Source organism: Caballeronia mineralivorans PML1(12) (assembly GCF_001028175.1).
Lineage (GTDB): Bacteria > Pseudomonadota > Gammaproteobacteria > Burkholderiales > Burkholderiaceae > Caballeronia > Caballeronia mineralivorans.
Map to the genome: position 1 here is coordinate 1 of NZ_AEJF01000245.1, position 57,671 is coordinate 57,671.

The 57,671-nt window shown below is 58.7% G+C and carries 49 protein-coding genes and 1 pseudogene; 17 read left to right on the plus strand and 33 right to left on the minus strand.

The window, feature by feature from the left end; all coding sequences use genetic code 11:
- From EOS_RS43870 to EOS_RS39845, 5 genes are all read right to left on the minus strand, one after another.
- Positions 1-805 (minus strand): dihydrodipicolinate synthase family protein (locus EOS_RS43870; RefSeq protein ID WP_152693262.1); only part of this gene is annotated, 805 nt, incomplete at its 3' end.
- Between the two features lie 30 nt (positions 806-835).
- Positions 836-1,963 carry an ABC transporter ATP-binding protein gene (locus EOS_RS39830; RefSeq protein ID WP_047897737.1) on the minus strand — a complete coding sequence of 376 codons (1,128 nt, stop codon included), beginning with the start codon at positions 1,961-1,963 and terminating at the stop codon, positions 836-838.
- A 52-nt stretch (positions 1,964-2,015) separates the two neighbouring features.
- Entirely contained in the window at positions 2,016-2,849 is an 834-nt protein-coding gene (locus EOS_RS39835) for a carbohydrate ABC transporter permease (RefSeq protein ID WP_082163700.1), read from the minus strand.
- A complete protein-coding gene (locus EOS_RS39840; RefSeq protein WP_047897739.1) occupies positions 2,833-3,759 on the minus strand; it encodes a carbohydrate ABC transporter permease in 927 nt (308 codons plus the stop codon). The genes EOS_RS39835 and EOS_RS39840 overlap by 17 nt, the downstream gene beginning before the upstream one ends.
- Positions 3,760-3,862: 103 nt before the next feature.
- Positions 3,863-5,230 (minus strand): ABC transporter substrate-binding protein, encoded by a 1,368-nt coding sequence (locus EOS_RS39845; protein WP_047897740.1) that lies wholly within the window; start codon positions 5,228-5,230, stop codon positions 3,863-3,865.
- Between the two features lie 466 nt (positions 5,231-5,696).
- Between EOS_RS39845 and EOS_RS49465 the strand changes: the two genes are divergently transcribed.
- The 4 genes from EOS_RS49465 (at position 5,697) to EOS_RS39865 (ending at position 9,437) form a co-directional block, all read left to right on the plus strand.
- A complete protein-coding gene (locus tag EOS_RS49465) occupies positions 5,697-6,320 on the plus strand; it encodes a GGDEF domain-containing protein (protein WP_053064213.1) in 624 nt (207 codons plus the stop codon).
- Positions 6,321-6,662: 342 nt separating this feature from the next.
- The gene (locus tag EOS_RS39855; protein WP_047897741.1) at positions 6,663-6,857 is read left to right on the plus strand and encodes a hypothetical protein; all 195 of its coding nucleotides are present in this window, start codon (positions 6,663-6,665) and stop codon (positions 6,855-6,857) included.
- Between the two features lie 72 nt (positions 6,858-6,929).
- Positions 6,930-7,265: a hypothetical protein gene (locus tag EOS_RS39860; RefSeq protein ID WP_047897742.1), complete on the plus strand. Its 336-nt coding sequence runs from the start codon at positions 6,930-6,932 to the stop codon at positions 7,263-7,265.
- Between the two features lie 819 nt (positions 7,266-8,084).
- On the plus strand, positions 8,085-9,437 hold the full coding sequence (locus tag EOS_RS39865) for a sensor histidine kinase (protein WP_063779136.1): 1,353 nt from the start codon (positions 8,085-8,087) through the stop codon (positions 9,435-9,437).
- A 502-nt stretch (positions 9,438-9,939) separates the two neighbouring features.
- Here the strand turns inward: EOS_RS39865 and EOS_RS39870 are convergent.
- Both EOS_RS39870 and EOS_RS39875 read right to left on the minus strand, forming a co-directional pair.
- Entirely contained in the window at positions 9,940-10,386 is a 447-nt protein-coding gene (locus tag EOS_RS39870; protein ID WP_047897743.1) for a response regulator, read from the minus strand.
- A 260-nt stretch (positions 10,387-10,646) separates the two neighbouring features.
- Entirely contained in the window at positions 10,647-11,213 is a 567-nt protein-coding gene (locus tag EOS_RS39875; protein WP_047897744.1) for a Uma2 family endonuclease, read from the minus strand.
- A 674-nt stretch (positions 11,214-11,887) separates the two neighbouring features.
- On the opposite strand from EOS_RS39875, the gene EOS_RS39880 reads away from it, so the two are divergent.
- Together EOS_RS39880 and phoU are read left to right on the plus strand one after the other, a co-directional pair.
- Entirely contained in the window at positions 11,888-12,196 is a 309-nt protein-coding gene (locus EOS_RS39880; RefSeq protein ID WP_047897745.1) for a hypothetical protein, read from the plus strand.
- A gap of 311 nt (positions 12,197-12,507) precedes the next feature.
- Positions 12,508-13,215 (plus strand): phosphate signaling complex protein PhoU, encoded by a 708-nt coding sequence (gene phoU, locus EOS_RS39885; protein ID WP_047897746.1) that lies wholly within the window; start codon positions 12,508-12,510, stop codon positions 13,213-13,215.
- Positions 13,216-13,291: 76 nt separating this feature from the next.
- Here the strand turns inward: phoU and EOS_RS39890 are convergent, their stop codons facing one another.
- The 8 genes from EOS_RS39890 to EOS_RS39925 form a co-directional block, all read right to left on the minus strand.
- Complete coding sequence (locus EOS_RS39890; RefSeq protein ID WP_047897747.1) at positions 13,292-13,915, minus strand: cation transporter; 624 nt, start codon at positions 13,913-13,915, stop codon at positions 13,292-13,294.
- A 168-nt stretch (positions 13,916-14,083) separates the two neighbouring features.
- Positions 14,084-14,392 carry an acylphosphatase gene (locus EOS_RS39895; RefSeq protein WP_047897748.1) on the minus strand — a complete coding sequence of 103 codons (309 nt, stop codon included), beginning with the start codon at positions 14,390-14,392 and terminating at the stop codon, positions 14,084-14,086.
- Positions 14,382-14,792: a hypothetical protein gene (locus EOS_RS39900; protein ID WP_152693264.1), complete on the minus strand. Its 411-nt coding sequence runs from the start codon at positions 14,790-14,792 to the stop codon at positions 14,382-14,384. Before EOS_RS39900 ends, EOS_RS39895 begins: the two co-directional genes overlap by 11 nt.
- Before the next feature lie 42 nt (positions 14,793-14,834).
- The gene (locus EOS_RS39905) at positions 14,835-16,262 is read right to left on the minus strand and encodes an aldehyde dehydrogenase family protein (RefSeq protein ID WP_047897750.1); all 1,428 of its coding nucleotides are present in this window, start codon (positions 16,260-16,262) and stop codon (positions 14,835-14,837) included.
- 97 nt (positions 16,263-16,359) lie between these two features.
- Positions 16,360-17,733 carry an amidase gene (locus EOS_RS39910; protein WP_200908756.1) on the minus strand — a complete coding sequence of 458 codons (1,374 nt, stop codon included), beginning with the start codon at positions 17,731-17,733 and terminating at the stop codon, positions 16,360-16,362.
- Positions 17,734-17,910: 177 nt separating this feature from the next.
- Positions 17,911-19,203 carry an NAD(P)/FAD-dependent oxidoreductase gene (locus EOS_RS39915; protein WP_047897752.1) on the minus strand — a complete coding sequence of 431 codons (1,293 nt, stop codon included), beginning with the start codon at positions 19,201-19,203 and terminating at the stop codon, positions 17,911-17,913.
- A 68-nt stretch (positions 19,204-19,271) separates the two neighbouring features.
- Positions 19,272-20,831: a DUF3138 family protein gene (locus EOS_RS39920; RefSeq protein ID WP_047897753.1), complete on the minus strand. Its 1,560-nt coding sequence runs from the start codon at positions 20,829-20,831 to the stop codon at positions 19,272-19,274.
- Between the two features lie 245 nt (positions 20,832-21,076).
- Positions 21,077-22,135, minus strand: coding sequence for a polyamine ABC transporter substrate-binding protein (locus tag EOS_RS39925; protein ID WP_167348989.1), 1,059 nt, complete (start codon positions 22,133-22,135; stop codon positions 21,077-21,079).
- Between the two features lie 472 nt (positions 22,136-22,607).
- Here EOS_RS39925 and EOS_RS39930 point away from each other — a divergent pair, with 472 nt between their 5' ends.
- Both EOS_RS39930 and EOS_RS39935 read left to right on the plus strand, forming a co-directional pair.
- Positions 22,608-23,438, plus strand: a complete 831-nt coding sequence (locus EOS_RS39930; RefSeq protein WP_047897754.1) for a helix-turn-helix transcriptional regulator — start codon at positions 22,608-22,610, stop codon at positions 23,436-23,438.
- 465 nt (positions 23,439-23,903) lie between these two features.
- Positions 23,904-24,527, plus strand: a complete 624-nt coding sequence (locus EOS_RS39935; RefSeq protein WP_047897755.1) for an NADPH-dependent F420 reductase — start codon at positions 23,904-23,906, stop codon at positions 24,525-24,527.
- Positions 24,528-24,597: 70 nt separating this feature from the next.
- Here the strand turns inward: EOS_RS39935 and EOS_RS39940 are convergent, their stop codons facing one another.
- From EOS_RS39940 to EOS_RS39995, 12 genes are all read right to left on the minus strand, one after another.
- The gene (locus EOS_RS39940; protein WP_053064214.1) at positions 24,598-25,581 is read right to left on the minus strand and encodes a helix-turn-helix domain-containing protein; all 984 of its coding nucleotides are present in this window, start codon (positions 25,579-25,581) and stop codon (positions 24,598-24,600) included.
- A gap of 157 nt (positions 25,582-25,738) precedes the next feature.
- Positions 25,739-26,656, minus strand: coding sequence for a LysR family transcriptional regulator (locus EOS_RS39945; RefSeq protein ID WP_047897756.1), 918 nt, complete (start codon positions 26,654-26,656; stop codon positions 25,739-25,741).
- Positions 26,653-27,732 carry an acetamidase/formamidase family protein gene (locus EOS_RS39950; RefSeq protein WP_047897757.1) on the minus strand — a complete coding sequence of 360 codons (1,080 nt, stop codon included), beginning with the start codon at positions 27,730-27,732 and terminating at the stop codon, positions 26,653-26,655. The genes EOS_RS39945 and EOS_RS39950 overlap by 4 nt, the downstream gene beginning before the upstream one ends.
- Before the next feature lie 20 nt (positions 27,733-27,752).
- On the minus strand, positions 27,753-28,724 hold the full coding sequence (locus EOS_RS39955) for a PDR/VanB family oxidoreductase (RefSeq protein ID WP_047897789.1): 972 nt from the start codon (positions 28,722-28,724) through the stop codon (positions 27,753-27,755).
- 20 nt (positions 28,725-28,744) lie between these two features.
- Complete coding sequence (gene ygiD / locus EOS_RS39960) at positions 28,745-29,566, minus strand: 4,5-DOPA-extradiol-dioxygenase (RefSeq protein WP_047897758.1); 822 nt, start codon at positions 29,564-29,566, stop codon at positions 28,745-28,747.
- Positions 29,567-29,568: 2 nt separating this feature from the next.
- Positions 29,569-31,449 carry a dipeptide ABC transporter ATP-binding protein gene (locus EOS_RS39965; RefSeq protein ID WP_053064216.1) on the minus strand — a complete coding sequence of 627 codons (1,881 nt, stop codon included), beginning with the start codon at positions 31,447-31,449 and terminating at the stop codon, positions 29,569-29,571.
- Complete coding sequence (locus tag EOS_RS39970) at positions 31,446-32,372, minus strand: ABC transporter permease (RefSeq protein ID WP_047897759.1); 927 nt, start codon at positions 32,370-32,372, stop codon at positions 31,446-31,448. The genes EOS_RS39965 and EOS_RS39970 overlap by 4 nt, the downstream gene beginning before the upstream one ends.
- Positions 32,369-33,445: an ABC transporter permease gene (locus EOS_RS39975; protein WP_053064217.1), complete on the minus strand. Its 1,077-nt coding sequence runs from the start codon at positions 33,443-33,445 to the stop codon at positions 32,369-32,371. The genes EOS_RS39970 and EOS_RS39975 overlap by 4 nt, the downstream gene beginning before the upstream one ends.
- Before the next feature lie 11 nt (positions 33,446-33,456).
- Entirely contained in the window at positions 33,457-34,698 is a 1,242-nt protein-coding gene (locus EOS_RS39980; RefSeq protein WP_047897760.1) for an aromatic ring-hydroxylating oxygenase subunit alpha, read from the minus strand.
- Positions 34,699-34,741: 43 nt separating this feature from the next.
- Entirely contained in the window at positions 34,742-36,301 is a 1,560-nt protein-coding gene (locus EOS_RS39985) for an ABC transporter substrate-binding protein (protein ID WP_160312575.1), read from the minus strand.
- A gap of 91 nt (positions 36,302-36,392) precedes the next feature.
- A complete protein-coding gene (locus EOS_RS39990) occupies positions 36,393-37,247 on the minus strand; it encodes a TauD/TfdA dioxygenase family protein (RefSeq protein WP_047897793.1) in 855 nt (284 codons plus the stop codon).
- Positions 37,248-37,351: 104 nt separating this feature from the next.
- A complete protein-coding gene (locus EOS_RS39995; protein WP_047897761.1) occupies positions 37,352-38,467 on the minus strand; it encodes a porin in 1,116 nt (371 codons plus the stop codon).
- Between the two features lie 391 nt (positions 38,468-38,858).
- Between EOS_RS39995 and EOS_RS40000 the strand changes: the two genes are divergently transcribed.
- From EOS_RS40000 to EOS_RS47330, 7 genes are all read left to right on the plus strand, one after another.
- Entirely contained in the window at positions 38,859-39,611 is a 753-nt protein-coding gene (locus EOS_RS40000) for an SDR family NAD(P)-dependent oxidoreductase (protein WP_047897762.1), read from the plus strand.
- Between the two features lie 63 nt (positions 39,612-39,674).
- Positions 39,675-40,400, plus strand: a complete 726-nt coding sequence (locus EOS_RS40005) for an SDR family oxidoreductase (RefSeq protein WP_047897763.1) — start codon at positions 39,675-39,677, stop codon at positions 40,398-40,400.
- A 395-nt stretch (positions 40,401-40,795) separates the two neighbouring features.
- Positions 40,796-40,981, plus strand: coding sequence for an Arm DNA-binding domain-containing protein (locus tag EOS_RS45275; protein ID WP_235443114.1), 186 nt, complete (start codon positions 40,796-40,798; stop codon positions 40,979-40,981).
- 9 nt (positions 40,982-40,990) lie between these two features.
- Positions 40,991-41,725 (plus strand): IS6 family transposase, encoded by a 735-nt coding sequence (locus EOS_RS40010; protein WP_047897794.1) that lies wholly within the window; start codon positions 40,991-40,993, stop codon positions 41,723-41,725.
- Between the two features lie 58 nt (positions 41,726-41,783).
- Positions 41,784-42,179: an O-methyltransferase gene (locus tag EOS_RS40015; protein WP_082163704.1), complete on the plus strand. Its 396-nt coding sequence runs from the start codon at positions 41,784-41,786 to the stop codon at positions 42,177-42,179.
- A gap of 122 nt (positions 42,180-42,301) precedes the next feature.
- Positions 42,302-43,492: a DUF3500 domain-containing protein gene (locus tag EOS_RS40020; RefSeq protein ID WP_053064222.1), complete on the plus strand. Its 1,191-nt coding sequence runs from the start codon at positions 42,302-42,304 to the stop codon at positions 43,490-43,492.
- 65 nt (positions 43,493-43,557) lie between these two features.
- A complete protein-coding gene (locus tag EOS_RS47330) occupies positions 43,558-44,682 on the plus strand; it encodes a HupE/UreJ family protein (protein WP_200908757.1) in 1,125 nt (374 codons plus the stop codon).
- Between the two features lie 1,096 nt (positions 44,683-45,778).
- Here the strand turns inward: EOS_RS47330 and EOS_RS40035 are convergent.
- From EOS_RS40035 to EOS_RS47335, 5 genes are all read right to left on the minus strand, one after another.
- On the minus strand, positions 45,779-47,869 hold the full coding sequence (locus tag EOS_RS40035) for a secretin N-terminal domain-containing protein (RefSeq protein WP_047897764.1): 2,091 nt from the start codon (positions 47,867-47,869) through the stop codon (positions 45,779-45,781).
- A gap of 979 nt (positions 47,870-48,848) precedes the next feature.
- Positions 48,849-50,051 (minus strand): ATP-binding protein, encoded by a 1,203-nt coding sequence (locus EOS_RS40040; RefSeq protein WP_235443112.1) that lies wholly within the window; start codon positions 50,049-50,051, stop codon positions 48,849-48,851.
- Between the two features lie 395 nt (positions 50,052-50,446).
- On the minus strand, positions 50,447-51,979 hold the full coding sequence (locus tag EOS_RS49085) for a methyl-accepting chemotaxis protein (protein WP_047897766.1): 1,533 nt from the start codon (positions 51,977-51,979) through the stop codon (positions 50,447-50,449).
- A gap of 734 nt (positions 51,980-52,713) precedes the next feature.
- Positions 52,714-53,748, minus strand: a complete 1,035-nt coding sequence (locus EOS_RS40050; protein ID WP_047897767.1) for a porin — start codon at positions 53,746-53,748, stop codon at positions 52,714-52,716.
- A 70-nt stretch (positions 53,749-53,818) separates the two neighbouring features.
- Positions 53,819-53,977: a hypothetical protein gene (locus EOS_RS47335; protein ID WP_160312576.1), complete on the minus strand. Its 159-nt coding sequence runs from the start codon at positions 53,975-53,977 to the stop codon at positions 53,819-53,821.
- A 475-nt stretch (positions 53,978-54,452) separates the two neighbouring features.
- Between EOS_RS47335 and EOS_RS47830 the strand changes: the two are divergent.
- Positions 54,453-54,654, plus strand: a pseudogene (locus EOS_RS47830) (transposase); the annotation flags it as partial.
- An 86-nt stretch (positions 54,655-54,740) separates the two neighbouring features.
- Here the strand turns inward: EOS_RS47830 and EOS_RS40060 are convergent.
- Positions 54,741-55,895, minus strand: coding sequence for a lactonase family protein (locus EOS_RS40060; protein ID WP_063779138.1), 1,155 nt, complete (start codon positions 55,893-55,895; stop codon positions 54,741-54,743).
- A 781-nt stretch (positions 55,896-56,676) separates the two neighbouring features.
- On the opposite strand from EOS_RS40060, the gene EOS_RS40065 reads away from it, so the two are divergent.
- On the plus strand, positions 56,677-57,615 hold the full coding sequence (locus EOS_RS40065; RefSeq protein ID WP_082163705.1) for a helix-turn-helix domain-containing protein: 939 nt from the start codon (positions 56,677-56,679) through the stop codon (positions 57,613-57,615).
- The last annotated feature ends 56 nt before the right edge of the window (positions 57,616-57,671 follow it).

A 57,671-nucleotide genomic window follows, 5' to 3' on the forward strand; every position in this document is an offset into this window, starting at 1 on the left:
CCAGCAGGTCCATGGCGGCCTTTGTCGATGGATAAAGCGTACGGCCGTCGCTGGTGAACAGGTCGGTCAGGCGACGCCCCATGGCCTGGAGGCGCGCGGCGAGCGTGGTGTCGCCATCGCGCGCGGCTTCAAAGAGCATTTGCCCGCCCTCGTCCCACATGTTCGGGAAGCAATCGATCACGCCATCCGCGCCCAGTTGCACCGCGGGGACGCCAAACACCGAGGACGGCCCGCAAAACACGCGCAAGCTTTCGTGCACGGCGAGGAAGGTGCCGTAGAAGTTGTTCCAGTCACCCGAGCTTTCCTTGACGGCAACCACACGTTCAAGCTGGCCCAGACGCGCGACCAGCGTCGGTCTCAGGCAGTTCACCGCGTTGCCGGGAATGTTGTAGAGCATGACCGGCAAGCCGATGCGTGCGGTGACATCGGCGTAATGCGCGTGGATTTCGTCGTCGGTCAGTTTGATGAAGTAAGGCGGCAGGATCAGCGCGCCATCGCAACCCGCCTTTTCCGCCTGCAATGTCAGCGCAACCGTCTCTTCCACCCCGATCATTCCCGTCCCGGCGATCAACGTGCCGCGCGTGCCGATCACCGCTTTCGAGCTCGCGAAAAGCCGGGCGCGCTCATCGGCGCTCATCGCCCAGAATTCACCGGTGCATCCGCCTACCACCACCCCCGTCGCACCCAAGGCGAGATGGCGATCAATCACATCGCCCAGTTCGCGTTCGTCGATCTTGCCGTTGTCGTCAAACGGTGTCGTGATGGCCGGCATGGCTCCGGACCAGCTCACACTATCTCTGTTCATGCAAAAATCCCGTAGTCGTAAAAAAGTTGTTCAGGCCGCGTCGCGCGTGCGCTTGATCGACGTGACGTTCGTATCGTCACGGTTCTGGCGCAGGCCGCTCTTGCGCGAGAACACGTGCACGCGCGCGAGCGCCACGTCGAACGGCACGTCCTGGCCAGCTCGAAGTTCGGCGGCAAGCGGCACGTCGCTCGCAATGCGCGTACAGAGGGTCGCGCCGCCGCAATCCATCAGGACGATGGATTCATGTCCGGTCGGCTCGACCACCTTGATGCGCGCACTGTGGGTTCCCCGGCCAAGCACGATGTCCTCGGGCCGCAGGCCGATCGCTACCTCCCGGTCCGCATCCGTTTGAAGCGCTGAATGCGGCAAGCGCAGCGACAGCCCGCCCGCGCGCACCGCAAAACCGTTGTCGTCGCGCTGCAGGTCGCCGTTGATCAGCGACATCGCCGGCGTGCCGATGAACCCGGCCACGAACTGGTTCGCCGGGCGGTAGTAGATTTCGTCGGGCGTGCCGAACTGCTGCAGCACGCCACCGCTCATCACGGCGATGCGCGTGGACATGGTCATCGCCTCGAGCTGGTCGTGCGTGACGTAGACCGTTGTCGTGCCAATGCGCTGATGCAACTCAATCAGCTCGGCGCGCATGTGGGCACGCAGCTTGGCGTCTAGATTGGACAGCGGTTCGTCGAGCAGGAACACCTTGGGCTTGCGGATCAGCGCACGTCCGAGCGCCACGCGTTGCTGCTGCCCGCCTGAAAGTTGTTTCGGCTTTCTCGCCAGCAACGGTTCGAGTTGCAGCAACTGCGCGATATGGGTCAGCATCGCCGGCCATTCGTGTTTCGGAATGCCGCGCTTCTTCAGCGGATAGACAATGTTCTCCGCTACCGTCAAATGCGGATAAAGCGCGTACGACTGGAACACCATCGCTATATCGCGCCTGGCCGGCGGCAGTTCATGTACTTCCTGCCCGCCTATATGAATCGTGCCGCTCGTCGGTTGTTCGAGGCCGGCGAGCATGCGCAGCGTGGTCGTTTTTCCACAGCCCGACGGCCCCAGCAGGCAGACGAACTCGCCATCGCGAATATCGAGGTCGAGCGACGGAATGGATACCGTGTCGCCGAAGACCTTGCGTACGTTCTTGAAACTTACTGCTGCCATGGATCTGCTCCGGAATGCATGATCGTGATGTCGTGCCTGATGTCGTGAACGCTCATCCCTTCACGCCGCCCGCGCCGAAGCCGCTTGTCAGGTAGCGCTGGAGGAAAGCGAAGAAGAACAGCAGGGGGACGCTCATCATCACGGAGGCCGCCATGAGCAGCGACCACTCGATGTTGAACGACGACACAAGCATGTTCATTACGCCCGTGGTGAGTGGACGGGTTTCGTCGGTGTTGACCATGACAAGCGCGTACAGGTACTCGTTCCACGCAAGAATGAAAGTGAACAGCGCTGTCGAAATGATGCCGGGCAGCGCCTGCGGCAGGATCACGTCCATGAATGCGCCGAGGCGGCTCGCCCCGTCCACCAGGGCTGCTGCTTCAAGGTCTTCCGGAATGCCCGCCATGAAAGAGCGCAGCAGCCACAGGGCGTACGGCAAGGCGAACGTGGCGTACGAGATGACGAGGCTCGTCAGCGTGTTCTCCAGACCGAGCTTCACCATCATCAGGTAAAGCGGGATGATCAGTACAACCGACGGCATCAGGTAAGTGCAAAGCACTGCGATGGCGATCGTCTCACGCCCGCGGTACTTGAAGCGCGCAAGACTGTAGCCGCCCAGAGTCGCAACGACCATCACCACGACAGTCGTTGCCACCGACAGCACCACGGAGTTCCAGAAATAGCTGAGAAAAGGCGTGTCTTCCAGCAACCGCTCGTAGTGCTCGAACGTCACGTGCTCAGGCAGCAACTTGATCGGGAAGACAAACAATTCGCTTTGCGGCTTGATCGATGTGAGCACCATCCAGATCAGCGGGAACACCATCAGGATCACGATCGCCCAAGTGAGGATCGATGCGGGCAGGTTGGTTTTATCGGCTCGCATCATGGCTCCTCGTGCGTTGCGAGCGGTAGAGATAAGCGGCCATCAGCACGCCCATCACCACCATCATGCCGACCGCCGATGTGGACGCGGCCCCCATCTGGTTCAGCCCGAACGCCTGTTGATAGACAAGCAGCGGCACCGAGCGCGTCTGATTGACCGGACCTCCGCCGGTCATCAGGTACAGCAGGTCGAACTCCTTGAAGTCCCAGATGATGCGCAACAGGATCACTACGCCCAGCACTTCCTTCAGTTGCGGCAGCGTGACATCGAAGAAACGGCCGAACGGTCCGGCGCCATCCATGCGGGCGGCCTCGTAAAGCGATAAAGGAATGGTCTGCAAGCGCGCCAGCACCGCGATCACGACGAACGGAAAGTACTTCCATGTGCCGACCAGCACGATGCTGATCATTGCGTTCGGCATCTGCCCAAGCCAGTTGACCGGCGCGTCGACCATGTGCAACTCCAGCAGCACCTGGTTCAGCAAGCCATAGAGGTCGTTGAAGAGCCAACGCCAGACCAGTACCGCCACGACGGTGGAGACGAAGTACGGAAACAGCACGAGGCTGCGCGCCGCCGACCGGAACGTGATCTTTTCGTTCAGCAGCAGCGCCATGCCTACGCCGCAGAGAATCTGCAGGATGAGCGTCGAGGTCGTCCAGACAATCGTCACCCACAGTGAAAACCAGAAGGTGGGCGAGCCCAGCATGTCGCGATAATTGGCGAGACCCACGAAGGTGGATTGCTGCGTCGGCGTGTACACCGAGTTGAGCGAGAGCCACAGCGCGTAAAGCAGCGGATACACAATAGTTGCGATCAGCAGCAGCACCGCCGGAGCGATCAGCAGAATACCGAGCCGGCTGTAGGTCGACTCGAGGGATCGGATGCCCATGCCGGGCAATGAGGCTGTAGCCATGCGTTTTTCCGTAACGTGTCCGTCCATGACTGTGTGAGCCACGGACGATGAATGGCGTAGGAGCGCAACGAACACCGCCTGCCGGTCGCAGGCGGCATCGCGTTCAGGCTTTCATCAGCGATTCAAGCTTCTTTGCCGTTGCGCCGACCACGGGCTTGGGCGGCTCGTTGTTCAGTAAAACTCGCTGCACCATCTCGGCCAGCACATTGCTCGCGACAATCTCGTTAGCGCGCCGGTTGGGTTTGTGCGCCGGCGATTCGTAGCCGAGGTTGTGACCCGATGCAGCCGCAGCCGACATGAGTTCTACTTCCTTCGGATACTTTTTGATGATGGCGTTGCTGTTGTAGCGCGGGTCCGAGGCAATCGTCTTCAGCACCGGCAGCAGGTGTGCAGGCGCGCCGAGCAACTCGGAAATGTAGCCGGCAGGGTCGAAGAGGTATTCCGCGAACAATTTGGATGACGAAATGTTTTTGGCCTTCTTAGGAATAAAGACGCAGGGAAAGTCGTTATAGGTCCAGGCTGGCACCGACTTCGAGATCGTCGGGTAGGTCGCGCACGTTACCGAATCGGCAATGCCCGGGTTCTGCGTCGCAATATTGTCGAGCACGCGGCCGCCGTAGATACCAGTCGCCGTCGAACCGGAGACAAAGGCGGTCAAGCTCTCGCCCCAGCTATAGCCCGTGGCGCCGGGTGGACAGAATTCGCGCATCGACTTATAGAAGTCGAGTGCGTCGAGCGTCGCCTGACTGTCGATAGCAACCTGCAAATCCGGCGTGAATACCTGGCCGCCGGCCCGATGGATAAAACCGAGCATGATCAGCGACGTCATGCTGTTCAGGCCATACGGTAGCGGTGCGCCGTAGATCCGCCCGCCCTGCATCTTCTTGCAGGCGGAGCGCAGTTCGTCCCATGTTTCCGGTACCTTGTCGACGCCGGCCTTTTGCATCAGGTCGCGTCGAATCCACATGACATCGGCCGCGGTATTCGCCAGGCCCGTGGCGCACAGCTTGCCGTCGGCGGTCTTGAACACATCGTTCGCATTCGGATAGTACTTGTCGAGGCCCACGGCTACGGCGACGTCGTCGACGGGTTCGACCAGGCCATCAGCGAAATACGTCTGAGCCGCATACGACGGCAGGTGCGTGATGATGTCCGGCGCCTGGTTCGCCGCGAACGCCGCGGCCAGCTGCGCGGGATAGCCCTCGTCGGACGTGGCTTCGAACACCACCTTGATGCCCGGATGCGCCGCCATGAAACCGGCGATCTGCGCCTTATAAGCCTTGAGCTGGTCCGGCGCGGCTTGCGTCGACCACCAGCGTAACGTGATGGGCTCCACCCCGAAGGCGCTGCGGCCGAATGGCAAGCCAGCCACCGTCGCCGATACGCCAGCCGATGCGGCCAACTTGAGCAGGCGGCGCCGCTTTGCCGAATGACCTACTGACTCTCCTCCGCCATCCTCGTTAAACGTCATGCCACACTACCCCCGTTAATTTAGTGCGCCAGTCGCACCGATGTTCGTATTTATACCCCACCATAAATTGAGAAACAATGAGTATTAGATCAACATCGGTGATTCTGGAATGAATTTCCGCATCTTATGAATTTATGTACGCAGTGCGCACATATAAGTTAGTTGATTTTTTTGGAGTCCGCTGCAAGGCGCAAAACCAGGCGAGCCCGCTCAAATGCGAAGCACTGTTCAACTGTCGCGCGCGCGTCCATTGGGGCGCCAGGAGATACGGCGAGTAAGTGGGCTTCCCGCTCGCGCAGGTCTCCGTCTTTTGCGAGCGAGCGGGGAATAGCTAACCGGCATCTCTAGCAGAAGGGTTCACGAACATGCAATTGCACTGGGACGCTGCTTGACGGCTGGAACTCATAGCCGGTTTTCTGAGCTGAAACAAAATGAGCTGGCCCTAGTTCAAGCCCGCGACCGTGCGATGCAAGAGGCCCAGACAGACGCGTTAACTTGTCTCGCCAATCGCAGGCGCGCGTTGTCGTACCTGGAGCATGCGATTTCCACGTCTGTCTGTTCGAATCTGCCACTCGCAGTCGCATTGATTGATTTGGACCGTTTTAAGTCGATTAACGATTGTTATGGCCACTCAGCGCGCGACGCAGTGTTGAAAGACTTTGCAGATGCAAGCCGCAATGCCGTACGCAGGTCAAACCTCGTCGGCAGGATAGGCGGGGAAGAGTTCGTGGTTGTTCTACCAGGGGCGTCTGCTGACGACGCCTCTGATGTGGTCGAACGGCTGAGGCGCGAAGTGTCCGACCGCCGGGTTCGCACAAACGCGGGGGCGTTAGTTGGCTATTCGTTCTCTGCCGGCGTCTGCGAGCTTTGCGCTGCCGACGACTCCGAAGCTGCCCTGTGTCGAGCCGACAGGGCGTTGTACGCCGCGAAGCGCGCCGGCAGGAACTGCGTCATGATTTCCAAACTGCCAGAGGCACCCATCGATATTTGCGCGGGAAGCGATGAAACGCGCGCTCGGTCACGCAGATGGCGGCCCTTGGCTCTGCACGCTTCCAAGCGCCCCGGGCGCCGAGCGTCACCGATGCGCTGAACCTCGGTTCAGACGTGAAGTCCTCGTGGCTGCATAAATTTGACCGGCGAGTGCGAAGCGGGCATGCGTGCAGCCCGTAATACGGCGAGCTTCGTCTTCACGCTCCTCCTCGTTGGCGAAGGATTTGACCAACATGCCTTTGCGCCCTCATGTTTAGCAACATCGCGTAAACACTGGTTCTGAAAGTAGGCCGTTTCCCGCAGAATCGACACCCACGCGACCGAGCGATAGGTGGACTGTCACACATAGGTAACGTCTTCCTGTGAAAGTGATTTCACCTTGGTCCGAACACGTAAGACACCTTCGCAACGACGAAGGGTAAAAATCTGGGAGACACGTCACATGGAAACGGTTGTTTCGACATCGCATCAAGGATACCGCCCCATCGCCAGCGCATGCCCCGTGCGCTGCGGTCTCCACGCCGCCGACCTCGCCACCGAGAAGCCGGAAGGTACGCTCAAAGCTTTCATTGCATTGGACTATTTCTTCGACCGTGCCCACGCATTGACCTACGCGACCCGCGCGGGACGCATTTAAGTCGGCACGCGGAGACAAGAACCTCGCCGAGCCTCAGCTCTCGATATCAGTACGTGAACGAACGGAGACCGCATGCGCGAAGTGCCAGTCATTGAACCCGAGTTGTACACGCAAACAAATCCGACGCTGCGCTTTCTCGCGCGGGACTCAAAGGACCCCATCATTGCCCTGGTCTATTGGCTGGGTGTGACAAGCCCTTCACGCGAGCCTAGCTTCTACGACGCGATGCAAAGGTTCGGTCCGCTGATGCAGTTGATTCTTCCGGACGAATGCCCCGGTGTATTTGTGAACCGGAGCGCTGTGCTCCGTGCGCAAGACTTGGGACTTGTAAAACGTCTCATCTTTAAAGACTGGTCATCGCTCGACGTCCGCTATACCGGACCATGTAGTGACCTCTACTTTACGTAGACGCAACCCTTGCGACATCGGCGCATTAAAAAAGTGGAAGTTAAGTTATCCTATGAATATACGAACACGCACTTAATTGTCCGTTTGGTTGACGATGCAGCGGGATGTCGAAGCCGCCCGCGAATTCCAATGCAAGCACCACGATGGAATTGCTAGCCGAACATCAGGCGGAGTCGACGCAACGTGGCGGCGTTGCCTGCCAATCGCTCGCTAGATTGTTAGCGGCCCTTCGAATTTAGCTTGTTCCAGCGCATAGCCACCTGACGTCCACTCTGAGAATGTCCGAAAGTTTGTGGCAGTGTTCAGCACCCGGAGTCATAACCCCGGCTCTCCAAAGAGTAACATCGCACTCCGGTACGGCAAGCAGGCGTGCTAGCCGACCAGACGTTATCTTCGCCCGCTTGATGGTCATATCAAGTCGTGCTGCGAACGCGCGCTTAGCACTGGACGTTTTGAGGTTGTCTGGAAATTTTGCATCTGCATTCAGCGGAGACCTCATAGCATATACGCGATTGGCTGATTCATTGACGACGAAGTTTACATGCATCCAGCCCGAGGTCCCCGTGACGCCCATGAACAATCGTCTCCGTAATCGGCGACTTTAAGAAGATTATTTCTGCTCGCTATTCATTTGAGTTTGTTGACAGCGACTCACAGAGCCATTGGCAAAATTCGCCCGCAAATGATAGGGCCGACCTTTTGAACGAAAACGCGCTTTCGAGACTGGTTGCGCAGTTCTATGCTTAGACGTATTCGGGTGCCGAGTAGGCTTTCGGCGACGGGGATCTCCCATGAACATGCACCGTCGAGGCTCAGACAATGACCAATACACGTGTTGGCCCCCTGCAGCGACTTGCAGCGACATTGCGCGACCAGCGGGAAATGCTCACCAACCGTTGGATAAAATCCGAGCTACGTGATGCCCGCATCGGACACTGCGATGCGCTTACGTATGAACAGCTGGCCGACCATATTCCGGTCATTCTCGACGAAATATGTTATTTGCTCGAGTCGGAACACCTGAACGATGTGGAGGTGGCTATCGAGCGCGATGCGAGGAAACACGGTCATTGGCGCTGGAAGCAAGATTATCGACTGGACGAACTGATTCGCGAATTGGACTTGTTTCGCCGCGTTCTGACCGCAGCCATCGCCGGCTTTGCGAAAGACAATCATGACTTCACCCGGAGTCAAGAGACCCACGCGCGGGATTTGGTCGATGACGCCGTAAACCTTGTCATGCTGGCTTCTGTCCACCAACTCGTCGGCGAGCAAGAAAGAAAAGTCGGCGAATACACCAGCCTGCTTGAGGAAGCGAATCGCGAACTCGCTTCGCAGCGCGAGTTGCTAGCCAACGTATATCAGTCGCGGCAGCTGGCCGCGCGTAGCGTTGTGCACGAACTGCGCAATTTCCTGAATGTTTTTGAAACATCGCTCGATCTGGTCAGGGCGCGTCCCGCAAAGGTGGACACCGCGCTGACCGTGGCCAGCCGACAAATTGCCGACATGAAGCTACTGGTCGACCAGTTGTTCGAGTATTCGGTCGTCTTGAGTGAAAATCAGGTGCCTGTAGTTGAACGGTTCGAACTCCGGGCTTTGTACGACGAACTGGTGTTAGCGCATCGAGTGGGCGCCGAAGCCAAGGGCCTTCACTTACGCTCCGAGTTTGATTCGAGCCTGGATTTCGTAACCTTGAATCGATTGAGAGTCAAACAAATTGCAGTGAACCTAATTTCCAATGCTATGAAGTACACGCAATCCGGCGAGATAGGTTTTGCGCTAGTGAAACTCGGCGCTGACCGCTGGTGTCTGCGCGTGTCTGACACCGGCGAGGGCATCTCTTTGGAAGACCAAGAGCGAGTATTCGGTGAATTGGAGCGCGCGGCCGGAGACGAAATACCCGGCGCAGGATTGGGGCTGGCGATTGTTAAAGAACTCGTGTGGTCTTTAAGCGGCGAGATTTGGGTTGTGTCGGAAAAAGGAAAAGGAAGCGTGTTCGAAATAAGGTTGCCATTTCATTTGCCCCAGCAGCCTGGTTGCGACGAATCGCCATCTGTTGCGAGTTGTCTGAACCGGGCAGTCTCAAAGGTCGGCGCCGCGGGGGAACGTACCTCAGCGAACCCTTGTGCCCTGTTACTCAAGCGAAACCAAGATATATCGGGCGAAATCTGAGCAGCGTCCGTACAGTCCTATAGTTCGCCGGCGACGACGCATGCAATGAACATCGTCGACGCGAACACGTGCCGCGGTTATCCACCGATTTTGTTGGCAAGGCTGTGGATATCTGGCGCCGAATCGACGACAAGTTACTGATAGTAATGAATTTAACTTGTAAGACGTCACATCGGACGTGCGTGGGTCGGGGCCACAAAAACCTACTCCATGACGGGTTACCTAAAAAGCTCAGAACGGTGGTCAACGCAGCGCCGCATAGAGAGCAGGTCGGATGATAAGTCCCACGATGCCCTACCTGACTGACCTTCTGCCTATTCGATGACCGAACGGGATGTTGCATTGAGGTCCGTTTGTACAGGACTTGGAGCGCATACCTTCCGCTGCGCTGCGAGTGGCCGGAACGCCTCCGTTTGAGGTGTGAGCGTCAGACTGCGCAGGACCTTGCGCGGTCTGCTGCATCGCTGGCTGCGCTTCTTGCTGCCTAGCTGGTGCTTATACGCTAACACCTGCCTATGACGGACTCGAGCACGGTCAGTAACCGGTTGGGTGTGAGTGGCTTTGCGCAATGCACGTCGAAGCCGGCCTCAAGTGCGCGGGTCCGGTCATCCTTCGAGGTCCGCGCAGTGAATGCGACGAGCAACATATCGCGAGTGAGCGCACTCGCCCTGAGCCGACGCGCTAGCTCTAAGCCCGTCACGCCAGGCATCACGATGTCCACTACGACAGCGAAAGGCAGCCATTCTTCCGCAACCGCGCACGCCAGGCTCGCGTCGTTGACTGTACGAGCCTCGAACCCGTTTTGCTCCAATAGCAGTTGCAGAGCATCTGCGCCTACAGGATAGTCGTCGACCACTAAGACTCGAGGTATCGAAATTGGCCTTATCGCATCGATGGCGCGCCACATAATGAAGTCGTCGGTGCTGTCGACATAGACGCGGCGAATCATCGTGCTGCCTCCCGGCCGAACGAACGTAGTGGGGCATGTGTGCCACCTGCTCGCGTCGCAGCCGAGTGGGTATCGCCGCCACGGCCAGGCAGCGCCGCAAACTTCACGGTACCCTCCCACAAAACCACTAACAACCCATCGGAACTACTTACGAGCCAGAGGTAGGGCAAACCTTCAAGATGAAGTATTCACTTCGATAAGCAGGTCAAGGCGGCCCGGACCAGCAGTTGAAATACGGGCGCCAATTTTTTAGAAATGACTCAGCGCTTCGCGGCCGCAGCGGGCACCGTTCCGGCCCTGCGGTATGGAGGAAGGCAGGTATCGAGGTCAAGCGTGACGTTGAACACTGAGCGGCGGCGTACGCCTTCGCGGCCACGAAACTCTACGGTCCCATCAGTACCCACGACAATAACTTCCTCCGCTCCACTGCACAGGTAGGCGTGAGTCCTGCTGTCAAGACTGGCCGCGCAGACGGCATTGCCGAACAGTACCTCCACGCACAGGTCCGGGGCGAAGGCTAAGGGATTGGTTCCTTGCTCCGCATCATCGTCGGGCCACTTTTCATCCGGCATCCAGACGACATCGGGGACTCGGACGCCGAAAGACCGGGTGACAACGGGGAGGCGCAACGCCACGCGAGGACCCAACTGGGTAGCGAGCTGACAAAACACGTCCGTTTTGAATATTTGATGCCAAGGGTCTTCGTCCTGAACCAAGACATCGCCGGCCGGGCTGAGTTCAAATGCTGCGTCAGCGAGGTCGCGCCGGACCGCTAACGTGCGCCAAATAGCCAGGAGTGAATCTTGTTGCAGACACTGCTTGTTCATGGCGAGCTGTCCTGGCGACAAATCATATGTTTAGCATGTATTGCTAAAACGAAGTGACAAGATACAGCAAACAGAACTTCCGAATTCAGAGGGTTAACCCCAATTCGACGTTGTCTCAGACACGTGTGATTTGATAACAATGCTATTGAGCGAGGCACGTTGAATTGCCGCTCGCGCGGCATCACTCGGCCAGGGTCAAGCGGGTTGAATGGGCAAGTCAATCGTATGTCGTTGACCACATATAGATATGCTGCTCGCGCGAGACTAAGCGGCTTTTACATGCGTCCGTAGAAATGCAAAGCAGACAACACCGCGCTCATGGCTACGCTTGGCTATCAAATCGCCAACCCAGCGGCCCCGTCTAACGTGCTAATGCGCCCGTGGCCCCACTGCGAGCAACTCTTCGCTGATTATTGCTATCAGATGTGAGTGCGTCACGGCGCCTCTGGGCGTGTGAGAGAGTACGCGGTATTTCGAGTCATGCCCCGCCGGCGCGGTTTGCAAAAATATCGGTAACCGACAACATAACGATGTCACAAAACAGGAATACACACTCGATGGTTCTGTAAGGAGGTGCCGCCCGGCACCCTAATCACCCCGCTCAATGGACAATGATGGCAGATGACCGCCGCTTTCTTTCACCTCTCCCCACTGAGAGACTCCTGGAGCCCGCAATGGCGGCAAAGCGCAAGTCTGCATCGAAGGGTATCAATTCATCAGAATTTCCGAGTCCGGGCGACTACCTCAAACCAGCGCTTGCGCCGATAGCCACCGCGCTGACGGAGGAACTCGCTGCCCTGCTTGCAACTGCGCTCGATGGCAGAAAGAAAAAGACGCTCGACCGACTGTCACAGGCGCTAAGCGACGCTGTTCCCGAGTTACTCCAAAGAGCGTTCGAACACGAATTGCTCGCAAACAGCGTTGTGGCTTCTGAACGCCGGGCGACGCTCGTCGCCGCGTTGAGCGCAGGTGCCGCGCCCTAGCGCAGAGCGTCCTCTCGGCAAATACCGATAAACGATACAGACAGGAGCTCAGACGAACTGTCGGCGAAGTCGATTGCGAAGCATCTCAACGTCTCGTCGGCACGTGTGAAACAACTGGGGGAAACCGGAGAGCTGAGGTCAGCACGGACAGCGAGTGCGAATACGATAATACGGTATATACTGTTTAGATTATAATCGGACGCGTCGGACTCGCCGGCCCGGGTATCCCAGAGTCGGGCCTTAAGCGGAACCAGTTGAGGCTGGAGGTCGGCGCGGTTTGCGTCACCTGCCGCTTTGGGAGAAGAAAGAACATGTCGAATAAACATCTTTCTAGCGGGTTTGAAGCTGACCTCCATCTGCTTTCAACCAGATTGCTCGAAATGGGCGGACTGGTTGAGTTACAGGTTGCACGTGGGATGGAGGCACTGACCACGTTCGATTTAGCATCTGTTGAGCAGGTCATCGATGGCGAGCATCGGCTCAATGCGATGGAAATTGAAATCGACGAAGAAGTGAGCAACATCATTGTTCGTCGACAGCCGGCAGCTCGTGACCTGCGACTCCTGATGGCCACCTCCAGGTGCGTTGCCAATCTCGAACGCGCGGGCGACGAGGCCCGGAAGATTGCGAAGCGCATGCGCCGCATTGCCGAGAATAGCGCCGCGCGCTCGGTCAATACCACTGAAATCAAGGTTTCCGGCGAAATGGCTGCAGATATCCTTCGTAGGGCACTCGATGCATTCGCACGAATGGATGTCGCCGCTGCAGCACAGATTGTCCAGGATGACAAAGCGATTGATAGTGAGTTTCGAGCCTTTGTGCGCAAGCTCATGACATACATGATGCAAGACCCTGGAACAATCTCGGTTGGACTGGACTACCTGTCGGTGGCGAAAGCTATCGAGCGTATCGGCGACCATGCGACCAACATCGCTGAGTGCGTCGTCTACGCTGTCGACGGTATAGATATCCGACATGCGGCCCGAAAGCAGCTTGCGCGCGATGCCTTGAGTAGCTAAGCCTGGAGAAAGAGGTGCGGTGACGACTGCTGTCGAGCTGAATTCCTAACAGCGGTCGGAATGAAAAGCAACGCCGTCATTGTTCAGAAAGCGTCGTATCGCTTTCGCCGGAATTGCGCGACCGCTGCCAGATTTCGATGACCTCCTTCGCCACGTATATGCTGATGGCAAGACCGACGACCAGGTCCGCGTAACGCCACCCCGTCGCCAGGACCATCGGGCCCGACGCAAGGACACCAAAATTCGCCACTACGTCAGCGCGCGTGCAAATCCAGCTAGCTCGCATATGGACTTCGCCTTCCCGGTACTTTGCGAGCATCCGCAGGACCGTGACGTTGACGCAGAGCGACACAATGGAAAACCCGACCATCGCGGCGCCGAGCGGGTCACTGCCGAACCAAAAGCGGCGAATGACGTCAGCGACGATGCCGGCGCTCAGGAGCATGAGCGTTGCGCCGGTCCAACGGGCCGAGTACTGCTTGAATCGCATACCGCGCGTCACCGCCATGAGCCCGAGTGCGTACGCAGTCGCGTCAGTGAGCATGTCCAGTGCATCCGCCATCAAACCGCTTGACTGAGCCCAAAGGCCGGCCGCCATGCCGACAACGAACATGGCGGCGTTCAACACAAGTGCAACGCGCAGCGTCTTCCGCTCTTCTTTGGTGTTCGCGGGCGCGTGCCCACACTCGCATGCCGTGATGAAGTTCCTTGGATTTAGGCTCCGCCGACATCAGCGGTCGCCGGCCGAGAAAGCGCCCAGCCGATGTCGCACCGCCCCTTTCGCTATTGGGCACCATGATTGTCCCGCCGGCGCCTCGTGCGTCTAATGTTGAAAGCGCGTCCCGTCGCTATAGCGACCTGTCTGCCGTTAAACGGTTGCCAAGCGCTCGAAGTGGTCGAAGCGTGGAAACGGTGCCTGCACCTCTGTTACCTCAAGCTCGTCGACAAGCGCTGCGGACATCCCCTCGCCTAACCAGGCACACATGTCGGCAAGCTGCTCCGGCGAGCCTTGCAGCATCGCTTCTACCGAACCGTCCATACGGTTACGGACCCAACCGGTGACGCCCAGCGCCATGGCGCGGCGTACGCACGCCTCCCGATAGCCGATTCCCTGCACACGGCCACGTACTCGCACCAATCGGGTTTCGAGCATCCCATCGTTGTCGTCAGGTTCCATGTGCGCGGTCCCGCATTAGTGTTGAAGCACCCCGGCTGTCAATGAAGTGATTCGACTGCAATCGCATGCTTGCGCATTTTCTCCCACAGGCTCCGAACGAGCCACCCGAGAACGCTGCCTTCAATTGAGTCCCGTCCTGCAAGTGATAGGACCCAGCATCGAATACGTCCCCCAAATATTCGCGCAAAGCGTCCACGAATCCTGGCAGGTTTTCGGCAAGATCTTTTACGAAGTCGCTGTTTTCGCTCATCGCATACGCGGCCTGCGCAGGGTCAACATTGGCCTCTTGCGCCTGATCAAACAGCCAGCCAAATTCCTTGAACAGAAAATCAAGCATCGCTTCACTAATCTCGCCCACAATCCGTTTGCCTTCTGAACAAATGCGCGTTCTCTCCGCCATTACGCCACCAACACCCCAACGTGACAGCGCCCCTTGATCTGCTCAGCAAAGCAGCCCAGTCGTGCCCTTGATCTCCAGAAATTCTGCAAGGCCGAATTCAGCGTACTCCCGCCCGTTTCCGGACTGTTTATAACCACCGAACGGTGCGGCCGGGTCCCATGGCGGGTAATTGATGTGTACGTTCCCGACACGCAGACGTCTCGCTATCCGATGCGCGTGCTCCAGATCTTTCGACTGCACATAGGCCGCCAGCCCATACACGCTGTCGTTCGCCAGCGAGACGGCTTCCTCATCGGACCTGAAGCTCATGATTGAAAGGACGGGACCAAATATCTCTTCCCGTGCGATCGACATGGTGGGTAGCACGTTCGAAAAGACCGTCGGACGAACATAGAAACCCTTGTCCAGTCCTGTGGGCCTGCCCACCCCACCGGCAATCAGCGTCGCGCCCTCCTCGATCCCTGCCTGGATGAGCTGCTGGACACGCTCATATTGGATGCGGCTAACCACTGGTCCCAGTTCCGACTCCTCGGATCTGGGATGCCCCACCACTGTCGCTTCTGCGGTCGCCCGCGCAATATCTTCAGCGGCGCGTATCAGGTCGGCATGTACCAGCATGCGTGTCGGAGCATTGCATGATTGTCCGCTATTACTGAAACAACTCTTGACTCCGCGGGTAACGGCATCCTTCAGATCCGCATCGGGAAATATGATGTTGGGGCTTTTGCTGCCCAGTTCCTGGTGAACCCGCTTAACCGTATTCGCGGCAGCCTTTGCCACCTCGATTCCAGCCCGGGTAGACCCCGTAAACGAGACCATATCCACGCCCGAGTGACGAGCAAGGGCATCACCCACGATATGACCGTATCCGTGAACGAGATTGAAAACGCCCGGGGGAACGCCAGCCTCGTCGAGTATCTCCGCAAACAACACGGCGCTAAACGGAGCGATCTCGCTCGGCTTGAGCACCATCGTGCACCCTGCGGCCAACGCCGGAGCCACTTTGCATACTATCTGGTTGATCGGCCAGTTCCATGGCGTAATGAGCGCGCATACGCCGATAGGTTCGTACGAGACCAACAGCGATCCATTCTGCCTGCTGAACTCAAACTCTTTCAATGCCCGCACGGTTTGCTGAAGATGTGCAGTCCCGACGGCGGCTTGCATGGATCTGGAGAAGGAAACGGGCGCCCCCATCTCCTGACTGATTGTTTCGGCAACGTCCTCGTACCGGGCGGTGTATACCGCGAGAACGTTCTCCAGGAGTTCTACCCGCTGGTCGACCGACCATTCGGAAAAGAAGGAGAAAGCCCGTCTTGCAGACACAACGGCGCGATCAACGTCTGATGCTCCCCCTACCCTCAGTTGGGCGTAAGGTTCTTCAGTCGAGGGATCGATTACGTCGATGGGGTCCGCTTCTACAGGATCGAACCAAACCCCGTCCACGAAGCTCTGATTGAAAGTGCGCATATTGATTCTCTATAGGTTGCTTCCGTGGCATCAGCGACACCGCTTCGCGCGAGCGTTGATCCTTCGGCGATCACATTTCAGGCAAATGGCCAATCGTCTAGAATTCGGCGGCCGGCCAGTCAATGGAGACGAGCTGTTCGAAAGAAAGCGCCGCGGCCAGCACGTGCACGTCCTGGCCGCGCGCACCGGCTATCTGGATTCCGATTGGCTGACGTTCGGAAGTGATGCCGCACGGCACCACACAAGCGGGTTGCTGGCTCAGATTCAGCGGAAAATTGAAGCCAGCCCAGTCAAACCAAGTATTGTCCCGCCCCCTTCGTGGTACCTCAGCGCCTGCTTCGAACGCCGGAATCGCAGTTGCAGGCGAGACAAGCAAATCGATCCGCTCAAATAGACGTTCCATCCAGACGCCAAATTCGGCGCGTGCCGACGACGCTGCCAGGTACTCCACTGCGGTCAAATGCGCGCCGTGGTCCGCAAGAGCAACGAACCCCGCGTCCAGATCCCGCCTTCGGTTCTCGGGAATATTCGAGCGCCGGCTCGCGGCTCCCGCCGACCAAAGTACGCGGAAGATCAATCGCAGATCCATGGCCGGCAGTCTCACCTCTTCGATTTCTGCTCCGGCGTCCGCCAGCCGGCTTATCGCCGCGTTCACACATGCGGCAACACGAGGATCGACCGTCCCGCATGCAGGCGTATTCCAATAGCCAATACGTTTGCCCTTGAGATCCAGAGGCCCCTGACGATCCAGTTCAGGCATCGTCGACACTTGATACCAATCCCGCGGATCCGGGGCAGACATGGCCGACAGCATCATGCGGGCATCTTCTACCGAACGCGTGATGGGCCCAAGATGCGCCAGCGTCCCGAACGCGCTTGCGGGATAAGCCGGAACTTGCCCGAAGGTCGGCTTGAACCCGACGACGCCCGAGAATGCTGCCGGTATCCGAATCGATCCACCGCCATCCGTGCCGAGATGAAGCGCACCGGCTCCGACGGACGCAGCGGCCGCCGCGCCGCCGCTGGACCCGCCTGCGGTAAGCGCTGAATTCCACGGATTACGGGTACTCCCGGAGCGAGGGCTGTCCGTGACCGCCTTCCAGCCGAACTCCGGCGTCGACGTAAGTCCCAGCAAGACCGCCCCGGCACTCCTCAATTGGCGCACAGCGGGGCAGTCTTCAACCGCGATCTTCGTCTCGATTGCGTTGCTCCCGTAATGCGTCGCCCAGCCGGCGACCTCGACGATATCCTTGATCGTTGTCGGGATACCGTCGATCGGAGAGAGCGGGCGCCGATTCCGCCAGCGAGCTTCCGAGAGCCGGGCTGCTTCCAGTGCCTCGTCGTGCCTGATCAACGTAAAGGCCCGTAGCTCCGGATTAATTTGCTCTGCCCGCTCGAGGCACTGCCGGGTGACTTCGATCGGCGAGATATCGCCGGTGGCGAATTGGTGGGTCAATTCATGTGCTGACATCCGGCAAAGCTCCGGCGCATCGGAAACAGGTTTGCAAAGCTGCGTTGCCATATATATCCACTTCAGGTCTATTTGACAGGACACGATGTGTTCACTTATTCCACTACCAACGACATCGCCATTATTCTTCGTTTTCAATACATTCGTACTACTATATAGTATGAATATTGCCGTACGTCATATCAGATCCCTCATCTTTGCCCAGGTCATCGCTAACGCGAGCACCGGCGTGCGCAGCAGGCGCCCCCCCGGAAAATTGCGATGGCGAATCTTGCCGAACAAATCGAATCGCTCGGCCTGTGTACCGATCGCCTCTGCGATCAGCTTGCCTGCCAGCCCCGTAATGTTCAAACCATGCCCTGAAAACCCCTGCGCGAAATAGATGGTCGGTGCGATCCGACCAAAATTCGGAGCGCGATTCATGGTGATATCGACCAGGCCGCCCCATGCGTAGTCGACCTTGACATCCGCGAGTTGAGGAAAAGTCTTCAGCATATCGCGGCGCATCGCCTCACCGAGATTGGCTGGCGCGAGTGTCGAGTAGCTGACCTTCCCTCCCCACAGTACGCGGTGATCAGGTGTCGGGCGGAAATAATCGAGCGCATAGCGGCTGTCACAGATCGCCGCCTGCGCAGGCATCAAGGCAGCCGAGCGCACGGGATCAAGCGGTTCGGTCGCGATCACATACGTACCGACCGGCATGATCTTGCGCGACAAGTCGGGCGCCAGCGTACCAAGCCAGGTATTTCCCGCTAGCACGACGAACCTGGCGCGCACCAAACCCTTGGCCGTTTCGATCAAGTGCATCCCGTTTTTATCGCGAATACGCGTCACACACGTGTCCTCGAATATCTGTACGCCCGCCTCGCATGCCGCGCGCGCGAGGCCAAGCGTGTAATTCAGTGGATGCAAATGGCCGCTATCCGGATCGAACAGACCACCTAGATAGCGTGACGACTGCACATAGTCGGCCATCATGTCGCGCTCGATATAACGGAATTTATCGTAGCCGAAGCGTTGCTGCGCGTCGTCACGCCATCTCCGTAGCGCGGCGATATCGCGCGGCTTGTTGGCGGCATGCAAATAACCAAAGCGTAAATCGCAATCGATCTGATGCTTCGTTACGCGCTCCCTGACAATTTCAAGTGCTTCGAGACCCATCGCCCAGAGACGCGTAACGTCCTCGGCGGGCATATACCTGGCGAACGTGTCCATGCCGCACGCGTAGCCGCCGATCACCTGCCCGCCGTTGCGACCGCTCGCGGCCCAGCCGACCTTCGATGCTTCGAGCACGGCGACGCAATACCCTCGTTCGGCAAGATTCAGCCCAGTGGAAATGCCCGTCAGGCCAGCACCGATCACGCACACATCCACTTCCAATGTTCCGCCGAGCGGCGCATGACGGGTCATGTCGTTGACGGTCGCCGCATAGTACGACGCGGCGTGAGACTGGTTCGAGAATCGGAGCATAGGCAAAAGAGACGAAGATGACTGGAGCACGTTCGATATGACCAGGCGTCGCGCGCCAGCCGGGCAAATTAGAACGCGTAGATGAACTGCGTCGCGAGGATGTCGTTCGACTTGCCATACGAGCCATCGCTACGCAGGAACACGTTCTGCGTCGTCCAGTCGTGACGATATTCGACCTTCACCGTAATCTGCTGAGTCGGATAAAACAGTAGATCCAGCGCCACGTCCTGGTGCGCCGCCCCCTTGCACTCGAAACCCAGACCGCCGTTGGCCTTCGAGTTCGCGAGGCAGCTTGCGCCGATCCCGAAACCATTCGCAGTATCCATGCCGTTCGAGTTCTGAACGATACCGCCGCCACCACCACCGTTCTTTGCATTGACGAGCAGGTCATAGCGTGCGGTCACACCCATGCGACCGAGCACCGGTACATTGAACTTGCGATGCCCCAGCAACGACAGGCCGTACCATTGCGCCTGGCCACCGTTATACGCGGCGTTCTGTTGCTGACCATAGTCGAGCTCGGCGTTGTACTGGACATCGGCGAGCGTATAGGTCGCATCTGTTTCGGCGAAGAAGTACGTGCCGTAGGCGTTGTGCGCGGCACCGCCGATTCCATATACCGGGTTGCCGTTGCTATCCACGCCTGAGGCCAGCGTCTGGCGCCCGATATTGAACGAAGCGCCAACATCGAGCGCGCTGCCGCGCATATAGTCGACCCGCGCAGTGACTGTCGGCATCCGGTTACTCGACGTGATCGGATCGCCCAACGCATTCGTACCGGTTTGCACGACCGAACCAGCCGTGCGGTACTGCTCGTTGCCAATCATGAACTTCCACGCCCAGTGGCCGTCCGCGCTCAGATAGTTGGCCCCCGCGCCAATGTAGCTGCCCGGATCCGAAAAATCGTACAGCAGGTTGTGCGTCAGCGTGAGCATCTGGGTCGATTGCTGCACTTCGTAACCGCCGAAGCTAGGCATCAAACCGGCCACCAGGCTGGTTGTCGCCGTTACCGGCACTGTGACTATGGCCGTGTTCAGGATGTCAAGGCCGCTACTACCGTGCTCATCCATAAAGAACGTACCGTAACCCCGGTTGGGCATGAGCGTAACTTCTGCCGATGGCGCCATCGGCCCAACGCCGAAGGTCTTCTTGATGTCGAGATAGACATCGCCGAACGTGCTGTTGAAGTAGTTGTACGCGCCGTCGTGATTGGCGAACAGGAAGGACGATGTGCCCGCCCCCCGATTGTAGAGATAGGACGGATCGATATACCCCGTCACGGACAAGCCTGCAATCGGACCACTGATGGTTGCGTCGGTCAGCGTGTCGACCTTGAGCTGCTGACCGGCGATCTGCTGCTTCATTTCGCTAACCTCATCATTGGTCAACTGGGCGGGCGCCTTGCCGTAGTCAGGCGAAGACGCATCGACGGGAGGAGCCGCCTGCGCCGTGCCGCCTGCGGATGCTCCGGACGATTTCGCCGCCAGTGACGACTTCAAGATATTCACTTCCTTCTGCAATTGCTTCAGTTGAGACTGAAGCGCTTCGATATCAGCGGAGGTCGAATCGGCAAGCGCGATCCCTGGCAGTCCTAAAGTCACAAGCAGGCAAATTATTTTCTTTCTCATGCGAATTCTCCAAACGCTCTACTTTGGGATATGTTCTTTTTATAGAACCTGCACTAACAGGAAACGCCGTACCTCGGCGCGCAGAAAATCGCGCCTCAGTGCCAGTAGACAGAGGAAAAACAACAGAACGTCACCACATCGAGAATTCAACGGACGCGAGTCCGAGCGTTGCCAGGCAAACTCGCGTTGTCACCGAGTCGTGATCATTTCCATGATGCGTGGCGACCACGCACCCGCATTCGGCGTCAATGTCCCGATTTGAGTTGCAGCCACAGGCGATTCTCGAGACGCGCGATGTCCGGGGATTTGGGTCTTGCCAGTGACATCTTGTCCAGTACGTTTGCCGGAGGATAAACGTCGGGATCCTGCGCAATCGCCTGCGTCACATACTGGCTTGCGGCCTTGTTTGCCGTCGGATAAAAAACTTCGTTAGTAATTGCGGCATTGACTTTCGGATCCTGAATGTAATTGATCCATTTGAGCGCCGCCTCGGGATGCGGTGCGTCTTTCGGAATGCCCATCACGTCGAACCAGACAATTCCCCCTTCCTTCGGGTTCGTGAACCTGATCTCGTACGAGCGTTTCGCGTCCTGGGTTCGCCGTCGTGCTACACCTATATCGCCCGACCAGCCGAGTGCGACACAGACGTCGTTGTTGGCGAGATCGTCGATGTAACCCGATGAACTAAATTGCGTAATGTAAGGGCGAATTTTTTTCAGTACCTCGTACGCCGCCTGGTAGTCCCCCGGGTTCTTGCTATTGGTGTCCTTCCCCATGTACTGCAACGTCGCGGCAAATGCGTCGTCCGCCGAGTCGAGCAGCGACACACCGCAGCTCTTCAGTTTCGAAACGTTTGCAGGATCGAATATGAGCGCCCAACTGTCTACGGGCGCGTTCTCGCCGAGCGCCTTTTTCACGGCCTGCACGTTGTAACCGAAGCCGTCGGTACCCCATGCCCAAGGCACGCCGTATTGATTGCCCGGGTCCGCATCATCGATCTTCCGCATCAGTACGGGATCGAGATTCGCGAGGTTCGGCAGTTTCGACTTGTCGAGTTTCTGATAGATGCCAGCTTGAATCTGTTTGGCCATGTAGTTCGACGTCGGCACAACGATGTCATAGCCTGAGCTGCCGGCAAGCAGCTTCGCCTGCAGCGTGTCGTCACTGTCGTAGTTGTCATATCTGACATGGATGCCGGTCTGCTTTTCGAAATTCGAAATCGTGTCCTTCGCGATATAGTTCGACCAGTTGTAGACATTCAACTCGGTGTCGGCAGCATGTACCTGCGTGCTGATAAAAGTCATCAAAACGCTCGCAACCGTAGTGGATGCGTATGCAAGGATATGGCAACGATGCCAGGCAATCATGGTGAACTCCTCTGCGTACGTATGCGGATGGCGCGTCGCCATGGGTCGCCGCCTGCAAATGAAATGTAACGTTAATGTAATAAATGCGCGCGTGTAGTACTCGCCCAGCCGCTGTTCGAATTACCCCGTTTTTGGCACGCACGGCCGCCGAGGGCGACATGCCCCACAAGCGAGTGCCGGCGATACCTTGCTGCACGAGCGCGCATTTCGTGCGCTCAGTGGACGCCGCCGGGTGGCTGTTCAGTCAAGCTTCGCAGCTACTCTATCAAGCGCAATCTGCTCGGTCTGTCCCAGAAATCCGGGACAAGCCGACTGGTCGATAGGTCACCGAACCAGGAGCATCTGCTAATTTGCTTCGGCTTATTGGCGTGTTACTAGTGAGAGACTGATCCTTCGCGCGTTCATCGTCATGACTCCCGCCTCACCCATCGTCGATATCCAGCTCGGTCAACTTTCGTCCACGGCATACGCACTCGGTGCGATCGTCGACGCTGTCGGCACTCCTCGATTCCTTCCGGTACTATTCGAAGCCGTCGCGAATTTTGTCGATTGCGATTCGCTGCACCTGGATTACGTACAAACGTGCTCGACGTCCCGCAGCATCTGCTGGCTCGGAAGTTTCGGCAGGAATCCTGAATTAGTCGAGCGGACCATGCAGCTCTACTATCGGAGCTATGCCCAGAGCGACCCCACGTTCGATCGGATGCAATGCGAGCGGGAAGTGCAGTTAATGCAGTTGTCGGCACAACGGGTCGATACTCGGCTACGCAGTATCTTCTATGACGTGGCAGATATTCACGACGAGTGCGTGGCCTTCAATTTGACGCATGGTACGCAGTATGCGATGTCCGTGTGCCGTGCGCGACGCCTGCCACCTTTTTCACTCAGGGAACTGAGCATCCTGAAGCATCTGGCCTTGATCGTGCTGCCGCTCGCAGCAGTGCATAAGAACCTCGTCGGCGAAAGAAATGCCGTCGAGCAGGGCTCGGGAGCGCCTGGCGACGCGATTGCGCGATGGTTGAATGAGAAATTGACGCCGCGAGAAGCCCATGTCTGCTCGGCGTTCATTCAGGGCATGACAACACCGGCTATCGCGCAGTCAATGGGCGTCAAGCCTTCGACCGTCGAGACGTTTGCAAAACGGGCGTTCGTGAAACTGCAAATCGACTCGAGACGTCAATTGCTAGCGCTTGTACTCAAGAATGCGCTCGTTGGGTCAAACTGCTCGCATGTCTGTTAAATAAACACAGCAGAATGCCGCCTAACCTTACGGTTCCTTCCCGATACTCAAGTATGAGCCTGTGCGGGTCGTTAAGTTGATTGTTGACCTCTCCCTGGGGCGCACATGTCATGTAGAACGGCGTCACGGGCTCGGTACTGCTGAGGGCGCCCTTTCAGTCCACCGACATCGTCCGGCGTGATGATCACGACCCCGATTCCTCCTGGAATTTCGTGATGAGCGCTCGTCCGCCGTTTGGGCACTCATATAGTTCATCGCGAGATAAGCCACGTGCGCGATGACTCGGGACGAATCCATGAGCATGGGTTTGCGGCCGAGACGGCCGCCATCAACGGAATCATGGAACCCCTACGACGAGATGCTTGATGATTGACAGTGAGTCAACCGGCAGCGTATTTATTCACCGGCAGCTAACCGCTACATTGAAGTCCCGCGTCTCACACGCGCTCTAGTCAGGACTTCAACATGAAAGTTACGGTAGTAGGCTACGGCAATGTCGGTGCAGCAATGGTCAAGCAATTATCAGCCGCCGGACATGCGGTGACGGTCACTGGGCGCCAGCCGAACGGCGCCGCGCAGATCGCAGAACTACATGGCGCCAAGCACGCGCCGATGAATTCAGCCGCAACCCACGCGGAGATCGTCGTACTGGCTGTTCCGTTCGACAACGCGGCGCAAGCGCTTGCCGCACTGGGCTCACTCGACGGCAAGATAGTGATCGATGTCAGCAATCCGCTGACCGCCGACTACATGGGCCTGACCATTGGCCACACGACATCGGCAGGAGAAGAAATCGCGAAGCTGACCAAGGCACCGGTCGTGAAGGCGTTCAATACTCTGTTCGCCCAAGTGCTCGATGGCGGCGCGACATTCCCGTCACAGGCGGTGCCGGTCTTCGTCGCATCCGATGATCCCGCTGCCAAGGAAAGCGTCGTCACGCTCATCAAGTCAATGGGCTTTGACACCATCGACACCGGTGGCCTCAAGAATGCGCGCTATCTTGAGGCGGTAGCCGGTCTGAACATCTATCTCGGCTACGGCGCCGGACTGGGGACGCAGATTGCGCCAGCCTGGCTTAAGCGCGCATAAACTGGTTGCATTGACGAACCCTGCTGCCTGTACAAGCGGACAGCAAGGGTTTTTTGTTTGTCAGTTCGACTCAGCTCAGCAGGTCCATGATGGACTCGCCCTTTGCGATGACGCCACTGCCATTTCTACATTCGCGCGGTGTCATGTTAAATTTCGCGCGAAAGCTGCGGCTGAAATGCGCGGCATCATTGAATCCCCAACGAAAGCAGATCTCCGACACTGACAGAGCGCGATGCGCAGAGCTGGTCAGGTCCGAGCGGCAGCGCTCGAGCCTGCGATCACGCAGATATATGCTGAAGCTCATGCCAGCGTCTTCAAAGAGTTTCTGCAGATGGCGCGTCGATATGCGTTGTTGCTCGCAAATCTGGGTCATCGTGAGGTCAGCGTCACCCAGTTGCTGGTCGATCGACTGGCAAATGCGCAGGAAGTGCGCCGCGCGCACGCGGTCGCCGAAACGCCGGTTGGCATGCGCGCCCGAAAGACTCGCTACGAGGAACTCGGACAGGGCGACTTCGACCGGGTGGATGTCGCTCGCATCGAAGTCTTCGAGTTCATCGCCGACTGCCCGCAACATGCCCGCAAGCACTCTTGTGAGGCGGGACCCACCGGGAAGGATGCCGCAGTGGAGCATGTTCCTGTCGACCAGACTGGGATGCAGGAGTGTCAAAGGCACGCGCACGTAGAGCAACCTGAAATCGGCTTGAAGCTCAAGCGTTGAGTCACGTCCACTCGGTCCATACAGCACGTCGCCGCGCCCGATCTCGATGCGTTCGCCTGCCTCCGTGAAAACCGATTGTCCATCGAGCAGCAACGCGAGCCAGAGTGCCGCCTGCTGATTGCGATAACACCCCGAGATGGTAAGCGGCGTGGCGCGCAGGCGCGAGAATTCAATTCCCATCGGCGACACAATGCCCACTACGTCGCCCTGGAAACTCTCGTCGATGTCGGCCGCAGTCACCGGCAGGCACACTGCGTTCATGGCTTCCTGCCAGACGGTCGGCCGTTTTTCGCGTGCACTCTCTTCGGTTGAGAAATGCCAGGTTTTCATTGCCATAACCGGTTTCCTTCGCGCAACTGGTATGTCCAGCTTCGAACACATGCAAATGGCGCGCCATGCGGGCAACGCGATTTTCGGAGCTATTTGGCCGAGCCAACGGGATTTGAGCGGTTAACAGAAATCCTCCGTGTGCATGGTGCACCACGCTGGTCACTCAGGCGCGAACAGGGCTCGCCCACGGTGCATCGGCCCACTGCTCGGCGAAAAAATCGATGGCCACCCGAGTCTTCGCCGGTAACTGATGGCGGCTCGGATACACGGCGTAGATACCGATGGGCGGCGGCGCGAAATCCTCCAGGACCGGCACCAGCAGCCCGCGCTCGATACTCTGGCACACGAGGAAGCCCGGTTGCAGGACAAGGCCAACTCCAGCTTGTGCTGCCGCCACACAGGTCTCGCCGTTGTTCGCCGCCATCACCGGATGGGTGCGCGCAATATGCTCAATACCCGTGGAATGCTCCAAGAGGCGCCATTCGTTGCGTTCGCAGAAATTGCTGTAGGCAATCGACTGATGCGAAGAGAGGTCAGCGGGCACCTTCGGCGTGCCGTACCGCTCGAGATACTCGGGCGACGCGCACATGACTAGCGGCGTACTCGCAAGCCGCCGATGGACCAACGACGATTCCACGGGCCGCGCAATGCGAATGGCCAGATCGAAGCCTTCCGCTACCACATCCACCAGGCTGTCCGATAGCGCGATGACCGGCCGCACATCCGGGGCGCGCTCGAGAAACTTGCCCCAGAGCGGCGCCAGATGCGCAATGCCGAAACTTACCGGCGCACTAATCCTCAGTTCCCCCGAGGCGTTCGCGCGCTCGTTTTGCGCGAGTTGATCCGCCATATTGAGTTGCTGCAGTATCTCGCGACAGGAGCGGTAATACGCTTCGCCCGCGGCAGTCAGCGAAATCTTCCGCGTGGTCCGGTGAAGCAGCCTCGCGCCAAGGCGCTTTTCCAGTTCGAGCACCGTGCGCGACATCAAGGCGCGCGACACGCCCTCGAGGTCCGCAGCGGCCGCGAACCCGCCCGACTCCACCACTCCGACGAACGATTCGATTTCGCGCAGGCGATTCATTTGTGCTCAAGAGCGGGAAAGATGCCGCGCGGAATCCGCACGTGCGCGCCCAACGTCGCGTCCACCACCTGCGTGATGCCCACATCCCCGGCCACACTCATCAGCGAATAGGCGTCATTACGCGACAGTCCGACATGTTCTTCGAGCAGCAGCATCGTATCGAGCGAAGCATTGCGAAGCGCCTGGTCGAGTTGCGGATCGAAGCCATGCACGATCCAGCTATCGGCTGTCTCCAGCAGCGGCGCCGGAAACGAAAAGTCCTTTCTCAGCACAATCTGCAGCGTGACGTTGAGCGACGACTCGATGGCCGTGCCGCTCACCTCGCCATCACCTTGCGATACATGCGGATCGCCGATGGAAAATAGCGCGCCGGGCACCTGCACCGGGTAATACATCGTTGCGCCCGCGCCAATGCGCCAGTTGTCGATATTGCCGCCATGCCGCCCCGGCGGAATCGTGCTCACCCGGCCATTGACCGCGGGCGCAACGCCGGCCGTGCCCAGATGAGGCCGGGCGGGAATACGCACGCCCGCGAGTGCGCTTTCGCGGTCGCAAACGGGGCAATCCGTGATGGTGCCCGGAGTCAGGTACTTGCCCTTGAAATCGTAGGCATAGAGTGCGGAGGCGTGGTTCGCGGCGTCATCGAGTTCGTAGATGGTAACGCGCTCCTTTTCTCCCATCTCCTTGTATAGATACCCCCAGTTAGCGGCAAGGTTCGACCCGTAGCGGCAACGCGGCCTCATGTTCAGGTAGCGCACCTCGAGCATATCGCCCGGTTGTGCGCCCGCGACATAAATGGGGCCGGTCATGATATGAACGCCTGGATTGCGGTCGTGCTCGGGAATGGCTTTCCACAACGCGTGCAGCGTGTCGTCCATCATCAGGTGAGGCGCGTCGCCGGCGTGATGGGTGAGCGCTTCTGCATAGATCAGGTCGCCGCTCTTGATCGTCAGCGCGGGGGCGATCGACGCGTCGAAATAGCCCCAGTGGACATTGTCCGGCGTCGCGCGCAGCGTGTGAAACGCGGAAGGCTGGACATCCGGCCGTGATGTCGTTCCTGTGCGAATAAGTGCCATGAGAAATTCGGTTCCTGGGTTTAAAGGTCAAGCACAAGAAGCGGTGTCTTCGAGCGCGAGCAGCACGGCGTGAAAACGTCGCCTGCGCTCTGCTCCGCGGCGCTGAGCAACCAGTCACGATGCTCGGGTATGCCGTCCAGCACCCGCGTGAGACAGGCGCCGCAAACGCCCTGCTCGCACGACACGGGAATCACGACGCCGGCGTCGGCGAGCGCTGCGCAAACAGTTTGGTCGGCGGCGACGGCAATGCGCAGTCCAGTTGAGGCGAGCTCGACCTCGAAGGCTGTGTTCAGCGTCGGCTGCAGTGCCTCACCGGCATCGCTCGAAGGTGCGGGTGCGGCGAAACGCTCGACATGCAGGAACTCGGAGGGCCAGCCCATTGCACGTGCGGCGTCGAGCACGGCATCGATCATTGCGAACGGTCCGCACACGTAAAGGTGCCTCCCTTCGAAGCCTCCGACGAGCGGTACGAAGTCGTCGCATCGGCCGATGTGCCGCGTCAGGCTCGACGTCCACGGCGCGCTGGCCAACTCAGTCTTGAAGGACTGGCGTTCGGCGGTCGTAGCGAAGTCGTGCATCTCGAAGCGCTGCCCGGCGTTGTGCAGCGTCCACGCCATGGCAAGCATGGGCGTGATGCCGATACCGCCTGCGATCAATAGCGGAGCCTGTTTTGACGGCACCAGCGAGAAGTGATTGCGTGGTCCGCGCACGTCGAGCAAATCGTTCATCCCGACGGACTCGCACAGATATCGCGAGCCCCCCCGGCCGTCGGCTTCGCGCTGCACCGCGATCATGTACCGCATGGGATCGGCCGGATCGCTGCATAGCGAATAGTGACGAGCCTGACCGTTGCAATCGATCTCGAGATGCGCGCCCGCTTCGAACGCCGGCAGCGGCATGCCATTGGCCGCTTCAAGCTCGAATGCCACGATGTTTTCCGCCACGTCGAACCGGCGCGCCACGCGCAGGCGCACACCGGTGTCGACATTCATGATGGCGGCCTCCCGCGCGCTCATGTCAGGGCGGGCGTCGACACGCCCGCTGATCCGCCGAGGATGAAGCTCAGCATGCTGAGCGAGCCGTACTCCAGAAAATTCGTTTCAACCTTCACCGGATCGTCGGCATGGCGCGCGCCAAGTGCGTAGAGGAAAGGCCAGTAATGCTCGGGTGTGGGAATCGAGCGCGCGGCGGCTTCGCCAGCACGCTGATAGTCGATCACCTGGTCCGGCTCATCGTCGATGATCGCCTTTAGCACGTGGTCGTGAAAGCGCTGCGCCCAGTCGAAACCAATCGTGGGCGAACCCCAGTCCATCGCGGGCAGGTTGTGGACCACATTACCACTTGCCGCAATCAGGATGCCTTCGTCGCGCAGCGGTCTGAGCGCACGGCCAAGTTCGTAATGAAAGCGGGCATTGCCTGCGCGGTTCATGCTGAGCTGCACGACGGGAATGTCAGCGCGCGGAAAAGCCTTGACGAGCACCGACCACGTGCCGTGGTCGAAACCCCAGTTGCCATCAAGCGCGACTGGCGTAGGTAGGAGCAGTTCCGCTACCCGTTTCGCCAGCTCCGGGTCGCCGGGTGCCGGGTACCGCTGGTCGAAGAGTGCCTTGGGAAACGCGCCGAAGTCGTGGATCGTGCGCGGCTTGTGCATTGCAGTGACGGCGGTGCCGCGGGTCATCCAGTGTGCAGAGATCATGAGGATGGCGCGGGGCGTGCCGGCCGCCTCACCCATCGCTTTCCAGGCTTGCGTGGCACGATTGTCGTCGATCGCGTTCATCGGGCTGCCATGGCCGAAGAACATGACCGGCATGCGTGCGGAACTTTCAGATGGCATATTCAAAGCTCGTGTAAGGCGGGAATGGGTGCGATGTGAGGCGCTGCAGCAATCAGACTGCGCGTGTACAGATGTTGCGGGTTTGCCAGCACCGCTTCGGTCGCACCTGCCTCGACCACCTGTCCGCGCTGCATCACGATCACGCGCGTGCAGAGATAACGGACCACGGCGAGGTCGTGCGAAATCAGCATCAGCGCAATCTTGTGAGACGCTCGCAACGCTAGCAGAAGTTCCATGATCTGCGCCTGCATGGACACGTCGAGACCCGAGACGATTTCGTCGGCAACCAGCAGACGCGGCACCTCACAGAGCGCCCGGGCAATATTCACCCGCTGGCGCTGGCCACCGGACAATTGCGACGGAAACCGGTTACCCATCTCCGCCGGCAGTCCGACCTCGTCGAGCAGATCAAGTGCTCGGCGGGCACGATCCACGTGCATGTGCGAGCGGCTTTCCATAGGCTGCGTGACGATGCTTGCCAGCCGGCGGCGTGGATTCAATGCGGAGCGCGCATCCTGGAAAATCATCTGAATCGCATCAATGCGCCGACGCCACATCTCGCGGCTTGCGTCGAGCGGCTTGCCGTCGAGCAGGATCGATCCCTGGCTCGGGATGTCCAGCCCCATGACGAGACGCCCGAGCGTGCTCTTGCCGCTGCCGCTCTCGCCCACGATGCCCACGAACTCCCCTGGCGCAATCGACAGGTCGAGCGGGCTGAGCGCCACGAACCGCGCCTTGTTGCGGCCAATGCCGCGCGGCGCGGGGTAATGCTTGCCGATGCCGCGCAGGACGAGGAACGGCGCATCCGTCATCGCGTGCATGGCAGGCATGGGCGTACGCGCGACCGTGTCCGTCGCCGAGGCCGAGGCCGAGGCCGCGAAAGTACATCGCACGGCGGAGTCGCCCAGTGCCTGCAGGAGAATAGGCGCGTCGTTGCAGGACGCGACCGCACGGCTGCAGCGCGCAGCAAACCGGCAGCCGGTGATGGACGCCAGCTCTTCGAAGCCCGGCATGCGGCCGTCGAGCGCTTCAACCTGCACGCGCTCACCCACGAGCGACGGGTTTGCACGTAAGAGCGCGCGCGTGTACGGATGACGCGGCGTATCGACCACGCTGCGTGCCGCGCCCAGCTCGAGCAAATCGCCGGCGTAAAGCACGGCGATGTCGTCGCAGGCATGCAGGGCGAGTCCCAGATCGTGCGTGACGAACACGACACTGGTGCCGCGCTTTGCCTGCATCGCGCGCATGAGTTCCACGACGTGCCGCTGGGTCGTGACATCGAGCGCGGTGGTGGCTTCGTCGGAGATGACAAGGTCCGGATTGCTCGCGAACGCCATCGCGATGCATACGCGCTGACACATGCCGCCGGACAGCTGGAACGGATAGCGCGAGAGCAGCCGCTCCGGATCGGGCAGCAGGACTTCACGCAGGGCGTCGATGCTGCGCTCCCGGCGCTGGCTGGACGGAACGCCCAGGCGCGCGAGGTGCAGTGCAAACTGCCGGCCGATCGACAGCGTCGGGTCAAGCGCGCTCATCGGCTCCTGCGGGATGAACGCGATGCGCCGCCCCAGCAGCGCGCGGTGCGCGCCAGCGCTGGCCTCCAGCAGGTCAATGCCGGCAAAGCGCAGGCCGTTCGCGCGCACGGCGAATCCGGGAGGCAAGCTACGCGACAGCACTCGCCCGAGCATGCTTTTGCCGGCGCCCGACTCGCCCACGATACCCAGCGTGCGGCCGCGCGGCAGCACGAGCGAAATGTTGCGCAACAATGCAACGTCATCTCGCTCGACGCTCAGGCCTTCGATCTCGAGCAACGCGCTGCTCGACTTCATGGCAAGGGAAGGAAGTACGTCGTGGCCGAACAGGGAGCGCCTCGTGAGGTTCATGGCTTGAGTTCCGGACGCTCGATCAGGCGCGAGTCAGTTGTACGGCGTAAGCCTTCGCCGAGGAATGTCGTGGCAAGGACAGTCAGGACCGTGCAGGCGATTGGAAGGATCAAGCCCCAAGGCGTGCTGAACACATTGGCGAGACCATCGGAAATCATGCTGCCCCAGGTTGGTACACCCGCCTGCGCCGATAATCCGACGAACGACAGGCTGCATTCGGCGACCACCGCAATCCCAACTTCAAGACTCATCAGGGTAATGAGGGTCGGCAGGACGCCTGGCAGCACGTCGCGGATGACCGTGCGAAACGAGCCCGAGCCGGCGATGCGTGCGGCGGCCACATAATCGCGCTGGCGAATGACCACGACCTCGGCACGCAGCACGCGGCAAAAGCGCGTCCAGTCGACAAATATCAGCGCGATGATCACGTTCACCACGCTCGGCGACAACGCAACCACCAGCACGAGCGCGAGGACGACGGCGGGAAACGACATCCATATCTCGACGACGCGCAAGATCAACCAGTCGATCTTGCCACCGCACCAGCCGGCGACCAGTGCCAGCGTCCCGCCGATCAGTCCCGCACCGAGCGGCGCCGCAAAACCGACCAGCACTGCGATGCGTGCGCCATAGACCGCGAGACTGTAGAGATCCCGGCCGAGGGCATCGGTGCCAAACCAGTGAGCGGCAGTGCCGCCAGCCGCCCAGGCCGGCGGCAAGAGCGTATTGAGCAGGTCCTGGTCATCAGGACGAAAGGGAGCAAGCCATGGTGCGACGGCGGCAATCAGCATCAGCAGTACGAGGAGCGCCGCGCCGAACAGCACGCGCGGCTCACGCACGACCCGGCGCAGCATCGCGTGGGACGGTGCAGGCAGCACGCTGCTCGCAAACTGTGTGCGGCGTGTAGATAAAGGCGTGCTCATTCGAGCCTCAGGCGTGGGTTGAACAGCACTTCGAATGCATCGGTCAACGCATTGACCCCCTGCACGACGACGGCGTACACCAACGCGAGCGCTTGAATCATCGGCAAATCGCGGGCACCGATCGCGTTGACCATCAGGCTGCCGATGCCCGGCATGCCGAATACTTTTTCGATCAGCAGCGTGCCGCCAATCAGCAGGCTGACCTGCATGGCAAGGATGTTGATGGTGGGTAACGCGGCGTTGCGCAAGCCGTGGCGAAACAGAATCTGCGCCTCTGACAGTCCGCGCAGCCTCGCCGCCGCGATGTATTCCTCGGCATAGGTGTCGAGCAGGCTCGAACGAAGGATGCGCATGAGCGGCGGAGCGATGCCCATACCAAGCGCCACGCAGGGCAGCACCAGATGCAGGAGCGCGTTGCCGAAGGCCGCGAACTGGCCGTCGATCAATGTATCGATCAGCAGTGCGCCCGTATGACGCGCGACCGTGTACTGGTTATCGATGGGCCCAAGAAACGGCAGCCACTTCAGCGCGATACCAAACGCCAGGATCAGCAGGATGCCCCAGAGGAAATCCGGAATCGAGATTGCGAGACCATTGACGAGTTCGGACACTTTCTCGGCTACCGTATCCCGCCGGCTGAATGCATAAATGCTGCTCGCAATACCCCCGCTTACGCCAAGGAGGAGACCGCCGCAAAGCAACTGGATCGTGGTGGGCAGAGCCGTTGCGAGCACCGGGCCGATCGGCTGGCCGTTTTGTAGCGAGTGCCCGAAATCGCCGTGCAACATTCCACCAAGCCAGCGCGCATATTGCACGGCCACCGGCTGGTCAAGTCCCAGCGTATGGCGCAACGCGGTGATGTCCGCCAGGCTTGCATTCGGCGCCATCAGCATCGCAACCGGGTCCGCACGCAAGAGCCGCAGCACAGCGAAGATCACGACCGACACCGCCAGCAGGATCACGAGCCGGCGCGCGAGGCGCCATGCGAGCCGTATCACCTGTCGGCACGCGCGTGAGACCCGCGCTTCCTGCACTGGCGACTCAATACCGGGGGTTTCGAAGGAAGTCAGCATGGCGCGGCCGCTCAGCTCGTAACAACGACGTCGATCGACGCCAGCTTGCCGCGCGCAGTGGCAGCGCTCGCCGCCATGCGCGCCCGAGCCGACTTGTAGCGCGGCACCAGCCAGGCGTTCAACTCCTGCTGCGCACGCTCTTGCCATGAATAGCGGCCGCGCGTGGCGTAACGCGATTGAAGGCCCACCTGCACCATCGCGTCGACATGCAGGTCCTGCGCAATGATGTCCGCCACCGCGCTCATGCTCATCTCCACGCGCTTTTCGAAGAGCGTGTCCTTCATTGCGCCGGGCGCGTAGAGGGTGCCCTGATCGACGAAATGGCTACCCGCCGTGTCGGCACGCAGGATCATGAAGATCACGCTATCCACCGACACCACCAGCGACAAGGTCGGCGGCAGGTTCGCGAACAGCATGCGGTTGCGCTCCTCAAGAGTCAGTTTCGGGAAGATCGGGAACAACGCCTTTTGCGTCGGATTGAACGCGGCGTCGGCGTGGGTCGTGCCATTGAAGCGGTAATACCCCGCTGTGTTGGGCGGTAGCTCCGGGAATGACGCAAGCGAGCTCGGCACGAAATCATGGAGGGGTCCGTGATGCAGCCGGTTCGCGTGATAACCGTCATTGTTATTCTCGAACATGACCTTCCAGTTCCACTGGAAATGAAAGGGTTTTCCGGGACGCGGCCCCTCCGCGTTCGCGAGGTCAAAGTTGGCGAGCACCGGATCCAGCGCGCTCAGACGGGGTGCGAGCGGCGCTGCACTGGCATCGAAGTTGATGAAGATAAAGCCTTGCCAGCACTCCACCTGCATGGTCGGCAGACAGAAGTCTTTCTTGTCGAAACCTTCAGTGGCATCCATCGCCGGGGCCGCAATGAGTTCACCGTCCAGCGAGTATGCCCAGTGGTGATACGGGCACAGGAGCGCGCGTGCGTTGCCGAAGCCTTCCGCTACGACCATCGCGCGATGCTGGCATACCGCTGACATCGCCTTGATCTCCCGGCGGGCGTTGCGGGTGATCACGATCGGCTCCCCGATGATCGCGGTCGTGAAGTAATCGCCGATGTTCCTGATCCAGTCTTCGCGGCCGACGCACAGCCATTCGTGGTTGAACAGTGCCTCCTTTTCGAACTCGAAAAATTGCGGGTCGGTGTAGCACTGCGGCGGCAGCGTCTGAGCCTGCCCGACAGGAAGAGCGGAACGGTCGAGCGCATCGAAGAACACATCGTCGAAAGCGATATTGCGTTGAAAATTCATGAGTTTCCCGTGCTTATTACTTGAGAAGTCGACATGGGCAGACCTACGCTGTCCAGTAGTCCGGCAACATCCAGCCGCTCAGGAACGGCGTATATCCGACCGTCTTCTTGTAGGCAGCAGTCGCGATTCCCTGCATCAGCGGCAGCGAATACCCCTCATTGACCGCCCATCTGTGAAATCCCTTGTAGCCCTCGATGCGCTTGGTTTCGTCAAGCTGCACGAGCAATGGATCGAGATGGGGAGACACATCGGGACTGCGCCAAACCGAAAAACCACCCTTGGGGTTCAGATACGACCCTGCGGACAACTCGGGGTCCCCGCTGCCGTTCTGCCAGAGCCACAGCGTCGGGCCCGGTAAGGTGCCCGCTACCGCCTGCGAGAAGAACTGGGCCGTCTCGATCGGGGTCAGTTCCGCCTCGATCCCGACGTTCTTCCACATCTGCGTGATGGCGCGCGCCATGTCGAAGTCGCTCGGATAGACACCGTTGGTCGCCAGAAACTTGACGCGCACGGGCTTGTCCTTGCTGTAGCCGCTTGCAGCCAGCAGCTTTTGCGCGAGCGCCGGGTCGTGAGCGAACTGGAATGCCGGATCGAAGGCGGGCGTGCCGGGTGCGGCCGCAGTCGACATTACGGCGGGCACGTTGTTGAAGAACGCGCGCACGAGCGCCTGTTTGTCGATCGCGTGATGCATGGCGAGGCGCACGTTTTTGTCCGTCGTGGGCCCGCTATTGACCATGTGGATCAGGTAGGAGTCGATAGTCGGCGTGACCTTGCTGCCCAGCGTGCCGACCTGCCCGAGCCGCACGGTTTCGCGCAGCGGCAGCATGCCGGAGACATCCGCCTGACCCGCCTGGACGGCCGATACGCGGGAAGTGGGGTCCTTGACCACCTGGAACACCACATCGCGGAACTTCGACGCGCCGCGCCAGTGCTTGTCAAAAGCGGTTAGCGTGATACGCGAGTCGCGCTGGTAATCGACGAGCTTGTACGGCCCGGACCCCACCGGCTTGGCGATGAAACCCGCCGCGCCGACACGTTCAAAATACTTGCGTGGCATCAGGTAGCCGCCGAGATACCCCAGAAACGCAGGCGCGGTGACCATGGGCGCCTTGAAATGCATGACGACACGCGTCGGCGACGGCGTCTCGATGCTGTCCAGCGCCCACCAGATACCGCCGACCTGGAGAGATTTGTCCGCATGCAGACGGTCGAAGTAGGTGAACTTGAAATCATCCGAGGTGAGCTTGTCGCCGTTGTGAAACAGGACGTCGTCGCGCAAGTCGAGTTCGAGGACTTTGCCTTCCGTGTCTTTCCACCGCCATGCCGTCACCACGCCCGGGCGAAGCACGCCTTTCTCGTCGATATCGATAGCGGTATCGAAGACGCTGCGATAGATGGAGATAGGGTTCGGTGCGACCCGCACGAGCGGGTCCCAGGACGGCACGTCAGTCGGGAAGGCGATCGTCAGCGGCGCGGTGCCCGCCCATGCGCCGGTGCTCATGCCGGCGAGACCGGTCAATCCGCCAATTCCGGCGAGGCCCGAGGTCGTCACGCCCGCAAGCGACCCGGTCAGCATCTGGATAAAGTTTCTACGGCTAGTCATTGAGGGGAATCCATTTTTGGGCTCGCTTCGTAAGCGTTGGCGGCGTGCCTGGTTTTGCTTCGGATCAAGGATGCGTGTCGCGCAAGCGCGATCAGTAAGGCTTGTCGCCCCTGACCCAGAGCCGATGCATCTCGCGGATGTACTTCTGGTCGTCGAAGAGTGTGCCGGTATGGAGCGAGCACCGGTTGTCCCACACCAGCACATCGCCCTTCTGCCACTTATGCGTGTAGACAAACTGCGGCTGCGTGCAGTGTTCGATCAGGTCATCGAGCAGTTTCAACGCTTCATCGTCCGGCATGCCCTCGATACCCATCACCGTACCTGCGCTCGGCCACAGTGCGCGGCGGCCGTCGGCCGGATGAGTGCGCACGAGCGGATGCCAGACGTCCGGATTCTCGAGCTTTTGCTGCGGCGTGAGCTCCCGGCGCTGGTATTGACGCGTCGACATGAAATGCGTGTAACTGTGATGCACGCTCATCCCATCCAGGCGCTCGCGTTGCGCCACCGGCATGGCGTCGTACGCGGCGCAGGTGTCCGCAATGAGCGTATCCGCGCCTTCGGCGGGCACCTCCACCGCGTACAGCATCGTGCACATGACCGGCTCCTGCTTGTACGAATAGTCCGTGTGCCACCCCACTCCGTCGTTGTGCGAGCCGATGGGCTTGCCGTTCACCAACCGGTTTGACAGTACGTAGATTTCTGGAAACTCCGGCAGCGTGAACTCCTTGATCGTGTGTCCTTCCGGCTGGCCGAACTGCGAGGCGAAATGCACCAGCGCGGCCGGGTCCATCGACTGCCCGCGTAACACAATGGCGCCATGGAGGTGAAAACAGTCGACCACGCCCGCTAAGGTCTCCGGTGTCGCACCGGCGAGATCCACATCGATGATCTCCGCGCCGAAACCCGGCTTGAGTTCGCGGACGGAAAGAGTACTGGCGGTGCTCATGCTATGAACCTTCATGTTGACGTGAGGCTTTCAGATTAAAGGGGCAAAATTGGACAGTCTTGTCGGAACACGCATGAAAAACTGCCGAAACTCCCATTCCCCTTTCAGAACGTATGAATGATGGCCACGCGAGACGTCACCTGCGTTTGCGTACTCGAAGGCAGCGAGTAGAAGCCCGCACCCTGGTTCGCGTCGACACCGGAAGATGCCCGCAGGTAGGAGACGTTCGCGTAGAACGTGGTCCGCCGCGAGAGGTAATACTGGGCGCCGATAGTCGGCTGGTTCCAGTGCGCGCCGTCGAAGGTCGTGTATTGATAGCCACCCAGGATCGCAATGTCCGGCTTGACGAAATACATGGCACCCGCTTCGTACACGTTCATCGTTGCGCCGACGGAGCCGGTTCGCATGTTGGTCGATGTGAAGTTGGCCGCCATCGTCAGCTTGCCGATGGCGTAGCTCGCACCGACTGCGACTTCGGATTGGCGGTCGACTGTAAAGTACGCACTGCTGTCAAGATCGGTCACCGTGCCGTTTGCGTTGCGGGTCGCGACAGTCTGGCCAAGGAAGCTCGTCACCCCGATCTGCGCATACGGATCGACCTGGACGTCGTAGAGGCGCAGATACACGGCAGAGGCCGAAAATCCCCCGTGGGTGTAGCCGAGCGCCCCGCTCCATGCGCTGTCCTGCTTGAAATTCCCGGCTACATTGCCAAAGCCGTACATGGCACCGAAGCTGAAGCCGTTGTAGTCCACACTGCGGAACTTGACCGCGTTGTTCACCTGATCGCCCGCAATGCGGTCGAAATCGCCCATGTGACCCGCGTAGACGCTCGCGTAGCCGTTCAGGTTGTACTGGTTGATGTAGTCGGATATGAAGTCATACTGACGACCGCCGGTCACAGTTCCGTAAGGCGTCGACATACCGACGAACGCCTGTCGGCCAAACAGCGCCCCGCCGTTGCGAAGCTGTCCGGTGCCAAGGCTGAAGCCATTCTCGAGCTGGAAGACGGCTTTGTAGCCACCACCCAGGTCTTCCGTCCCTTTAAGGCCCCATCGATTGCCAAAATTGGCACCATCCTGGAACTCGTAGAGATGACTGCCGCCCTCGTTGCTGAGATACGTCAGACCCGCGTCGATAACCCCGTACAGCGTCACAGAACTTTGCGCACTTGCACTTCCCATCGCGCCCAACAATGCGGCGCCCAACAAATACTTCTTCATTTTTTATCCTGGATAGAAAGGGAACCTGTTTCCGCATGCGCATCAGAGGTCTTATCCCTGAATCGACGCCATCAGCGGGTACCCTGAAAACTAACCAGGCAATTTCGTCAAAACTTGACCGATTGCGCTTGGATACTTGTCTAATAACCCGTCAATATTCCTGACGTCGTGGTGTCAATATTGGACAGGCCCCGGTCAAGTCGCGAAGCGCGTACAGACAAGCCATTGAGACAACAAGCGCCTAAGCTCGGCAGTCTGACGATGCAGGGATTTGCGGAGGCACCGTTAAAGAAGTTCGCCCGGGCGACTAACCTCTATGTCATTGCCGCTTGTTTGCGCATGGCCGCCATCTCGCTTCGCATAGCACTTAACCTTCGCGTCCATTCAGGCCATGAGCGACTTTCAACGGGTAACACTTGTCACTGGAGGGGCGCGCGGGCTCGGGCTCGCGACCGCTCGCGCACTGGCCGAAGCAGGATGTGTCGTGGTCATCGGGGCGCGCAACAAAACGCTCGGAGAAGCTGCCGCCCTTTCCTTGCGAAAGGATGGCTTACAGGCAGAAAGCGTGATACTCGACGTCATCAATCCGGCGCATCGCCGACAAGTTGTCAACTATCTGGCAGCGACCTATGGCCGGCTTGACAGCCTCGTGAACAATGCGGGTGTGTGGCTGGATGACCCCGTAGATGCGGCAGTTTGCTCGAATACGGCTGCGACGATCGCGGAACGGACCGTTCGCGACACGTTCGAGGTGAATTTTTTCGCAACGCTCTTGCTGACGCAGGCACTGCTGCCATTGCTGGCGAAATCCCTCGCGGGCCGGATTGTCAACGTCTCGAGCAATCTCGCTTCCAATGCACTGCACTCGGATTCGTCGTCCATCGCGTGGGATACGAAGCCGTTTGCGTACAGCGCGTCGAAGGCGGCGCTCAATTCACTTACCACGCATCTGGCACACGCCCTTCGCGACACATCCATCAAGATCAACTCGGTCCATCCTGGTTGGGTCCGGACCACGATGGGTGGGCCGCACGCTCCACTGGAAGATTCCGAGGGATGCCGCTCCAGCGTCATGTTCGCGATGCTCGGTGAAGACGGTCCGACGGGTGGTTTCTTTCACGAACACGAAACGGTCCCGTGGTAAGGGAATGTCGATAAATTTGGCCGCAAGCCGGTCACGCATTTTTGTTTCTTCCATGGAGTGGGTATGACTAAGCGATTGATCATCATTACGGGCGCAAGTTCTGGCATTGGCGAAGCGACTGCACGGCTCTTTTCAAGCCTTGGCTATCCCCTGCTGTTGCTCGCAAGGCGTCTTGAGCGCCTCGAAGCGCTCGACCTCCCCAATGCGCTCTGCCGCAAGGTCGACATCACAGATCGTACGGCGCTGCTCCAGGCGGTCGCCGAAGGCGAGGCAAAGTTCGGTCCCGTCGACGCCATCATCAACAATGCGGGTTTGATGCTGCTCGGCGACATGACGCAGCAAGACCCCAATGAATGGGACCGAATGCTTGATGTGAACGTCAAGGGCTTGCTTAACGGCGTTCATGCTGTGGTCAAAGGCATGGTCGAACGCCGGCGCGGAACAATCGTCAACGTTAGCTCGACGTCGGGTCGCAAGACGTACCCGGGCCACGTTGCCTATGTGGGCACGAAGCACGCTGTGCATGCTTTATCCGAGAACCTGCGAGAAGAAGTCGCACCGCATAACGTGCGTGTGATCGTTATTGCGCCCGGCGCCTGCGACACCGAGCTCCAGACCATCACGACGAATGACACCGTCAAGGCAGGATTCAAAGAGTGGAAAGAAGAGATTGGCGGAGTCATTCTTGCCGCAAGTGAAGTCGCCGAGGCGATTCGATTTGCCTACGAACAACCGCAAAAGGTTTGTATCCGCGAGATCGTGCTGGCGTCGACGAATCAGCCTGTGTGAGGACAAGGCCGCCCGCCGGACCGTCAGCGATGTCCTTCTCCGGGATGCTCCAGATCAGTCCCGCGAGGACCCCAGGGCCACCGAGGAGCGATCATTAACAAATGGCCGGTAGATGTCTCTGGTTTGCGACGACGACAGATACTCCAGGGATAAGACCTGATCCAAGTTGCAAGATTACTGAAGGTGATAAGGTTCGGGTCCTCTCTTGGCACCAACACGTAGTCCGGAGCAATCCGAAGAAGTCCGAGAAACCCCGTAAAGCCTTGTGCCTGCGGGGTTTTTTGTCTTTGGCGGTCCGAGGTAGTCCAGTAACATCCGGCGTTTTTGCGAATACTGGTGCGTATACCAGCTTCAAGGGCAACGCCATGCCCAGATACGTCGAACCGAAGTCGGAAATGGCGTTTCGCAACGCCAAAACGAGGGCGAAGCCCTACCTGCTCTCGGATGGCCAAGGCCTTTCCTTGCGCATACGTCCGAACGGCGCAAAGACTTGGCTACTCCGATATCGACGTGCCGGCACGAGGAAAGAAAATTTCCTGAGCTTTGGCCGGCATTATCAGGTTGTTGGGTCGGTCACGTAAGATGGCATGATGACGAAACCGAAATCGCTTTATCACGGCCACCGCTTCCCAGCCGAGGTCATCAGTTGTGCTGTTCGCTGGTACTTCCGATTTCAGTTGAGCTTGCGCGACATCGAGGAACTGCTCTTTGAGCGCGGTATAACCGTGACATACGAGACGATCCAATGCTGGTGCGATAAGTTTGGCAAGGGCTTCGCTCACCGGGTGAAAGCGGCCCGACGCAAGACAGGCAGCACGTGGCACCTCGACAAGATGTTCGTCACTCTGCGTGGCGAACCGTACCTGCTGTGGCGTGCGGTTGACGAGCATGGCGTCGAACTCGACATTCTGGTGCAAAAGCGGCGCGACAAGGCCGCGGCCAAACGCTTCTTCAAGCGTGTGCTCCGCTCGAGCCCGGTACCGCACAAGATCGTCACCGATCAGCTGCGCAGTTATCCGGCCGCACAGGCCGAGATTCCTGAGTTGGTGAGCGTGAAGCACGTGTTCGTGAAAGCCGCCGCCCGGCTGAACAATCGCGCAGAGAACAGTCACCAACCGACCCGCGAACGCGAGCGTCGCATGCGCGGCTTTCGCGAGCCTAAACGCACACAGAAATTTCTCTCGTGCTTCGGGCCGATCCAACAACATTTCGCGCTCAAACGGCATCTGCTGCGCGCTTCACTCTATCGCAAACAGCTAGCAGCCCGGTTCATTGCATGGCGCGAATTCGCCGAACTCGCCCAAAATCCGTCGACCGCTTTCTGATAGTCGTCACACTTGCCGTCGTGCCGTCCCACTCTCGACAACTTGACAATGCCCCGCGATCTACTTCGCGGCGGCCGTGCGCGACAACGGCGGCCGTCTCGTTATCGGCTCGGAACTGGTGTCGTCGAAGGCCGAGGTTGCCCGTCGGCATCTTGATAACGCGGGGCATCGCCGGTACGCTGACATCCGTGCCGGCGATGCCCGGCAAACGCTGCGTGATCTCGGCGGACCGATCGACTTCGCACTGATCGACGGCTGTCCCGCGCCCGAGGGAACTTCGCTCGCGGGCGAGGTCATCGAGATCGTCGCGCCGCAGTTGCGCGTCGGCGGTTATGTTGTGAACGACAACGCAGAGCCAGACTTTTTTGAGTACATTCGCGATCCTGCCAATGGCTTCATCTCGATCACCATACCAATCAAACGCGGCACGGAACTCGCACTGAAGGTCAGATGAGAAGAATTTCCGAAGAAAAAAACATGTGTGAGCAAGATCACGAAAAGTGCCGTGGCGCGTGCCTGTCAGGGTGCCTATTCCGAGCACTGAAGAAGTCGGCGGCGCTTTTCGCGGCGGCCCTGATGTCGACCACTATCACGTCGGTGTCCTACGGCCGTACGGGAACCTCGTCCGGGGCGACTCCACCTGTGACGGCGGATGCCGAGACGCAGGCCGTTGTGTCCGCAGCGACAGCCTTCCTGGATTCGCTGAGTGCGGATCAACGCAAAAAGGAACTGTTCGACTTCGCGCCACGGAAAACCGCTACGGTAGCCCGGTTCAAAAGAACGGGGCTGAGTGGCGGTGGCAAGCCCGGTGGTCCAGACGGGAATGGAAAACCCAACAGCGGCCCGGACGGTCCAGACGGTCCAGACGGTCCAGACGGTCCCGGCATGGGCCCCCAAGGTGGTTTTGCCGGCGAACAGTACGGCCAGGCGATCTGGTCGAACTTCCCGGTCAGCGACGTGCCGCGGCCCGGTCTGCGGCTAGGCGGCCTGACCCCGGCACAGCGTGCGGCGGCCATGCACCTGTTGCAGGTGCTGCTGAGCCCCAAGGGTTACCAGAAGGTGCTCGACATCATGGGTTCCGACCAGGCGCTGTCGGTGGGAGAGAAGCACTTCGCCGCGGGTGCTGACGTCTACACGATTGGTCTCTTCGGAACGCCCAACGTCACTACACCCTGGATGCTGGAGTTCGGCGGTCACCACCTCGGGCTCAACGTGGTGATCGCGGGAGCGCACGGCGTGCTCGCACCCACGCTGACAGGCGCCCAGCCCTCGGTCTACACGGCCCACGGCAAGACGGTACGCGCGCTTGCGGGCGAGAACGACAAAGCCTTCGCCCTGTTGAATGCCCTGAATGAGAGCCAGCGCAAGCAGGTCATCCTGAACTACCGCGTGGACGATCTGGTGCTCGGGCCGGGCCACGATGGCGAGACGATCGTGCCCGAAGGGCTGAAGGCCTCGGCGATGAACGCGCGGCAAAAGGTCATGCTGCTCGACGTGATCTCGGAATGGGCCGGCATCGTCAACGACGCCTACGCCATGCCGCATCTAGAAGAGATCAAGGCTGGGCTGGATGACACCTGGTTTGCGTGGAGTGGCCCGATCACCCACGAGCCGGGTAAAAGCGGCAGCGCGTATTACCGCATCCAGGGACCGAAGGTGATCATCGAGTTCTCGCCGCAGGGCGTGGGCGGCGACCCGACCATGCACGTTCACACGATCTATCGCGATCCCACGAACGATTATGGACACGCCTTCACCACCCCATGAAAAGAGCATGGCTTCTTTTTGCCGCGCTCTTCTTAGGGCTGGTGGCCCCCGCTCACGCGCACCGGTTGGACGAGTATCTGCAGGCCACGACGATTGACGTGGCGCACGATCGTCTGGCGTTGCAGTTGCGTCTGACCCCGGGCGTCACCGTCGCGCCTCAGGTACTCGCCGGCATCGGCGTGAATGGCGTCAACGGCGACGGGGCGATCCCGGATGCCCCGCAGCAGGGCTACGCCGAACGGGTGCGCCAGGACTTGTCGCTGACCATCGACGGTGCTGTGCGGCCACTCCGGCTGGTCTCCGTGACTTTCCCGACGGTCGCGGCGATGCGCGACGGCGTGGGCGACATCCTGCTCACCTTCGAGGCAAGCCTACCTGCCGGCGGGGCCGCCCATCGACTGGTCTTCGAGAACCATCACCAGCGCGCCATCGCCGTTTATCTGGTGAACTGCCTGCTGCCGCGCGATCCGCACCTCCGCATCATCGCCCAGGACCGGAATGTCGATCAGTCGCTTTATCAGCTGGATTTCGCCGTCAGCGGCGCGGCCGGGCTAGCGCAAGCCACGACGACGCGGCAACCGTTGCAGCCGGCGGACGAGCGCGCTGTCGTCGAAACCTTTTTCGGCCATGGCGTGCATCACATCCTCACCGGCTACGATCACCTGCTATTTGCCTGCGCCCTGGTGCTCGCGGTGAAGACGCTATGGGATCTGGTGAAGGTAGTGACCGCCTTCACGCTGGCGCACTCGATCACCCTGACGCTCGCCGCCCTGGATCTGGTGCATCTGCCGGCGCGGGTGGTGGAGCCGCTGATTTCGGCCAGCATCATCTTCGTCGCGTTGCAGAATATCTTCTGGCTCGGCAGCGCCCGGGGCCGCAGCCGGCTGGCCGTCGCATTTTTCTTCGGGTTGTTTCACGGCCTGGGTTTTGCCGGCGGCCTGCTCGATGTCATGCACCAGATGCCGGGCGCAATGATCCTGCTGGCCATTCTGGGTTTCAGTATCGGCGTCGAAGCGGGGCATCAGATCGTGCTGCTGCCGCTGTTCGGGTTGCTGAAGGTAGTTCGCCGATTGCAACACGATGTCGTCTCAGGTCCCCGTCTCTCCATGGCGTTCCAGCGGATCGGGTCGGCAGGGATCGCGGTGGCGGGCATGTATTACTTCGGTGTGGCGCTTACCGGCGCGTCCTGAAGGGACGTTGCAAACCATGCTCCTTACAAACCGCCCGCGCTGGCACATTGCATCGTGCAACGGTCTTGCGGGTAAGCCACGACGGACACGATCTGCTGATCGGCGTGCGCCTGACTGCGCCCCCCCCCGTTGGAAGGCATTGCCCCGTATTTGCCCTGAAGTAAGACCCAGATGCAACAACGACATATTCACCGCTTGCTTGTCGTGGCCGAAGAACTCCATTTCGCCCGTGCACCGCTCCTTCCCGGCAGGCCCGCAATAGCGTAAGGGTCGCTGCCAATGGCTTTGAAAGTGAATTGCGTTGCCCCGTCAGACGGCATCACGCCGACACGCTTCTCGGCCCTCGTGATGCCTTACCGCCAGGGGCGCGATGTCGCCCGGCATCGCATTCAAGCTCATCGAATTCACAGAACAAGTTTTGGTGCCGCCTCCACGGCGTCGACAAAGCTGAACGAAACCTGAAGTAGTCGGCATGCCGAATCATTGGATGGAATCACCTCACGTTCCGACAAAAATGCTCCGGCGTGTCAGTATCGAGATTTAGCTTGCATGTGCCCACATACAACCTCAAAGTGCGTTATCCGGGGGCTCGACGTGTGCTTGGCATCGCATAACCGCCGTCAGCTATTGGCCTCACCAACGAGCACAAAGGCCGACAAGCGGCGGGTAATCCCGTGTGAGCGAATGACCGTTGGACTTTTAGAACGGCCGTTGATGACGTAGTGACTCGATGATGGCAACGGGTCTACTCCTGACCATTCCGACCCTACTGACTATTCAGGAAGCGCAGGAAGCGGATGAGCAGATCTGTCGCCCGGTAGCGATCTGATTTGCCGGGGGCGGAGACATCTTCGCGAGAGCTTGGTCCTGTATCGTAGGTCTATGTGGTCACCCATTTTCGGGCCGCTATCCGTTCGACGTCCCCAACACCTCTTCAATGGCTTTCACCGGGCAACGTTGAAGCTAAGACCCGAGCGATGCAGTACCTTCGATGTCGTCATGACCGATAAGACACCTCTTCATTTCAGGCTGATGAGCGGAAATTGGCACAACCCGTACAAAATCCATTCAAGCTCAGGATGACGACACGTAAGAATTACTGTGCATTGTCGATGACAGAGGGGGAATCGAGTTTATGCTCCATGCGCCTCAGGTCGAATAAATCGCTCTCATTGCCCGTCTGATCCTGGCGTACTGGTGGAGGGACGGGTACGGTATCGTCCTTCTCAGTCCAGTTATCTGTTCGATAATTAATTGATTTATCTTGCATATATCCGTAGCGGTCCAGCGAGATAGTCTTCAATGCGGATGCATCTTTTATTATTACTGGCCGAATGAATATCAACAGATTAGTTTTCACCCTATTTTTAGTCTCGTTCCTGAACAAGGAGCCTAGTAATGGGATCTTCGAAATCCATGGCACTCTGCTGTTTCCATTCGTGTATGAATCGCTTATCAGTCCGCCAAGCACGACGATCTGTCCGTCGTCAGCTAATATCGTTGACTGCAGCGAGCGTTTGTCGATGGAATATCCGCCTGCCTGATCGGCAGTTCCATTTTCGACGCTTGAATCCTCTTGGTAGAGCTGTAGCTTGATGGTGCCGCCCTGATTGATCTGCGGCCTCACATTTAACATAATTCCCACATCTTTTCGATCGTAGGTATTGAACGCAGATACCGACGAAGAGCTGGTAGTGTTGGTTGAATATGTGCCAGACTCAAGTGGGATGTTAGTTCCCACAAGTATTCGAGCCTCTTGGTTGTCGAGCGTAACCAAACTGGGCGTTGACAAAATGTTCACGTCAGAGTTTGTCTGTAAGGCTTGAAACAGACCTTTCGTGCCAAGGATATTGCCAAAACCAGCAATTACGCCGACGTTAGTAGTGGATGCGGCGATGTTCGCCAAACCAGCAGGGGTCAACCACTCAATACCGAATTGACCGGTCTTATTGGAAGACACTTCCATGATCAGCGATTCGATGTAGACCTGAACCTTGCGCTGATCCAACCGCGATATCACCACACTAAGATTTTGGAATACGGGTTCGGAAGCGGTGATGATTAAGGAGTTGGTTGAGACGTCGGCCACGACTTCACCGCTTCCTCTATCACTGTCCCCGGTACCGGTACCGGACGCGGTACCACTGCCACCGAAGGGAGTATTACCGGAAGCCGACGAGGCTGCCGTCGCACTTGATGCTCCGCTACCATCACTGGGAAGAGGTGGCAGCGTCCCGTCACTTTTTGATAGCCCCGATGAATTTTGCCCATTTCCGCTGCTTTGCGTGCTACTTGCCTTCGAGTCACCGGCGTTTGTCTGGCCCAATATACTGCGAAGGGTTTTCGCCAAATCCGTAGCATCGGCGTTCCGCAAAGTGACGATATGGATGTTGCCCGGCGTCCGGGTCGGCGTGTCGAGCTTGACTACCAGTGTTTCTGCTTCGCTCAAACGAGTGGGGCCGCTCGAGCGAAGCACAATCGAATTGGTTCGGGTGTCCGCCGCGACCGCTACTTTCTGGGTTGGGTCGGAATTGCCAATAGTACTCAAATCTAAAAGTTTTTGAGCTTGTTGGGCGATAGTGGCCGCATCTGCGAAATTGAGTTGAACAACGTCGATATTGGCAACTGACGCGGCGTCGATTCCAGAGATAATTGACGCGATCCGCTGAATATTGTCAGCGTAATCAGTGACAATGATCGTGTTATTGCTCGGATATGCGGCGATTGTGTTATTGGGTGAGATCAAAGGGCGAAGAACGGGCAGTAGATTGTTTGCGGATTCTCTGTGCAGATGAAACACTTGCGTGACAATTTGATCACCTTTTGCAGTCGGAGAGTTTCCAATATACGTCGAGACGCCCTGAAGCTTTGCGTCAGCTTCTGGTACAATCTTTAGAATACCGTGATCTTGCAATAGCGAAAAACCCTGCATGCGCAACGCAGATTCCAGCGTTTTCAATGCCGTATCATCGGACACAGGGTTTTCCGATATGAGATTAAGTTTACCCTTTACTCTTGGGTCAACAACGATCGTTTTCCCTGTCGCGGCTCCAATTGAGCGGGCCACCTGCTCAATATCAGCATTTACAAAGTTCATTGTGACGGCGGCGGCTATTGGTTGGGAATAATTCAACGACGACGCACCCAAAAATAAAAAAAGCGTCTTAAAAATAATTCGCTGTTTCATGGAAAATTTGAATGGTGCACCATTCTGTTTCAAGTCGCCCAAATCGCTTTAGAGGAATTTCAGGTGACGTTAAGTTAAGCTTGGGGAGAAAAATGGCGTCGTTGCGTAAATCGGGCGTGAAGACACAGCTTCTCCTGTGACCGAAATTCATGCAATTCAAATTGACCGAGGACGTGCAAGCGGTGCCATGCGGTTCAGGACGCCGACGCGGATCGCCATAGTGATAATTATAATAACACGATCTTTCGAACCGTCATTTAGTAACCGCGGAAATAAGCATTATCATTTATCTTAACTACTTACACTGCGTTACATTAATGGATGATTATAAGCGGTTGCCCCGTGCCTCTAATTGGAAGTCTACGGGCATCGCCGAGATACGCGAGTCCAATGGTTTTTGATTCGTATTTTCATATTATGAAAACAGATTTATTTTCTTTTGAGAACAGCCCATCGGATCCGACTCGCACCTGACCATGCGACGCGAGGGCGTCGGAGCACTCGACGTTTTGAAAAAACCGCAGTCAGTTGTGTGACCCGGCCTGGTGTTTCTTTTCAACGAGAACGAGACGCTCGAGAGACCGCGCGCGAGCATCTCGGTAGCGAGCACCTCACGACAAGTTCTTGCAGGTGTGCTTTTAGCTACGGATCTGTGGCCAAGTCCGGCGGGAACTTGCACCCCGCAGATAGCACGCACTCACGGGCGTACACGAAACCGCTCGCGCGGTAGGGGGCTCTGGGCAGGCGCTGACGGTTGGTGAGAGTCCGCGACGCGGTTCCGTGTGTTGGCGAATCATGACCTGTGGGCAATTGCAAGGGTGTGCTGACGGATACGTCGCTGCCGCTAGATGGACCGGCTCTCTCCTCACGCCGCGGCAAAGTCGAGATGGTAGCCATCTGGCGGCTGCCTCTGGAGGGCCGCTAGCGTGGAGCGCAGCACCCCTAAGGTGTCTCCCCTCCAACAGTCGAAGAGCCTCACTCACTGCGGAAAGCTGAGGATCACAACGAAGCCACCATCGGCAGCATTGCGGCACTCGATCTCTCCGTCATTCTGACACGCGAGCCGCTTGACCACGGCAAGCCCGAGCCCATGATGCAATTGCTCGGCGCGTTGGTTGTTCGCTCGAACAAACGGCTGCATCACGCTCTCGATCTGGTCGTCAGGCACACCCTCACCATGATCCCGGACCGTCAACCGGTAGTGCTCCCCATTCTTACGAGTCGAAATTTCCACTGGCACTTCGCCGTGACTCATTGCATTCTCGAACAGATTCGAGACGATCCGGTCGAGATCGACTGAAGGTAACCGGAATGCTTCGCCGGCCGACAGGTCAAGCATAACCAGTCCTTCATCGACAAGCGATCCGCCATAGTTTTTGCGGCAGTGCTCATCGACGCCTTCGGTTGGCGCCGGCTCGACGTTCGTCGAAGACGGTGCGACCGAGGACCTCATCGCGTGCTCAAGGAACTGGGCGAGGATGGCCGACAGCGATTCCGCGTCACGAGAAAAACCGGTACGGCGCTCTTCATCGTTCATCAGCGCAACCCGCAACCGCATCCGCGTGATCGGCGCCTTCAGGTCATGTGCGATACCCGCCAGCAGCAGGGCCCTTTCCTGCTCGGCCAGAGACAGGCTATGCATCATCCGGTTGAAATCGGCGATGAGAGATCTGATTTCCACAGGGCCGCCTTCTTCTACAGGCACGGTCGGCCGCCCGGACCGGAATTGCCTCGCAGCGCCGGAAAGCCGACGCAATGGCCGTTGAAACTGCCAGGCGACCACCAGCGCTAGCATCAACGCCAGCACAAGGGTAACCGCCGATTGCCCGAAAAAGTGAAAAGAAGGTACCAGGATATCCGACAAACGCAACCAGAATGACGCATTGCCGTACCTCACCCATACAGCACCGTTCGTGTCAGAAACAACACGGCTGCCGGCAGGTAGTCGCGCGAGCAGGTCACGGTCAAACGGGGTGTTTGTATGATCGCAAGGTGCCGGGCAACCCGCCTCGATGATTTTTTCTGCCCCGATGTAGCGTACGCCAAGGGCCTTCGCGACACCTGCAGCGTCCGCGCCATCGATTTCTTTCATACGCAATGCTGCCATCACATCCCGCCGGGCGTGTTCGGTATCAATTATGTTGCGCTCGTGGTTGACAGCAACATACGCGGTCACATGCACGAGAACAATCAGACCAGTCGTCAACAGTGCGAGACGGCCGAACAGCGTGTCAAAGGGGTTTCTCATACGGATTCACTCTCAAGAGAGGGACCCATCGATGCGGTATTGGTCCCTGCCGCCGACCGCCAATACGCAGGCCCCGCCGTAACAGACAAGGGTGGGCTTGCATCGCTTCCAATGCAGGCTCACTTGCGCGCAGCTTACCGGATCTTGTCAAAGTTACACAGAACTGGAGTCTTGAAGTTCATGTGAAATCAGGTGTTGAGGGATCGGCAGCATGATCTGGCGGCTAGCGGTTGCTGAGCGTGAGAGCGGTGGCTCAACGGGCTGCCGTCCTTAAACGGGATACTTGCGGGACTGTGCGACGTCGTGAACGCGCTGCCTCGCGACGCCCCTCAGAGCTGGAATTGGGCCACGGAATTGACCAACTGCGCTGCCTGCTGCTTGAGGCTCTCGGCCGCCGCGGCGCTCTCCTCGACCAGCGCGGCATTCTGCTGCGTCGTCCGATCCATCTGGCCTACAGCCTTCCCCACCAGCTCGACGCCGGCGCTCTGCTCCGCACTGGCTCTGCTGATCTCGCCCACGATGATCGTCACGCGCTGGATGGCACCGACGATGTGGGTCATCGTCGTGCCCGCCTCGTCGACGAGCGCGGTACCGTGATCGACCCGCTCGACGCTGTTGGAGATCAGCGCGTGGATCTCACTGGCGGCCTGCGCGCTGCGCTGGGCGAGGCTGCGGACTTCGGTAGCGACAACCGCAAAGCCCCGACCCTGCTCGCCCGCGCGGGCCGCTTCGACTGCCGCGTTAAGCGCGAGGATGTTGGTCTGGGCCGCGATGCCATCGATGATGCCGATGATGTCGGCAATCTTGCGCGAACCCTCATTGATGCCCTTCATCGTCTCGACGACCTGACCCACCACGTTTGCACCCTGCAATGCGATCGAAGAGGCGCCGGTGGCCAGCTCGCTAGCTTCCCGGGCATTTTCGGCATTCTGCCTGACTGTGGCGCTGAGCTGTTCCATGGATGCGGCGGTTTCCTGCAGCGCGCTCGCCTGCTCCTCTGTTCGTTGGCTAAGGTCGGCGTTGCCGTACGCGATCTGCGCCGAGCCGGTCGCGATAGAATCGCTGCTGTTGCGTACCTGCCCAACGATGGCGACGAGCGAGACGGTCATCGCCTTCATGGCTGCCATCAGACTGTCCATGTCGCCCGGCTGCACGCGCAGCTCGACATTGAGATTGCCCATCGCTATCTGGCGCGCCGCCTCGCGTGCGTCGTCGGGCTCACCGCCGAGCTTGCGCGTAATCGCGCGCGAAAACATGACCGCGCCAGCAATGCCGGCCAGAAGGGTGAGCACCATGGCACCGACGCTCGCAAGGACCGCGCGTTTTTGCTTTTCTTTTGCTTGGGCGATGGCAGCGGTAGTCTGCTCGACGATCTTGCTGCTGGGTTCGCGCAGCAGAATCACCGGCTCCCGGTCGATGCCATCCATGGCTAAGTCCCCGACGGCAATATCGAATCCCGAGGCCTTGAACTGCTCGAGCGCCTTGCGGTACGACTGCCCCATCTCCTTGTGGAGAATGTTGAATCGCTCGATCTTCGAGCGGGCCTCGCCGGGCGGCAACTCGACCGCGAGCTTCTCGGTGGCGGCCTGCGAAGCCTGCTCGTACTTCTCGAAGGCGCCCCAGTATTTGTCGAGTTGCTCGGGGTTCTTGCCGCGCAGCAGGATGTCTTTCCCGTTCTGCACCTGGTTTTTGAAAGCGACCAACGCATCGGCGACCTGGCGTGCCTGCGTACCATCCACTTCGAAGAGCCGCTCGTACGTGCCCGCGGCATTGTTCATCTGGAAAACTCCGAAGAGTCCTGCCGCGGATGCAACCAGCAACGCGATGCCCAACGCCAGCGGGAGTTGATGGACCAGCTTCATGTACCACCCTATGAAGTAGAGCTGGCGCTCGACGCACCAGCGAAAACGACGAAGCGCGCCACCGAGTCAGTGACGATATCGGTACCGCGTCTGGTCTCCATAAAATTTTCATTGACGAAAAATTCCTGAAAATCGCAATTCAATCTCGAAGCGATTGCCGGGCCCGAAGCGACGACTCGATATTGCGGCTTACCAAAGTAGTATCCCTGAACAAGCTGGATTGAAGCTTGACCTTCAAGACAGGTCAGCTCCTACCCGGTCTTCACACCCTCTGCCACGACCTAGATCTTAGGTACCCTGATTGCCTCCAGGAAGCTCTGGCCGTGCGACCGTTCTCCTGCGATCTAATCGGATGATCTCGCGATGGCTGCAACGTCAGCATCAGAATCTGCGCGCCATTTCGGTTACCACGCCGCGGGCGTCGGCGCCCGACGCTAACGCAATACCCGATTATTCGACTGCGTTGAGCGTGAATTGCACTCGATCCCGCTTCTGGATAATCCCGGCAGACATGCGCAAAGTCGTCGCCTCATACGCCTCGTACGTTCTGAACCGCGTTGGCACCCGGGATAACACAACGATCCCGGCGCAATGGCTGGCCCCACGTTCCGCTACCGACGCTTCGCAAATCACCTCGTGGTGATCTACGAACGGTTCGCAGCCGAACTGTGGTTCGCTGCTCCTTCATCGTAATGGACTTGCACCACCCACTCCTTGCCGGTCTCCCGGCGCACTCAGAATTTGTGCACGATCCCAAGGTTAATGCCGCGCGTGTCGGCACCGGGCACGACCGCGATACCCGAATATGCGGTGCCGTTTAGGGTGTACCCCGCCCGATTCCGGTTTTGGATAAATCCGAGCGCAGCGTATACCTCCGTCGCCTTGGAAAGGAAGTATTCGTCGATCAAGCCCAATTCCTGTGCGTTGTTCCCCGCACCCGTTCGGTCATGCACATAACCATACATCAGTGAGAGTTGATCAGCAGGACTGAGCAAGTATGAATCCGATACTTGATAGACGTCTCGCTTGGAGTCTTTCAAAGTATTCGTCTGAAGTTCCGTGTGATATGCCAGCCAAAACCGGTTGGGCCCTGTCGCAATAGACGCCCCTGCATTGAAAAGCTTCAGTATTGAGGTCCCGGTTGCATTGGCCGCCTGCTCATAGCCGGCCGCCCCGCTGAAGGGCCCCTTTACATATTGAACTACGGCGTTATAGAACAGCAGCCCGTTGGTCGGTTTAGTCGTCGAATCGCGCATTGCGACCATAAACTTAGCGCTCAAGCCGTCGAACGTGGGTGTGAAATAGGAAATCGCGTTACTCTCCCGAATGGTCAAGCTGTTGAAGTTATTCATGGGAGACGCGATACTCTTTACCGCCGTTGGGTCCATTGCGGCTTGGAGGACGTCATATTGGGGTGAATTCTGCAAACCAAAACGCACCTCGCCAAAACCTCCAGACATCCCAACCCATGCCTGACGGTTAAAGGCCTCAGCCGGATTGGTTGCCGCGCCAGTCATGCCAGAGAAGGCTTGTTCCAGCTGAAAATTGATCTTAAGGCCGCCACCAATATCCTCAGATCCTTTGAAGCCATACCTAGTTGAATATAGTCCACCTGGTACCGCGCGGTATGCCGCCCCCGCAGCGGTGCTCTGGTATGCCAAACCGTTGTCAATGACGCCGTACAGTGTGACTGACGACTGAGCACTTGCAGTATTAAAAACACAGGCGGATGCAGCACCGGATAAAAATATCACCAGCTTATTTTTCATTTTGTCTCCAAATTATTGTGTAGTTATTTATATTTTTTGTTACGACATTCGGTTGCCAATTCCATAAATATCATTCGACATCACGCACCATCCAGCGGAACGTGCCAAATTGCGGCAGCACCGTGGTGAACACGGCAACCGCGTTCTCAATGGGAATGGAGCCGTTACCGTTGGACGACGCGCACGGTTGCTCAGCAAGTGCGCTCATGTGCGGGACCTTTCTGGACAATAACCTCTCCTGTGGCTTAGTCGTCACCGACCACTGGGCAAGGGCTCCAGTGCCGGGCGAATCGTCCAGACGGAATAACGATATTGGAGAACGGATCACGCGTCCCTAGATAAAAATTAGATTCAATGGCACTTTTTGTTACCAGTGGGCGAGCGCATGCGCCGCAGCCTTATGAGCGGCAGCACCTGCGCGGAACGAAATCCGATTCACTTCGACTGGTCCTACTGGTCCGCTGCGTGATGCGAAGCGGACTGTCGATTGCTCGTCTGGGCGCGCACCGCGCCACGTGGTGCTGTCATCGAAGTCACGCTCGCCGACGGGCGCAAAGTCGATCACTTCACCCGGATTCACCCTAGCACCAGGAGAATCCCCTCAGCGCCGAAGCTGCTGGCGCGAAAACTCGAAACCTGATGTCACCGCCGCCAATTTGCTGCAAGCGTGGCGACCGTTGTCGAAGCCGGCGATCGTGTAGGGTGATCGTGACAAGTACCGCTGGCCGCTACACGCTGCGGGCATCCCGGCCCCGATCGCCCGTCGAGGCGAGTCGCACTGCAAAGGCCTTGGCAAAATCCGATGGGTCATTGAACGCAAGTCGCCTGGCTGCATAACTTCAGACGCCTGCGCATTCGATTCGAACGCCTCGCCTTCACGAGGCGTTCACGAAGATCGCTGCCTGAATAATCTGCTCGCGTCAACTTCGATCTTCATTTTGTTAGTGATTCTAACTAAGTTATACAGATCTATCCGATCATGGACTAGTTCCTTATTTCACGAAGACAACACTGACAGGAGCAGGTACGTCAACCGATTGCCCTGTGTCCGACACCATGCCCGACACAGGGTCGATTCTGAACACATTCACTTTACCGCTGCTTTGATTTTCGACCAGCATCCATTTTCCCGACGCATCGATTGCAAATCCCCAGGGTCTCTGACCGCCCGAGGACGTGCGCTGAACCAGAGAAAGCTCCCCCGAGTCAGGGCTAACGCGATAGACCACCAGCGCATTTTCTCCGCGGTTTCCGACATAGACAAAACGCCCGTCATGGCTGACCGCAATCTCGGCTCCGCTCTTGGCACCCTGAAATTCCGGGCTGGTCGTCGGCAACGATTGCACTAGTGTCAAATGCCCTTGCGATGCACCCCAGCGTAAAACCATGATCTCCGCAGTTAGTTCAGTTAGCAAATAAACGAACTGACCGTTTAAACCGAAAGCGAGGTGACGCGGACCACTGCCCGGCGGGGCAATGAAGGACCGCGGATTGGCCTCGTCATCCGGCGACAACGCATGAGTCGCCCGGTCAAAGCCATAAACGAAAACACGATCGGCACCCAGATCGGCAACAAGTGCGTATCGACCTGATGGATCGACCGCGACGCTGTGAGCATGCGCGCTCGCCTGCCGACGGTTTGGTCCGGAACCGGTCTCCTTGATCGTGGACACGAGTGAGCCCATGCTTGCTTCGCGGTTGATAACAATGCTCGATACAGACCCACTGCTGTAATTGGCACCGAGCAAGGTCATCGAGGGTACGTCTAACCACAAATACGTGGTTCCGTTGCCTCCTGTGGCGACCGCGTTCACTTTGGTAAGCGCACCGTTCCCTCGATCCACCGCGTAGGCAGTGACACTTCCTTCTTCTGTGTTTTGATCATCGACCGAATAAAGTATTGGTAGCTGAGGATGCGCAACTAGCCATGTGGATCTCAGCCCCTCCTCAACCGGGCCGATCATAGTGAGCTTACCGGTGTAGGCGTCGAAGCGCAGCGCGTGAATGCGGCGCTCCTGCGTGCCCACGTAGACGAGTTCCGTTTGTGCATTTTTCGGTAGCGTGGCTGCTCGACCCTGCTCGCTGTATGCTCCTGCTGACAACGTCAGCATGGCAAGTGCCGCCATAACGACGACTCGCGTCACCATACTTCTCCGGAGGGACTGCGTCATAGCCTCTTAACTTAGAAGTCAAATGATGTGAGGGTATTGCCGCTGCCCGCCGCCTCTTTATTCATAGACCGCAAGCGGACAATCAGCCGTTATTCCATTCGCTGGTTCACCCAGCGCAATGTCGGTAAGGACGATCAGCGGGTTTCCGCGCCACTGCAGCAACGATCAAGTTTCCAGGCAACTCGACAGAGACTCGCCACCGGAAGTATCGCCTGTGCGGAAAAGGATATTCGATGCCCGATCGCTCGTCCTTGCACAAAATTGCGATTCACCGGCATTTTTCTCCATCGGTGAAAGACCGCAGAAAGCTTGACCGAATGTTGTGATTCGTCGAATTCGCATCTTTGCTCGGTCAGCCATCTATCCCACACGTCGCCCCGAGATAGGGCGCGACCCCTCAGTGCCTTTCGTCCCGGAAGCGCCGAGATGTTGCAGAAATTGGCGAGCAGGGTAACTGCGCAATCGGACGTGGCGCGAAATGTGTCATGCTACCAAGTTCGGCTTCCTCCGTTTCTTGGAAGCCAAGCCTGGTGATCATTGAGTCAATGCTGATCCAAGCCTAGAATGATGACGACCGTCGATCAATCGACCGGGCCGTCCTTCTCACCAACCACGTGACGGGAACGACCGGCTGTCGTCTAATCGATGAGATATGGTTCAAGCGAGACCAGCGCGAGAAATCTTTCTACGTAAGACCGGAATTTCACCGACCGGTCTTCACCAAATCGATCCCGTTGATCCTCGCCAAGGAGACAATATGAAAGACAGTGCGATGACAAAATATCAACACCACTCAAATAACAAAACGACGCTGACAACGGTTCCAAAGGTCCGGTTGTATGTCGAGCGTCCTGAAGAGAAAGAAAAGTGGTTTGTGAATATCGGGCATGTCACTGAGCGGGGTCGCTGGCGAACCGAGCCTCACGCGCATCCAGAGTATGGCCAGGTGATATTCGTTCGTAACGGACGCGGCGTGATGAACCTTGAGGGTTCCAGTGTGCCATTCGAGGGCCCTTGTGTCTTGCTGCTACCGACTGAATGCGTTCATGGACTCGACTACGCGGTCGATGTGGACCGATGGGTCGTGACGATCGAGGTGGCCTACCTGACGCAAGTCAACAGCAAACTCCACGAATTCATCCAACTGTGGGCGTTACCTCGGATGATTCCACTCTCTTCGGCGACCGCGGCAGCAACGGAGTTTTTCAGCTTGATCAAAAGGCTCCAACTGGAGCTTGAGTCCAAGGCGGTCGGCCATGTTGTAGGAACGGAAGCACTGCTTACTTCACTGCTGCTCATACTGGTTCGCGGAACCTGTCTGGACCGGATTGACAACGAAGGCGCAACACGCAACGAGATCCGCCTAGCGGACCGGTTTCGTGAGTTGATCGATCAGCATTACCGGCAGAACTTGCCGCTACAGGACTATGCGTCAGCGATGGCGGTGTCTTTGGTGCAACTGCGTGCGGCCTGCGCCTCTGCAACAGGGCAAAGCCCCACCAAGATGATTCACGCACGCATCATCACCGAAGCCAAACGGAACCTCATTTTCGGGGATATGTCCGTGGAACAGATCGCCTTTGGGCTTGGCTTCTCGGATGCCGCTTACTTCACGCGTTTCTTCCGGAAAGAAGTCGGTCAAGCGCCAAGCCAGTTTCGGGTCACTGCTCGAGACCAGCCGCATCGTACGAAATAAACAGCGATGACGGGGGCGTCTTCGTTTTGTCCGGATAACCGGCGAAGATGCCTTTT

Bases quoted from the DNA above. Each gene is read 5' to 3' on its own strand.
- EOS_RS39830 (WP_047897737.1), bottom strand. From the start codon at position 1,963: ATGGCAGCAGTAAGTTTCAAGAACGTACGCAAGGTCTTCGGCGACACG.
- EOS_RS39835 (WP_082163700.1), bottom strand. From the start codon at position 2,849: ATGATGCGAGCCGATAAAACCAACCTGCCCGCATCGATCCTCACTTGG.
- EOS_RS39840 (WP_047897739.1), bottom strand. From the start codon at position 3,759: ATGGCTACAGCCTCATTGCCCGGCATGGGCATCCGATCCCTCGAGTCG.
- EOS_RS39845 (WP_047897740.1), bottom strand. From the start codon at position 5,230: ATGACGTTTAACGAGGATGGCGGAGGAGAGTCAGTAGGTCATTCGGCA.
- EOS_RS49465 (WP_053064213.1), top strand. From the start codon at position 5,697: ATGCAAGAGGCCCAGACAGACGCGTTAACTTGTCTCGCCAATCGCAGG.
- EOS_RS39855 (WP_047897741.1), top strand. From the start codon at position 6,663: ATGGAAACGGTTGTTTCGACATCGCATCAAGGATACCGCCCCATCGCC.
- EOS_RS39860 (WP_047897742.1), top strand. From the start codon at position 6,930: ATGCGCGAAGTGCCAGTCATTGAACCCGAGTTGTACACGCAAACAAAT.
- EOS_RS39865 (WP_063779136.1), top strand. From the start codon at position 8,085: ATGACCAATACACGTGTTGGCCCCCTGCAGCGACTTGCAGCGACATTG.
- EOS_RS39870 (WP_047897743.1), bottom strand. From the start codon at position 10,386: ATGATTCGCCGCGTCTATGTCGACAGCACCGACGACTTCATTATGTGG.
- EOS_RS39875 (WP_047897744.1), bottom strand. From the start codon at position 11,213: ATGAACAAGCAGTGTCTGCAACAAGATTCACTCCTGGCTATTTGGCGC.
- EOS_RS39880 (WP_047897745.1), top strand. From the start codon at position 11,888: ATGGCGGCAAAGCGCAAGTCTGCATCGAAGGGTATCAATTCATCAGAA.
- phoU (WP_047897746.1), top strand. From the start codon at position 12,508: ATGTCGAATAAACATCTTTCTAGCGGGTTTGAAGCTGACCTCCATCTG.
- EOS_RS39895 (WP_047897748.1), bottom strand. From the start codon at position 14,392: ATGGAACCTGACGACAACGATGGGATGCTCGAAACCCGATTGGTGCGA.
- EOS_RS39900 (WP_152693264.1), bottom strand. From the start codon at position 14,792: ATGGCGGAGAGAACGCGCATTTGTTCAGAAGGCAAACGGATTGTGGGC.
- EOS_RS39905 (WP_047897750.1), bottom strand. From the start codon at position 16,262: ATGCGCACTTTCAATCAGAGCTTCGTGGACGGGGTTTGGTTCGATCCT.
- EOS_RS39910 (WP_200908756.1), bottom strand. From the start codon at position 17,733: ATGTCAGCACATGAATTGACCCACCAATTCGCCACCGGCGATATCTCG.
- EOS_RS39915 (WP_047897752.1), bottom strand. From the start codon at position 19,203: ATGCTCCGATTCTCGAACCAGTCTCACGCCGCGTCGTACTATGCGGCG.
- EOS_RS39920 (WP_047897753.1), bottom strand. From the start codon at position 20,831: ATGAGAAAGAAAATAATTTGCCTGCTTGTGACTTTAGGACTGCCAGGG.
- EOS_RS39925 (WP_167348989.1), bottom strand. From the start codon at position 22,135: ATGACTTTTATCAGCACGCAGGTACATGCTGCCGACACCGAGTTGAAT.
- EOS_RS39930 (WP_047897754.1), top strand. From the start codon at position 22,608: ATGACTCCCGCCTCACCCATCGTCGATATCCAGCTCGGTCAACTTTCG.
- EOS_RS39935 (WP_047897755.1), top strand. From the start codon at position 23,904: ATGAAAGTTACGGTAGTAGGCTACGGCAATGTCGGTGCAGCAATGGTC.
- EOS_RS39940 (WP_053064214.1), bottom strand. From the start codon at position 25,581: ATGGCAATGAAAACCTGGCATTTCTCAACCGAAGAGAGTGCACGCGAA.
- EOS_RS39945 (WP_047897756.1), bottom strand. From the start codon at position 26,656: ATGAATCGCCTGCGCGAAATCGAATCGTTCGTCGGAGTGGTGGAGTCG.
- EOS_RS39950 (WP_047897757.1), bottom strand. From the start codon at position 27,732: ATGGCACTTATTCGCACAGGAACGACATCACGGCCGGATGTCCAGCCT.
- EOS_RS39955 (WP_047897789.1), bottom strand. From the start codon at position 28,724: ATGAATGTCGACACCGGTGTGCGCCTGCGCGTGGCGCGCCGGTTCGAC.
- ygiD (WP_047897758.1), bottom strand. From the start codon at position 29,566: ATGCCATCTGAAAGTTCCGCACGCATGCCGGTCATGTTCTTCGGCCAT.
- EOS_RS39965 (WP_053064216.1), bottom strand. From the start codon at position 31,449: ATGAACCTCACGAGGCGCTCCCTGTTCGGCCACGACGTACTTCCTTCC.
- EOS_RS39970 (WP_047897759.1), bottom strand. From the start codon at position 32,372: ATGAGCACGCCTTTATCTACACGCCGCACACAGTTTGCGAGCAGCGTG.
- EOS_RS39975 (WP_053064217.1), bottom strand. From the start codon at position 33,445: ATGCTGACTTCCTTCGAAACCCCCGGTATTGAGTCGCCAGTGCAGGAA.
- EOS_RS39980 (WP_047897760.1), bottom strand. From the start codon at position 34,698: ATGAATTTTCAACGCAATATCGCTTTCGACGATGTGTTCTTCGATGCG.
- EOS_RS39985 (WP_160312575.1), bottom strand. From the start codon at position 36,301: ATGACTAGCCGTAGAAACTTTATCCAGATGCTGACCGGGTCGCTTGCG.
- EOS_RS39990 (WP_047897793.1), bottom strand. From the start codon at position 37,247: ATGAGCACCGCCAGTACTCTTTCCGTCCGCGAACTCAAGCCGGGTTTC.
- EOS_RS39995 (WP_047897761.1), bottom strand. From the start codon at position 38,467: ATGAAGAAGTATTTGTTGGGCGCCGCATTGTTGGGCGCGATGGGAAGT.
- EOS_RS40000 (WP_047897762.1), top strand. From the start codon at position 38,859: ATGAGCGACTTTCAACGGGTAACACTTGTCACTGGAGGGGCGCGCGGG.
- EOS_RS40005 (WP_047897763.1), top strand. From the start codon at position 39,675: ATGACTAAGCGATTGATCATCATTACGGGCGCAAGTTCTGGCATTGGC.
- EOS_RS45275 (WP_235443114.1), top strand. From the start codon at position 40,796: ATGGCGTTTCGCAACGCCAAAACGAGGGCGAAGCCCTACCTGCTCTCG.
- EOS_RS40010 (WP_047897794.1), top strand. From the start codon at position 40,991: ATGACGAAACCGAAATCGCTTTATCACGGCCACCGCTTCCCAGCCGAG.
- EOS_RS40020 (WP_053064222.1), top strand. From the start codon at position 42,302: ATGTCGACCACTATCACGTCGGTGTCCTACGGCCGTACGGGAACCTCG.
- EOS_RS40035 (WP_047897764.1), bottom strand. From the start codon at position 47,869: ATGAAACAGCGAATTATTTTTAAGACGCTTTTTTTATTTTTGGGTGCG.
- EOS_RS49085 (WP_047897766.1), bottom strand. From the start codon at position 51,979: ATGAAGCTGGTCCATCAACTCCCGCTGGCGTTGGGCATCGCGTTGCTG.
- EOS_RS40050 (WP_047897767.1), bottom strand. From the start codon at position 53,748: ATGAAAAATAAGCTGGTGATATTTTTATCCGGTGCTGCATCCGCCTGT.
- EOS_RS40060 (WP_063779138.1), bottom strand. From the start codon at position 55,895: ATGGTGACGCGAGTCGTCGTTATGGCGGCACTTGCCATGCTGACGTTG.
- EOS_RS40065 (WP_082163705.1), top strand. From the start codon at position 56,677: ATGAAAGACAGTGCGATGACAAAATATCAACACCACTCAAATAACAAA.